The organism is Nocardia barduliensis, from assembly GCF_013315795.1.
Classification (GTDB): domain Bacteria; phylum Actinomycetota; class Actinomycetes; order Mycobacteriales; family Mycobacteriaceae; genus Nocardia; species Nocardia barduliensis.
Map to the genome: position 1 here is coordinate 1 of NZ_JABLTE010000039.1, position 56,157 is coordinate 56,157.

Below are 56,157 nucleotides of genomic sequence, written 5' to 3' on the forward strand. Positions count from 1 at the left end.
GTCGAACGTGGTGGTGATCCATCCCGGCGCGGCTTATCCCGCACGCCGCTGGCCGTCCGAACGTTTCGCCCGCGTGGCACGGGAATTCGACGCCGACGGCCACCGCGTGGTGATCACCGGTACGGGCGGCGAGATAGCGTTGGCGCGGGCGGTCGCCGAGAAGGCGGGTTTGCCGCCGTCCGCGGTGTACGCGGGACGCACCGGCTTGACGGAACTCGCCGCGCTGGTGGCCGCCGCGGCATTGGTCGTGTGCGGCGACACCGGCGTGGGGCATCTCGCCACCGCCTTCGGCACGCCGTCGGTCCTGCTGTTCGGCCCCACGCCGCCGCACCGATGGGGGCCGCCCGCCGATGCGAAACACCATGTAGCGCTGTGGGCCGGGGCCGTCGGCGATCCACATGCCGGGTATCCGGATCCCGGCCTGCTCATGGTGCGACCCGAGCATGTGCTCACCGCCGCGGCCGGGTTGCTCGGGCAGCAGGTGCGCCATGGGTAGTCGCGTCGGTGTGGTGGGCGCCGGTTATGTGGGGCTCACCAGCGCCGCGTGCTTCGCTCATCTGGGACACCACGTGGTCTGTGTCGACAACGACGAGTCGAAGGTCGAGGCTCTGCGCGCGGGTACGGTCCCGATCGTCGAACCCGGCTTGCCGGAACTGGTCCGGGAGGGACTCGCGCAGAACCGGCTCGTCTTCACTTCGGACCCGAGGGCCCTGCACGAATGCGAAGTGGTCCTGCTCTGCCTTCCCACACCGATGGGCACCGGCGGGACGGCCGACCTGGGCGTATTCGAGGACGCGCTGCGGACCCTGTCCACCGTCCTGCCGCCGGACTGCGTGCTCGTCACCAAGTCCACCGTTCCGGTGGGGACCACGGCGCGCATCCCCGAGCTGTCCGGTCTGGCCCGCGCGGTCGTCAGCAATCCGGAATTCCTCCGGGAGGGCCACGCGGTGGACGACTTCCTGCGGCCCGGTCGCGTCCTCGTCGGCGCGGCCGAGCAGGATCGGGAGTCGGCCGACCGGGTGGCGGCGCTCTACGCCGGAACGGGCGCGCCGGTGCTGCGGTCGGACTCGGCCAGCGCGGAACTCGCCAAGTACGCCAGCAACGCCTTCCTCGCGGTGAAGCTCTCGTTCGTGAACACCCTGGCGCAACTGTGCGAACGGGTCGGCGCCGATATCACGAAGGTCACCGGCGCGATGGGAATGGACGATCGGATCGGTCCGGACTTCCTCGCGCCGGGCCCTGGCTGGGGCGGCTCGTGTCTGCCAAAGGACACGCGCGCGCTCTTGCGTGCCGCGGAGGCCGCGGGGGTCGACTTCGCCGTGGTCCGTGCCGCCTTGCGAGCCAACGACCAGCAGCACGCGATGGTGATGCGCAAGATCCGCCGCGCGGCCACCGGCGCGGTCGACGGCTCCCTGTCGGGAACGCGGGTCGGCGTGCTCGGTCTCGCGTTCAAGGCCGGGACGGGGGACCTGCGGGAGTCCCCCGCCGTCGCGGTGGCGCGGCAACTCTCCCGGCACGACGCCACGGTCACTGCCTACGATCCGTGCGTTCCGGAATCGAGCGCCCCCGACCTCGACGGCGTTCGAGTGGTGGACGACCCGTATCTGGTGGCGAAAGAGGCCGACGCGATCGCGATCCTCACCGAATGGCCCGAGTTCCGTTCGCTCGACTGGGCGAGGATCGCGGCCGACGTCGAGCGGGCCGTGATCGTGGACACCCGGAACCTGCTCGACGAGCGCCTGCTGAGCGGCACCGGCTTCACCTTGCTGAGCACCGGTACCGCCGAGCGCGACGAGCGGCCGTGATCGGCGGCCCACGCCGTCACATCCGACCGGTGGCATGTGCCGGGGCGGCCGCAGGAAGTCGGGATCTGTGGTTTGTGATGCCGTGTTGGTGGTAGTGCGTTGCTCGAATCGACGTTTCGCGAAAGGAGCACAGCTTCGGCTCGGGGACTCTCAGAAGGAGGAGCGCTATGGACGCATTGACTTTCTTACGCACTGATCACGAGAGCGTGCTCGGGATGCTCGAGTCCCTCGAGCGCGGACGAGGCAGCGGCGAAGCGGAGGTGCGCGCCCGCGGGAACATGGTGACCACGCTCGTGATCGCGGAATCGCAGCACGAGGCGATCGAGGAGCAGTTCTTCTGGCCCGAAGTCCGGCGGACCGTGCCGAATGGCAACGATCTCGCCGAGCAGGCGATCACCCAGGAGGGCGAAGCGAAGCGATTGTTGCAGCGGTTGAAGGACTGCGAGCCGGGCAGCGAGGTGTTCGAGCAGGCGCTGACCCAGTTCATTCCGGCGGCTCGCGCGCACATCGAGTTCGAGCAGTCCCAGGTGTGGCCGCGCTTCGCGGACGCGATACCACCCGAGAAGTCGAACGAATTGGGCCAGAAGATGGCCGCGGCCAAAGCCATGGCCCCCACCCGGCCGCATCCGGGCACCCCGCCGAGCCCCGCCGCCTTGAAAACGGTGGGCATGGTGGCCGCGGTGGTGGACAAGATCCGCGACCTGATCACCGGCAGGCGCTCGCACTACCCGCCGACGCCGCCGAAAGGCTGACGGCGCGCCGCCGAGCCGGGCCGCACGCCTCGCCCAAGTCGCAGTCTCACTGCAAGCGACGGCCTCACTGCAAGCGACGGCCTCACTGCAAGCGACGGCCTCACTGCAAGCGACGGCGCGGCCTGAGCCGCGCCGTCGCCCGGATACTTCGCACGAACCCGGAATCGGTCCGGTACGCGAAGCATCCTTGACGCCGAACTTCGTTCAGCCCTTCACCAGTTCAGGGGCGGTGGTCTCGGGCTCGTCGGCTGCTTCCGGCGCTTCCGGGGCGGCGGACCGGCTCGGCAGCAGCACCGCCATGACGATCACGATCAGCGCCAGAGCCGCCGAGACGAGGAACGCCAGGCGCATGCCGTCGAGGGTGGCGGACACGATATCGGCGCCCTCGGCGGAGCGCGTAGTTGCGCGCGCCGACATCACCGTCACCACCAGAGCGGTGCCGAACGCGGCCGCCACCTGCTGCAGGGTGCCCAGCATGGAGCTGCCGTGCGAGTACAGCTGGTGCGGCAGCGCGCCGAGGCCGAGGGTGAAGACCGGGGTGAAGGCCGCGGCCAGCGCCACCATCAACAGGATGTGCAGCCCCAGCAGCTGCCAGTACGGCATGGTCATCGAGATCTGGCTGAATCCGGCCAGCGACGCCGCGATCCCGACCGAGCCCGGAATCACCAGCCAGCGACCACCGAACCGGTCGAACAGACGCCCCACGGTCGGACCGAGCAGGCCCATCGCCAGACCGCCCGGCATCACCAGCAAGCCGGTGGCCAAGGGACTCAGGCCGCGCAGGTTCTGCAGGTACAGCGGCAGCAGGATCATCGACCCGAGCATCGCCATGAACGCCACCGACATCAGGACCAGTGCCTTGGTGTAGGTGCCCGCCAGCAGGACCCGCAGATCCAGCAGCGGAGTGCCGGTGCGCTGCAGGCGCAGCTGACGCACCGCGAACGCGGCGATCAGCGCCGCGCCCACCGCCACGATCAGCGCCGGGCCCGCGAGGTGGCCGCTCTCGAACCGGCTGAGCCCGAAGACCAGTCCGCCGAATCCCAGCGCCGCCAGCGCCACACTGACCACGTCGATCTGTCCGGCCTGCGGTTCACCGACGTTCTCCAGCTGGCGAAGGCCGAGCCAGGTGATCACGCCCGCGATCGGCAGCACCAGCACGAAAAGCCAGCGCCACGAGGCGATCTGCAGCACCGCGCCGGAGATCACCGGACCCATCGCGGGCGCCACCGAGATGGCCAGGGTGACATTGCCCATCACCCTGCCGCGGTCGCGCTCCGGCACCACCGTCATCAGCGTGGTCATCAGCAGCGGCATCATCACCGCCGTGCCGCCGGCCTGGATGATCCGTCCGATCAGCAGCACCGCGAACGAGGGCGCGACCGCCGACAGCGCGGTGCCGGCCAGGAAGACACCCATCGCCGCCGTGTACGCCGTCCGGGTCGAGACCCGCTGCAGGAACCAGCCGGTGGCCGGGATGACCGCCGCCATCGTCAGCATGAACGCCGTCGACACCCACTGCGCCGCACGGTCGGTGATGGACAGATCCTCCATCAGCCGGGGGATCGCGTTGATCATGATGGTCTCGTTCAAGATCACCACGAAGGTCGCGAGGACCAGCACCCGGATAACGGTCGGTGTCCGCCCTCCCGAGGCGGGAGCGGATAATTCGGCGGACATCGGTTACCTCCGGAGTGTGGGTCGTCGACAGGAACATGTGGCCCGTGCCCAGTCATCGATTCGCGTCCCGGCGCCACAGTGGTTGAGACGCCGTCAACTGCTCGAACTCATCGGGCGCGGGTCAGTATTCCGGTCGGCACCGACACGAATCACTCCATTTTTCCGCGGGCCGACCACGCGACGTGGTAGCGAACCACTGGTCAGGACCACTTCTCACAGGCCACCGACCCTTAATCGTGAGCCTGGTCACCTCCGGCGAACGGAGTCCGCGCGGCGGCTATTTGGACTGCACCAGTTGTCGCGCCGGGTTGGCGTCGGGAGCCACACCGTCGTGGGCCACCATCGCCTCCTGACGGCCGAGAGCTGGGCCGCCGGGCAGCAGTCCGACGATCGGCCACGGCGCCGGTTCGGGCGTCGCGTGTTCGGCATCCATGCCGAGCGCCTTCTGCGCGTCGGCGTCCTTGATGCCGTATCGGACACCCGTGTCCGCGATGTAGAACAGGCTGTCCTTGCGCTGGCTGTCGGGTTCGATACCGGTGGTCTGCACCAGCATTCCCGATCCCGGCGTGGTGTAGAACTGGGCGACGTTGCCACCCGTGCCGTCGGCCTGGGCCAGTTGCACCGGCCGAGCGTTGTCCGGGATCGGCAGCGCGCGCCCGGTGATCAGCGAGAGCTCGGCATGGCGCGTGCCGTCGGACTTGTCCGAGGCGACCGGCAGCGGTTTCCACGAAATGCACTGCACCGGCTGATCCTTCATGTCCACGATGGCCGGGGCGGTGTCCGGGTGGTCCTGGACGGGCAGCGTGGTGGTGGTGTCGGCGTTGGAACGGGTGTAGTCGGTGATCTCGTAGTTCCCCGCGGTGGGGTTGGAATTGCGAATGATGTCGGCGGTCAACGGCGAAATCGGTTGCAGCCCGGTACGCAACACCACGTAGTACTGGTTCGCGCTGCTGACGCGGACCACGTCGCCGTTGCGGCGGTTGTCGACGGGCTTCAGCGGGAACCCGCCCGGATCGTCGATCTTGGGGCGCTCGATGGGCGGCACTTCGGGAATCGCGTTGAGCAGACCCTGGCTGATCGGGCGCGGGGTCATCCCGCGGATCTTCAGCGCGTCGGTGATCGCACGATCGTTCATGTCGACGCGGGCGCGGCGGTTGGCGTAGATCAGATACGCCGACTGCTTGCCCTGCACCAGCAGGGCGCGGTCCTGCGGCAACACGCCCACCTTGTCGCCGAGGCGGGGATCACCCGCGACGACCGTACTGCTCAAGGCGTTGGAGCCATCGGTCTTCAGCTGGTCGCACACCGTCCAGGCGCGGCCCTTGCCGCTGGTGTCGAATCCCAGCGCGGACGGCGCGCCCGGGATGCCGATGAGCGTGCCGCGCGGCCGCTTCGACAACTCCGACTCTTTGACGATGACCGCCTTGGCCGCGTCACCGATCGCCAGCCGGGCCGAGGCGAGGTTGAGCGCCGGATGCACCACACCATTGATCGACGCGTAGACCTGACCGGAATCCTTGCCGATGAGGATCTTGTTGTCGTCGATCTTGTCCTGCGGGCGGATCAGCGCGAGCACACCACAACCCGCGAGCACGACACAGCCCAGAATCAGGCCGGCCGCGTAGGCGCGCGACTGCGAGCGCATCGGGTCGTGCAGCATGCGCACGTCCCGGCGCACCAGGGCATGCTCCATCCGCCGGACCAGAAAGCGGTAACCGCTCACCTGCCAACGCGTGGTGGGTTTTGAAGGCATCGATGCTCCCCCGAACCAGTGTTCATGACTTGCCGAGCCAACCCTACAAGTTGCCGCCCGGCCGGGCGGCCGCGACGCGGAACGACAGCGCCCGCGCGGCCGGATCGACGCGGGTGACCCGGGTTCGCCAGTGCCGTCGGGCACACGCGGGCGAACTCCGGCATGCGGCCGGCTGCGGCGAACTATGGTGAGGCGGTGCCGCTCGAACCAGGTGACCAGTTTGCGGGATTCGTCGTGCGGGCTCCGCTGGGTCACGGCGGCAGCAGCGAGGTGTACCTGGCGGAGGAGCCGGAGACGTCGCGGCCGGTGTCACTGAAGATCCTGGGGCCCGAGGACAGCCGGTCACCCGAGGCCAGGGCGAGATTCGTGCACGAGTTCGAGATCCTGTCGGCGCTGCGGCATCCCGACATCGTGCGGATGTACACGCATGGGGAAAGCGACGGCAGGCTGTGGTCGGCCCACGAGTACGTGGCGGGTGCGACCGGCTCGACTCTGGTGCGTTCGGCGCACAAGCCTCCGACGCTGCGACTGGTGCTGCACGTCTTGACCCATGTCGCAGCGGGATTGGATTTCGCGCACGCCAACGGCGTTGTCCATCTCGACGTGAAACCGGCGAACGTGCTCGTCGGCACGGACGAGCCCGCCACGGTGAAGATCTCGGACTTCGATTCGGCCCGATGGCTGCACCGGCCCGAACGTCCTTTGGCGACCGACGGTTTCGTGGTGGTGTCGGTGCCCTACGCCGCGCCGGAGCTGCTCCGGGCGGGCACGGTGTCCCCCGCGACCGACCAATACGCGCTGGCCTGCTCGGCTGTCGAACTGCTCACCGGTCACACGCCGTTCGCCCGGGGCACCCTCATGGCCACCGCGCAGGCCCAGTTGCACGATCCGCCGCCCGAGATCTCCGGACGCAGGCGCTGGATACCGCCGGAGGTGGACGCGATCCTGCACCGGTCGCTCGAGAAGGAGCCCAGTGCCCGCTACGACTCCTGCGCCGAACCCATCAGCTTGCTCACCGAGGCGCTTCAGGACATCGACCCACGCCCCCTCGCCCCCGTACTGAACCGCCTGGAAGCGGCGTTCACCCGAGCGCCACTGGTGCATGCCGCCGTGGGACGGATCACCGGCAAGTAGCTCGGCTCCCGCGTCATACGCCGAGGATCTCGGCCATCCGCTCGACCGCACAAGCCGGGGCCGAGCAGCAGCTGCGGAGCGTGCGGGCCCCCGTACCGCGGCCTGAACAGCATTCGACGGCGAGCGCGGTCCAGCGGCCGCGCGGAGGGGTAGCGGCTGGCCCGCGTCGGCACCGGCCGAGGAGCCGCACGACATCCGGCCCACCGACCCGGCCACGTCGCACCGACCACCGCGGCCGCTCGAAGAACGACTGCTCGTGCCGCCGGGGCAAGGCCACAGCCTCCTGGAACACCGCGTAGGGACACGCCCGTGTGCCGCCTACCGCTGTGCCCCGCCCCCGTACTCGGCAACCGAGCGACCAGGGCGCTTGATTTGCCGGTTTGCTTGCAGGGAGCCGGTGCGGCAGTCACCCTGAAAAGATGCGGACCCGCGATATCGAAGTCGGGTGCACCTATATGGTGCTGGTCCCGCAGCGTCTGCCGCGCACTCGGTACCCGGACCGCGACCAGCCGGGCTCGCTCACCTGGGCGTGGTCGTGGCTGCGCGGGGGCCGGTTCCGGCTCACCGTCACCGAGGTCGACGACACCAGTGATCCGACAATCGTCGAGGGCTTGCGGATCACCGCGAACTCTCGCATCGCGGTGGTGCTGACCGCGGAGCAGGCCGGCGAGCTGGGTCTGCCCGTGGGGGTGTTCCGGGTGCGCGGGACCTTGTTCGACGGCGAGGACCGGCCCGTACGCCTGCCCGAGGTCGAACCGATGCGGGTCCCGGCCCGCTGGTTGCGACCGGTCGAGCAGCCGTGCTTCACCCACCGCGACATCGATTGCTTCCCCTACCTCTGACACCGCTACGCGGCTCGTGGGGTCGGATATCCACGCGTCCACCCGGTCGGCGTCGCGCCGTCGCCCACAGTGCTCAGGTGCGGTCGCTCAGGCGCAGGTCGCTCAGGCGCAAGTCGCGATGAAGCGTTCCGCGGCGGCCCAGAGCTCGGCTTCGCGCCGCTGGTCGTAGGACTCTTCCGAGGACCGGGCGACACGACCACGATCGACATAGCAGCCGGTGGGGGCGGCGGTGACACCGAGGACGACGTCCGCGAGATACCGCCCGGCGGCGGCGCGGCTGGTCGCGAACGGCGTACCCGCCAGCACCGGCAGGACGCGGCGCATCGCGAACCGGGCGACCGGCCCCGCGTCGCGGGCCAGGTCGGTGCCGGGGACGAACCCGGGGTTGAAGCCGATGACATCGATCCCGGCGGGCAGGCGCCGGGCGTACTCGTGCACGAGGTAGACGGCGGCGAGCTTGCTCGTCGAGTAAGCGGTGCGTCCGGCGGCGGTGGTGCGCGGCTTCGGGAACGCGCCCGGGCGGGCGAGCACGTCCGGGGACTGCCAGACGGGCCCCGGCACCATCCCCAAGTTGTGCCGGAAGTCGCCGAAATGGGTGTCGCTCACGGTGATCACGATCCGGGCCGGGGCGCGGAAACGATCCTCGAGCAGGCGGACGAACAGATGGTTGGCGAGCACGTTGACCGCGAAGGTGGACTCGAACCCGTCCGGCCCCACGGTGAGCGCGTTCGTGTACTGCGTTCCCGCGTTGCCGACGAAACCGTGCAGCGGGGGCAGGTCGCCACTGTCGAGCCGGGTGCGGATCTCGTCCACGGCCGACCGCACGCTGTCCAGTGCGCCCAGGTCCACCGCGACGTGCGAGACCCGGCGCCCCTCCCCGCCCAGTTCCGTGGCCAGCCGTGCGCCGGCGCCCCCGCGAGCGGCGACCACGAGGTGCGTCTCCCCCGCCTCGCGCACGATGTGCTCCGCGGCCACCCGGCCGATCCCGCGGCTCGCCCCAGTCATCACAATGGTCGACGGCATGGCGTCCTCCTGCACTGGTATGTGGCATGCCCGGTCGGGCAGTTCCGACTTTCGTCGCGCGGTCCCGAGGCAACCAGTGCCGCACCGGTCACTAGGACCGGCAGTACCCAGGCTGGTCCGGCCCGCGGCGGCGAGAATGAACGGGTGGCTACCTCCGGCTCCGATTTCGGCAAGCTCCTGCGCGGCTGGCGCGATCGCCTGTCGCCTGCCGACGCGGGCTTCGTCGTGGCCGCGGGCCGTCGTGCCCCCGGCCTGCGGCGGGAGGAGCTCGCGCAACTGGCCGGGCTCTCGGTCGACTACATCCTGCGCCTGGAGCAAGGACGCGCGCGCCACCCTTCGGCTCAGGTGGTCGGCGCCCTCGCCCGCGCCCTTCAGCTGTCCCGCGCCGAGCGCGACGAGCTGTATCGCGGCGCGGGGCTCCTGCCGCCTCGGGACGGGACGATCGGCACGCATGTGCCCCCTGGCGTCCAACGGCTCGCCGCGCGGCTCGGGGACGTCCCGATCGGGGTGTTCACCGCCGACTGGACGCTGGTGTGGTGGAACGGCATGTGGAGTGCCCTGCACGGTGATCCCGGGCTGGTCCCGGCCGCCGAGCGGAACCTCGCGCGTGCCGTATTCGGCACCGGCCCGGCTCGCGCCGCGGTACGTCCCTTCCGGTCCGACCGATCGGAAGACGCCTTCGCGGCGTCCATCGTCGCCGATCTGAAGGACGCGGCGGCGCGCTATCCCGCCGACGACCGGCTCGGTCGCCTCGTCCGGGAGCTTCGCACCACCTCCGCCGCCTTCGCCCAGCTCTGGGCGACGGCGACAGCGTCCCAGCACAGCAGCGACCGGAAGACGATCCGGCATCCCGAGGTCGGTGAGATCACCCTCGACTGCGACGTGCTCATCGTTCCCGGCGCGGATCTGCGCATGGTCACCTACACGGCGGCGGGCGCGAGCAGCGACGCGGGAAAGCTGGACCTCCTGCGCGTCACGGATGGCCGCACCGCCACCACGCTTCCCTGAACTACGGCCGCGCGTCACCGAATGCGATGCCCGGCAGCCGGTCTCGTCCGTCGGAGCGGAGCGAAGCGGATCGTCAGGCAGTCGGTACACCCCATGACCCGGGTCAGTGGACGAGCTGATCGGCCCATGCCCGCGGCAAAGCCGCACTCGACACGTCGGCGATCTCGTGCAACCGCTGCGCGGGAGTTCCCAAGCGGCTCAATTGGATCAACCCCTGGGCGACCACCACGACACTGGCGCTGAGGGCGGACAGCGCGGCTTCGTCGTCGTCTCCGGCCCCGCGCATCGCGGGCCGCAGCCGGTCGGCGACGCCCTGCTCCATCGCCGTGGTGGTCCTGGCCCCGATGGCGGCGACTTCGGGGATCCTGGTGCCGAGATGGGCGATGCTGTTGATCATCAGGCAGCCGCGCCGATCCGGATGCGCGGCACAGTCTTCGATGATCGCCTGATAGAGCGCGCGCACCGCGGACCGCGCCGAACCGCCCGTCGCGCCGATGGCCTCGCGAACCAGGCGCGCGCGGCCCTCGCAATAGCGTTCGAACGCCGCGAGAAAGAGGCCGCGCTTGCTGCCGTAGGCGGCGTAGATGCTCCCGTTCCCGATGCCCGTGGCGCGCGAGACGTCCTCCACCGAAGTGCTGTCGAACCCCTTCGACCAGAACAGCTCGGTCGCGGCGTCGAGCAGGTTCGATTCATCGAACTGTCGCGGCCGTCCCATGCGCTCACCGTACCAATCGACGTGCGAGGTATCCCACACAACTTGTTCTGGAGGCACGCCTCCACAATACTGTGGACATGTCTTCCAATTCCGCGACCCGGCCTCGCAGGCGGGTGGGCGTTCTGGTCTTCGACGGCGTCAAAATGCTCGATTTCGCCGGGCCCGCGGAGGTGTTCGTCGAGGCGAACCAGTCGCTTGCGGGGTACGAGGTGGTCGTCGTCTCGGCCGACGGCAAGGACGCCCAGACCTCGATCGGCGCGCGAGTCGAGGTCAGGTGCGCGGCCGCCGACGCCGGTCGTTTCGACACGGTGGTGATTCCGGGTAGCGAACTCCCCCCGGGGAAATTCGTGACACCCGAGGTCTTGGCGGCCGCCCGCCTGCTGTCCTGCAGCACCCGGCGGCTTGCGTCCATCTGCAGCGGCGCGTTCGTCCTGGCCGAGCTGGGACTGTTCGACGGCAGACGCGCCTCCACCCACTGGAAATTCGCGGCCGAACTCGCGCGGCGGTATCCGTCGATCGAAGTGGACCCGGACGCGATCTTCGTGCGGGACGGCAATCTGTACAGCTCGGCCGGTGTCGCCGCGGGCGTCGATCTCGCGCTGGCGCTGGTCGAGGAGGATCACGGCGCGGACGTGGCGCGGCGGGTGGCGCAATCGCTGGTGGTCTACATGCAGCGCGCGGGCGGCCAGTCACAGTTCTCGGCGTCGCTGAGCGGACCGGCGCCGCGCAGCCCGCTCGTGCGCGGCGTGGTCGACCTGATCTGCGCCGATCCGGCGTATCCGCACACGGTCCAGACCTTGGCCGCCCATGCGCGCGTGAGCGTCCGGCATCTGACCCGGCTGTTCCGCGCGGAACTCGAGCGCTCGCCCGCGGAATACGTCGCGTTCATCCGCTTCGGGATGGCCAGGGACATGCTGCACGCCGGATACAGCGTGACGGAAGCCGCCATGGCCTCGGGGTACGGCACCAGCGAGGCGTTGCGCCGGGCTTTCGTCGCCCGCCTCGGCATTTCCCCGCGCAAGTACCAGCAGCGTTTCCGGTCGACCGCCCGGATGGATCCGACGATGGAGCAGGCCGTGTCCTGATCGGAGGCTTTTGTGGCCCGTGGGGAGGGGCGCCGAGCAGGGCTTCCGGCCGAAACTGAGTCACCCCCGGCGCCGACCCTCCGACGCTGGAGAAAGGAACGCCATGTCCGCCCCGGCAAGTCCGACCATCGTTCTGGTGCACGGCGCCTTCGCCGATGCCTCGAGCTGGTCCCCCGTCACCGAACGACTGCTCGACCAGGGCCATCGGGTCGTGGTACCTCCGGTATCCAATCGCAGCCTGTCCGCGGACGCGGCCTACCTCGAGTCGTTCGTGCGGCAGATCGACGGCCCGGTGCTGCTGGCCGGGCACTCCTACGGCGGGGCCGTCATCACCGTCGCCGGTGTCGCCGACAACGTCGTCGGTCTGGTCTACGTCTCCGGTTACGCGCTGGAAGAAGGCGAGAGCCTCGGCCAGTTGCAGGGCGGGTTCCCCGACTCGGACCTGGCGGCCAACCTCGTCTACGCGCCGTACCCGGTCGCGGGCGCCGAGCCGGGCACGGACGTGTCGGTGCGCGTCGACGCCTTTCCCGAGGTCTTCGCCGCCGGTCTCGATCCGGCGAAAGCCAAGGTCCTCGCCGTCTCGCAGCGGCCGTTGTCGGCGATCGCGTTCAACGAGCCCGCCTCGGCGGCCGCGTGGAGGACGAAACCGGCGTGGGGCATCGTGTCCAGCGCCGACCGCACCATCAATCCCGACGTGGAACGTTTCGGGTACAAGCGAGCCGGATTCCGCGCGGTGGTCGAGATCGACGCACCACACCTGGTGATGCAGACCCATCCCGGCGAAGTCGTGGCCGTCATCACCGAGGCGATCGCTCGAACCGCCTGAACCCCACCACCTCCCCACCCCGTACGAGAGAGGCACGATCATGTCAGGAAACCCGCTGGGCATCTCGCTCGAACCCGCGGCGCAAGAGTTCGTCGACGCGACCTCGCAACCGCCGTTCCTTTACCAGCTCCCGCCCGAGGAAGGCCGCAAAGCGGTGGACGGCGTGCAGGACTCGCCGATCTTCAAACCCGAGATCGACGAGGAGTGGATCACCGTCGAGGGCGGGCCGACCGGCTCGGTGCGGGTTCGGATCGTCAAACCGCAGGGCGCCACCGAAACGCTGCCGGTGATCGTCTACACCCACGGCGCGGGGTGGGTTTTCGGCGACGCGCACACCCACGACCGCCTGGTGCGCGATCTCGCCGTCGGCACGCACGCCGCCGTGGTCTTCCCCGAATACGACCGGTCCCCGGAGGCGCGCTACCCGGTGGCCAACGAGCAGTCCTACCGGGTGGTCCAGTGGGTCACCGCCGAGGGCGCGCAGCACGGCCTCGACTCGTCCCGGATCGCCATCGCGGGTGACTCGGTCGGCGGCAACATGGCCATCGCGCTGACCCTGATGGCCAAGGAGCGCGGCGACGTCTCCTTCGTCCAGCAGGTGCTGTTCTACCCGGTGACCGACGCCAACTTCGACACCGGTTCCTACCAGCAGTTCGCCGAGGGGTACTTCCTCACCCGCGAGGGCATGAAGTGGTTCTGGGATCAGTACACCACCAGTGCGGACGAGCGCGCGCAGATCACCGCGTCACCGCTGCGGGCGACCGTCGAGCAGCTGGCCGGACTGCCGCCCGCGCTGGTCATCACGGCCGAGGCCGACGTGCTGCGGGACGAGGGCGAAGCCTTCGCGGGCAAGTTGCGCGCCGCGGGCGTGCCGGTCACCCAGGTGCGCTACGGCGGGATCGTGCACGACTTCGTGATGGTGAACTCGCTGCACGACACGCAGGCGGCCAAAGGCGCGGTGGCGCAAGCCGTCGCGACGCTGCGGGCCGCCCTGCACTCCGCCTGACGTACCGGACTTTCAATTCGAAGGAAGCACTCGTGAGCATCGAGCCCACCAGCTCTCCCGCGCCGACCATCGTGCTGGTGCACGGCGCGTTCGCCGACTCGTCCAGTTGGAACGGGGTCATCGAACGCCTTCGCGCACAAGGACATTCCGTGATCGCGGCCGCCAACCCACTGCGCGGTCTCGACAGCGACGCCGCGTATGTAGCCTCGGTCCTCGACTCCGTCGAAGGGCCGTGCGTTCTGGTCGGCCATTCCTACGGCGGTAGCGTCATCACGGTCGCCGCCGCGGGGAAGACCGAGGTCCGAGCGCTCGTCTATATCGCCGCATTCATCCCCGACGAGGGCGAGAGCGCGCTGCAACTGACCGACAAGTTCCCCGGATCGACGCTCGGGCCGACCACCAGGCCCGCCTCCTATCCGCTGTTCGACGGCGGCACCGGCACCGAGCTCTACATCCGCCAGGAGGAATTCCACCAGCAGTTCGCCGCCGACGTGCTCGCCGCCACGGCCGAGCTGATGGCCGCGACACAGCGGCCGGTCGCCCTCGACGCCTTGCAGCAGCCCGCGGTTGCCGCAGCGTGGCGGGACATCCCGTCGTTCGCGCTGATCACCAGCGAGGACAAGAACATTCCTGCGGAAGCACAGCGGTTCATGGCAGAACGCGCCGGAGCCGTCACCGCCGAAGTGCCGGCCTCCCATGCGGTCTCGGTTTCCATGCCGGACGCGGTCACCGACTTGATCATCCGGGCAGCCGCGGGCGAGTAGTACGGCCTCGGAGCCCCGCGCGGTGTGTACTTCCTTCCGCGCGGGGCTCCGTATCGCGACCGAGCGCGCCGGACCGCGTCGAAGGCAGCGGCGATCCGCCTTCGTTCTCAGCAGGTGACGACGGCGGTAGCGTAGCCGTCGAGCACCAGGACGGGGTCGCTGACCGGCGTGGCTCGCGCACCGTTGGATCCGACCTGTTCGAGACCGACGGGCGCGGAAGGGGAAGCGAGGGCGACCGTCAGCGGAGCGTCGGACTTGTTGACCACCACCAGTTTTCGCTCACCCGACGCGGTGACGAAAGCCTGCGCGTGCATCCGCGGGTCGGGGAAGGCGGTGGTGGCGGCGGCCAATTCGTCGCCAGGGCCGAAGTGCCGCAGCAGCAAGGCGAGGGCCTCGTAGCGCAGGTTCGGGGCGCCGGTCTCCCAGTCGATCAATGAGGTGCCGGGGATCATGCCCGGGTAGTCCATGAACTCGGCGATGCCGACCAGGTCGACGCCGAGCGCCACGAGCTCGGCCCAGAGGTAGGACTGCACCGCGGCGCTGAGTGCCCAGTACTCCTCGGGGATCTCCGGGTTCGGATTCATCACGTCAGCCGGAAAAGTACCGATCTCGTTGACGAAGGTCTTCGCGGCCGGGGCGAGCCTGCCGCGGATGCCCTCGATGAACCGCGCCTGCTCCAGGAATCCGTCGGCCCGTGCGAAGAAGATGTCACGCCAGTGCGCGTACGGCGCGTTGCCCTCCGGACCGAACGGGTTGCGGATGTCGGGCGTCGCGTAGAAGTGATAGGAGAACGCGTCGACCGGGACGCCGGGCCGATGGTTGGCCGAATCGAGGAAATGCCAGTAGTACTCGGGCCGCCGGTGGATGTGGCTCAGCGACAAGCCGACGAACTTCATGTCGGGGTCCAGCGGACGAAGCCGTTCGACGATCGCGTCGTACAGCCTGGTGTAGTCCTCCGGCGCGATCCGGTGCCCCAGATCGGGTTCACACAGCACTTCCCAATAGGCGAAGCGGTAATGGTGCCCCGACTCGTGGCGGCGACCCAGTTCGTCGGTGAACCCGCCCGCGATGTACCAACTGGCGACGCGGTAGAAGTAGTCGGCGACCTCGGCGAACGTGGGGTCGCGGAACTCGGTGCCGCTCTCGTACTCCCAGTGGATCTCGTCCGGGTCCTCCGCCACGGCGACCGGCTCCTCGGTGCGGAACATCCAGGCCGGGATGGTCGCGAAATTCGCGACGACCGGCCTGCCGCCCGTGGCGTTCATGAAGTCCTCGACCAGCGGATCGAGCAACTCGAAATTCCAGAACGTTTCGCTCGCGGTAGGCGGTTCCAGCTCCGCGACCGCGATGCGTGGGTGGGAGTACCAGGGCAGGAATCGAACCAGGTCGGCGTCGAGCGCGCGCAGCGCGTCGAAGGCTTTGTCGTGGATCGGTGAGCTTCGGCGCAGTGGCGGCGCGGTCCACAGGTGCGTGGTCAGCGTGGTGCGCGAGACGCCGGTGATCGCGGCCCAATCGACGTGGATCGAATTCAGTGGTGCGTCTGTCATTTCGTCTTGCCCTTTGCTATGGGAGATGGGAATCCGAGTGCCGGGAGCAGGGCCTCGTCGACGATCGCCGTCCTGACGCGCTCGTCGGGCCAGCGCCCGGTGTCGATCTGATGCTTGATCACCAGGGCCTCGCCGATGTCACTGACAATCGGCGTGACCAGTGCTGCGTCGATTTCGCCGAGCGCCGCGTAGTGGTCGAGCACGGTGCGGGTGAACCGGCCGCCGCGCAAGTCGAAGACGTTGCGGTAGAGGGACTCGACCAGCTCGGGCCGCCGCTGCCGCTCGTTCAGGATCGCGGCCGTGGCCGACCCGGTCGGGCCGGACAGCCATTCCGTCAACTGCTCCAGTGCGCGCAGCAGGTCCCCGCGCAGGTTGCCGCCCGCCGGGGACGGCACTTCGACGGGGTACGCCTGGGCCAGCGCCTCGATCAGCAACTCCTCGACCGTCGTCCAGTGCCGATAGAGCGAGGTCTTGGCGACGCCCGCGCGCCGCGCGATCCCCTCCATCGCCAGCCGTCCCACGCCTGCCTCGGCGGCTTCGGCGATGACGGCCGCGTGACAGTCGGCGCGTAACTCGAGCTGGGTGCGGCGGCCCTTCTCGGGAGGCTTCATCGCGTTCACAACAGCGAACATAGCTACAAATTCGTAGCTTTGCAACCGTAGCTACGGTTTAGTAGCTTAATGTAGACAGCTCGCGGCCCCTACGGACCGAGCCGACGGCGCGACCGATACCCGCCGAGCGCGCGGCCGCGGACACGGGTGGCTACGGCGCGCCTCAACCGTCAGCCGCAGACGGCCCCGATCGATGCCGAGCCCACCAGCTTCGTGTACTTGGCCAGGACACCGCGGGTGTAGCGGGGCGGCAGGGGTTTCCAGCCGTCGCGGCGGCGGGTGAGTTCGTCGGCGTCGACCAGCAGGTCCAAGGTGCCCGCGGCGACGTCGAGGCTTATGCGATCACCGTCGCGCACGAACGCGATCGGGCCGCCGTCGACGGCTTCCGGCGCGACGTGCCCGACACAGAGACCTGTCGTGCCGCCGGAGAACCGCCCGTCGGTGAGCAGCAGGACGTCCTTGCCGAGGCCCGCGCCCTTGATGGCCGCGGTGATGGCCAGCATCTCGCGCATGCCGGGGCCGCCTTTCGGGCCCTCGTACCGGATGACGACCACGTCGCCCGCGGTGATCGTGCCGTCTTCCAGGGCGTCCATCGCCGGTCGTTCCCGGTCGAACACCCGTGCCGTGCCGGTGAAGACGTCGGACTCGAAGCCCGCCGACTTGACCACGGCGCCGTCGGGCGCGAGCGAACCGGTGAGGATGGTGATGCCACCGGTCGGATGGATGGGCGAGGCCATCGCCCGGATCACCTTGCCGTCGGGGTCCGGCGGGGTGATGTCGGCGAGGTTCTCCGCCACCGTCCTTCCCGTCACGGTCAGGCAGTCGCCGTGCAGCAATCCGGCGTCGAGCAGCGCCTTCATCATGACCGGCACGCCGCCGATCCGGTCCACGTCGGTCATCACATGGTTGCCGAACGGTTTGACGTCGGCGAGGTGCGGTACCCGGCGGCCGATGCGGGCGAAATCGTCCAGGGTCAATTCGACCTTCGCCTCGTGCGCGATGGCGAGCAGGTGCAGCACGGCATTGGTGGAGCCGCCGAACGCCATGACGACGGCGATGGCGTTCTCGAAGGCGGGTTTGGTGAGGATGTCGGAGGCGGTGATGCCCTGCCGGAGCAACTCGACCACGGCCTCGCCGCTGCGGCGGGCGTAGCCGTCCCGGCGGCGGTCGGTCGCGGGCGGCGCCGCGCTGCCCGGCAGCGACATGCCCAGCGCCTCGGCCGCGCTGGCCATGGTGTTGGCGGTGTACATGCCGCCGCAGGCGCCCTCGCCGGGACAGATCGCCCGCTCGATGGCGTCGACGTCCGCGCGGCTCATCAGGCCGCGGGCACAGGCGCCGACCGCTTCGAACGCGTCGATGATGGTCACCTCGCGTTCGCTGCCGTCGGAGAGCTTGGCGACACCGGGCAGGATCGATCCCGCGTACAGGAACACACTCGCCAGATCCAGCCGGGCCGCGGCCATCAGCATCCCGGGCAGCGACTTGTCGCACCCGGCCAGCAGCACCGAACCGTCGAGCCGCTCGGCCTGCATCACCGTCTCGACGCTGTCGGCGATCACCTCGCGCGAGACGAGAGAGAAGTGCATTCCCTCGTGCCCCATGGAGATGCCATCGGACACCGAGATGGTGCCGAACTGCATGGGGTAGCCGCCGCCGGCGAAGACGCCGTCCTTACAACCTCTGGCCAGCCGGTCCAGCGACAGGTTGCAGGGGGTGATCTCGTTCCACGAGGAGGCCACGCCGATCTGCGGCTTCTCCCAGTCCTCGTCGCCCATGCCGACCGCGCGCAGCATGCCGCGGGCAGCGGTCCGCTCCAGGCCATCGGTGACGTCGCGGCTGCGCGGCTTGAGATCGGCGATCCTCGGATTCTCGGGCACGGTTCCCCATCATCCTCGGTCCGGCCCGATCGCGGCGGTGACCACGCCGAACCGGGCACAACCAGCGCTGGAAACGACTCGCTCGTACGCCCACAGCGTAATGCCGGGCAGACCGGCGGCCCGGGATCGTACCCTCGGACCATGACCGAGCACCCGAGACTTCACTCGATCCCCGGTGGGCGCGACGACCGGCCTCGGGAGCCGGAACCGCGGACGCCCCCGGAACCCCTCTGGCGCGAGGTACTCGGCGAACAGTTGCGCACGCTGCGGCAGGACCGGAACGAGACGCTGGTCGAAACAGCCGGGCGCGCGGGCATTTCCCCGCAGTATCTGTCCGAGGTGGAGCGAGGGCGCAAGGAGCCGTCGAGCGAAATGATCGCCGCCTTGGCCGGGTCTCTCGGCACCACGCTGGGGGAGATCACCGGTCAGGTGGCCGACGCACTGCGGGCCCGGCGCCAGATCGCCTTCCTGCGGCGGTCGGCGCCGCGCTCCGGCACCGGGCCCACGCTCATGGCGCTGGCGGCCTAGGGAGTGTCCTGTAAGTCACCGGAGCCAGAGGATGATGGCGGCAATGGTGAGTTCGGCCTGGTAGTAGACGGCGCGTTTGGCGTAGCGGGTGGCCAGGTCCCGGAACTGCTTGAGTCGGTTGAAGCAACGTTCGACCACGTTGCGCTGCTTGTATGCCTCGGCGTCGAACACCGGTGGCCGCCCACCGCGTGAGCCCTTCGCGGCGCGGCGGGCGATCTGGTCGTCACGTTCAGGGCTGACGAACCGGACCCGCCGTCGCAGTGCCTGCCGGGTCGAGGGATGCGAGTACGCCCTGTCGGCAATCACCGTCTCGGGCCGCACGCGTGGGCGGCCCGGCCCGGTGCGGGCCACGCTGATGCCGTCCAGCAGCGGCAGCACTTGCGGATTGTCACCAGCCTGCCCGCCGGTGAGCAGTACCCGCATCGGGAGACCACGCCCGTCGACGGCGAGGTGGATTTTGGTGCTCAGCCCGCCGCGGGACCGGCCGAGCGCTTCACCCTCGACCGCGACCTGGACGCCGGACCTGCAGCTGGCGCCCCCTTTTTCCGGGCACCGGCGGCATGCTGGTGAGCCCGGACCACGGTCGAATCCACGCTGAGGACCCATTCGACCTCACCGATGGAGTCGTCCTTGACGATCACCTCATCCAGGATCCGCTGCCAGGTGCCGTCCGCAGTCCACATCCGCAGCCGCTCATGGGCGGTCTTCCACGGCCCGTACCGCTCCGGCAGGTCACGCCACGGCGCGCCGGTCCGCAGCTTCCACAGAATCGCGTTGATCACCTGACGGTGATCACGCCACCTGCGGCCCCGACCCGACACCGGCAGCATCGGCTCGATCTGAGCCCACGCCCGGTCCGTCAACTCACCACGACCCACCACGGCATACAGCTAACACCAAACGACACAACGAATTACAGGACAGAACCTAGGCGGACGCCGGTCCGGCCGCAAATCGCGCGGGGCCGGAAAGGCGCAGGGATCGACGCAGCCTGACGCAGTCCGTCGACAGCCCGCGCCCGCCCGGCGTACAACTGGTCAATCCCGGCGTCCCAGCACCTGGTCGACGAGCCCGTACTCGATCGCGGCCGACGCGGTGAAGACCCGGTCGCGGTCGGTGTCGCGCCGGAGCCGCTCCACCGTCTGCCCGGTGTGCCGCGACAGGATCGACTCGATCTCCGCCCGCATCCGCACCAGCTCGTCGGCCTGCAGGATGAGATCGGGGATCGTTCCCTGCCCGCGCGCGGCGGGTTGGTGCAGCACCACCCTGGCATGCGGCAGCATGGCGCGACGGCCCGGCTCGCCACCGGCCAGCAACACCGCGCCCACCGCGATCGCCTGGCCCACGCAGGTGGTCTGCACCGGTGACTGGATGTGCTGCATGGTGTCGTACACCGCCAGCATCGAGGACAGATCGCCGCCCTCGCAGTTGATGTAGAGGTTGATCTCCTGTTCCGGGCTCTCCGATTCCAAGTGCAGCAATTGCGCGATGAGCGCGTTGGCTACACCCGAGTCGATCGGTGTGCCGAGATAGACGATGCGCTCGGCCAGCAGGTGGGAGTAGATGTCGGTGATCCGCTCGCCGCCACGCGGATGCTGCGCGATCACATTGGGAATGGTGTAGGTGCTCATTTCCGCTGCCTCCTCCGGTCTTGACCGCTCATGCTGTACCCCCTTGCGGCGTGAGCGGAGCCCTCCGTGGTCACGCTCCGCTGCCGCCTCCGGGCCTGACCGCTCATGCTGTACCCCTTTCCGGCATGAGCGGAGCCCTCCGTGGTCACGCTCCGCTGCCGCCTCCGGTCTTGACCGCTCATGCCGAGATCCCGATTCGCTGGCGTTGCGGGACGATCTGCCCGAACGAGTCGACGATGTGGTCGATGAAGCCGTACTCCTTGGCTTGCGCGGCGGTGAACCACCGGTCGTGCAGCGAATCCTCGTAGATCCGGTCGAACGGCTGACCGGTGTCCTCGGCGATGATGCCGAGCACCGTGTCCACGGTGTAGCGCAGGTCGTCGGCCTGGACCTCGACGTCGACGGCGGTGCCGCCGATGCCCGCCGAACCCTGGTGCATCAGCACCCGGGCGTGCGGCAGCGCGAAACGCCGCCCCTTGCTCCCCGACGACAAGAGGAATTGACCCGCGCTGCAAGCCAATCCGAGCGCGAGCGTCGAGACTTCGCACGGCACCAACCGCATCACGTCACGGATGGCCAGCATCGACGGGACCGAGCCGCCGGGCGAGTGGATCCACAGGGAGATGCCCGCGTCGGGGTCTTCGGCGGCGAGAGTGAGCAACTGGGTCATCAGCAGCGTGCCGTTGTCGTCGTCCAGCGCGCCGTCCAGCACGACGATGCGGCGACTGAGCAGTTGCTCCCGGGCACGCCAGCTGAACATCGGAGTCTTGTCATCGTGAGCCATGACCCCACGGTGCCGCACGCGCCGCGCGAAAGCGGTCCCACGCTGCCCTCGGCAGATCCGCTCACAGCAGCGAAATCCTGGTGGCTCGGCGCCCCGCGCCGTCCCGGAGGTGGCTCGGCGGAGGTCGTCGTCGCGATCGCGCCGGGCTCCGAATTCCGCCTGGCGGTAACGGGATACGACGATGCCCGTCGGCGCGCGGTGCGCTGACGGGCATCGTCGGTGGAACGCGGCTCGCTAGGACTCGCGGCCCGCGGTCGAGGCGGAGCGCTGCCTGCTGGTGCGGGCGCGGCGGCGTTCGGCCTGCAGTTCGGCGAGTTCCTGCTCGAGGATGTCGGCGACGCGGAACGAACCGGTGTCGTAGATGTCCGGCGTGCGCGCTGTCGGCGGCTGCGCGATATCGAGCTTCGGGCTGTCCTTGCCGTTCTTCGGCTCCGGCGGCACAGTCTCGCTCTTGACCTCCGCGAGCGGGCGCCGTGGCACCGCCGGGATCTCGGCAGTCGGGGCCTCGGGCTCGGTTGCCGGAGTGCGTGGCTTGGCCGGAGCCGTCTCATGGACGACCACCTTCGCCGCGGTGGGCTCGTCGGCGGGCACTCGCGTGGACGGTCGCTCGTCGGCCTTCACCGACGAAACCGGCGCGGGCGCCACCGGCTGGCTCGCCAGAGGCTTTCCGTTGGTCGCGGACGCGCCATTCTTCGCGGCGATCGTGGTGTCCAGGTCCTTGACCTTCACCGTCGCGCTGGGACGCGCCGCGACGACCTCCATCGCGTCGAGGTCTTCGATCGACTCGGGCAGCACCGGCTTGCGCGGCGTCTCGACCGGCGGCCGCTTCTTCTCGGCCTGCGCCACGACCACGGGCTGCGTCTCGGATTCCTCCGGCGCGTCCTGGCTTTCGGTGACCTCGGCCACGTCCGGCTCGACGACCTCCGCCGCAGCGGCCGCCACGACGGGCTGCGGCTCGTACTCCACGTATTCGTGCGGAACCGCGGGCGCTTCGGGGGCGACCGGCATCCGGTACCTGGGCAGGGTGAGCCGGATCTGCTCGGCCGGGTCGGGAAGGTCGCGGACCTGCTCGGTGGCCCTGGCGATGGCGAGGCCGTATCGGGCGCTCGCGGCGTCGTGGATGAGCAGCGCGACACCGATCATCACCGGGGCGATCGCGTGCACGGCCGCGTCGTACCACGCGCCCGCGCGCAGATACGGATAGGTGTTGAGGCTGACGGTCAGCGCGAGCAGCGCGACTTCGGCCGCCGCGACCTGGCGGCGGTTGTCGACCACACCCCACTCGGCGACCTTGTTGGTGCCGATCATGATGATGATCAGGCAGACGCTGATCATGCCTTCGAGCAGGTAGCTGAACCAGTACAGCGGATCGGTCGCGCCGCCGGGAGCGATGTTGTGCTGGACGTTGACCGCCGACCACAACATGCCCGCCGCGACCACACCGGCCAGCGCGCGCAGCGACCAGGACCGATGCCGGTACAGCGAGGCCAGTTTCGCGTGCGGGCTGGATTCGCGTCGCTGCGCGGCAATCGCCTTGCGGGCGAGGAGGAGATCACGCATGTCGGCCTTCTCGATCGCTTCGGTGGTCTGCCTGGCGCGGTCGTTCGCCGCGGCGGCAGCCTGCGCCTCTTTCCAGCGCTGTCCGCGCTCCTGGGTGCGAATTCGTTCGGCGAGCTCACGTTCGGCATGCAGTTCGTCCTCCGACAGCGCCTCGGTGAGCGCGGGATCGAACTGGTAGGCGAGCCGTCCACGGGCCTTCTCGACCCGCCTCGCCAGCTGTGTAACCTCGTCCTCGATGGGATGTTCGATGACCATCAGCGCTCCCCGCACGGGAGAGTCGATGGCAGACAAGTGATCACGAATGGCAACGGCACGTGTCATTCATAGTCGATCCACCGCTACTGGCGAAACCGTTCATTTGCCATCTCACGGAACAATTCGGCGCGCCGCGGACGACACACGCGGCCCAGCGTGATTCCCGCCGGTCGCGAGCACTTCTTCCGCCGCCCTGACGCAGACCGTCGGCACCGGCCGTTCCCCAACCGAATCACGGATATCCGTGGTCGGCGAAAGCTCGCGGATAAGCGCGGAACCGGTCAGTGTCGACCGGCCGCCTTTTCGTCCCGCACCGAGTCGAGCACCCGGGACAATGTGCCGAACAGCAATCGGTCCAGCCGGTCCTGGTCGACATCGTCACGGGACAGCCACTGCACGGTGAGGTCCTCGGCCATCGCCCACCACGAGCGCACCACCAGCCGCTCGGCGGTGGACGACGCGGGCCTGCCGAGAGCGGCGAACACCCGGTCGGTCAGCTCGTCGTGCATCTGCTCCATGATCGCCTCGAGCACCGGGTCCTGCCCCGCGGCGCGCAGCAATCCCACCAGCGGTCCACTGCGCCTGCGCATGTAGCCGACGAAGTTGGCGATCATCGACGCCAGCGGGTCGGCGGCGTCCGGATCGGGGCCGGTGGCGCGCAGGAAGCGCTGCGAGGCGGCCCGGACGAGCTGGGCGTAGTACTCCTGCTTGGTCGGGAAGTAGTGGAACAGCAGGCCGCGGGAGATGCCCGCCTGCTGCGCTACCGCGTCGACGGTGATCTGGTGCCAGGGGCGGTCGATCAGCATGCCGAGGCCGATGCCGATCAGTTGTCGGCGCCGGTCGTCCGCCGAGCGACGGCCGCCGGGCTCCGCGGCAACCTCGGTCATCCACCCTCCTCTATTGAGCAATGCTCAATAATATGCTACCAATGACTCGACCGGAAGTTGAGCAATGCTCAGCGAGCCTCGAGGATGGGTATGGACTTCACACATTCCGACCGAGCCGTCCGTCTCACCGACCAGGTGCGGCAGTTCGTGCGCGACGAGATCGAGCCGCGCGACGAGGAGCACGCCGCTTTCCTGCGGGAATCGCCCTGGGCGGTCCCGCCGGTGGTCGAAGAGCTCAAGCAGAAGGCGCGGGCCGCGGGACTGTGGAACCTCTTCCTGCCCGATCCGGAACTCGGCGCGGGCCTGAGCAATGTCGAATACGCGCCGATGGCAGAGGCGATGGGCGCTTCCGGCTGGGCGCCGGAGGTGTTCAACTGCAACGCGCCCGACACGGGCAACGCCGAGGTCCTGCTGCACTACGGCAGCGCGCGGCAGCGGCAGCAGTGGCTGCGGCCCCTGCTGGACGGCGAGATCCGCTCGGCGTTCTGCATGACCGAACCCGAGGTCGCGTCGTCGGACGCGACGAACATGGCCGCGACCGCCGTGGTGGACGGCGAGCAGATCGTGCTCAACGGCCGCAAGTGGTGGAGCACCGGCATCGGCCATCCGAACTGCGCGTTCGTCATCTTCATGGGCCTCACCGACCCGGCGGCGCACCCCTACCAGCGCCACTCCATGGTGCTCGTCCCGCTGGACACGCCAGGTGTGCGGATCGAACGGATGCTCACCACCTTCGGCTACCTGGACGAGCCCTTCGGCCACGGCGAGGTCACCTTCACCGACGTGCGGCTTCCGCTGGACGCCGTGATCGCCGGGCCGGGACGCGGATTCGAGATCGCGCAGGGCCGCCTCGGCCCCGGCCGCATCCACCACTGCATGCGCGCCATCGGCCTGGCCGAGCGCGCGCTCGAACTGGCCTGCCGTCGCAGCCTTTCCCGCACCGCGTTCGGCAAGCCGCTGGCCAACCTGGGCGGAAACCGGGAGCGCATCGCCAACGCCCGCGTCGCGATCGATCAGGCCAGGCTGCTCGTCTTGCACACCGCCTGGCTGCTGGACACCAAGGGCCTGGCCGGGGCGCGCAGCGAAGTCTCCCAGATCAAAGCGGTCGTGCCGAGGATGACCCAGGAAGTACTCGACATGGCGATCCAGTTGCACGGCGGCGCCGGGCTTTCCGACGACTTCCCGCTGGCGCGCGCGTTCGCGGGCATTCGCTCGCTGCGCTTCGCCGACGGCCCCGACGAGGTGCACCTCGGCGTGATCGCCCGTCAGGAGCTGCGCAAATACGGAACCGACCGGTGAGCGCGGCGGAGGCCACCGCCGTCCGCGCCGAGGACGCATTCGACGTCGCCGCGGTGCACACCTGGCTCGCCGACCGGGTGCCCGGTCTGACCGAGCCGCCCGAGGTGCGGCAATTCTCCGGCGGCGCGTCGAATCTCACGTATCTGCTGCGCTATCCGGATCGCGATCTGATCCTGCGCCGCCCGCCCGCCGGCAAGAAGGCGGCTTCCGCGCACGACATGGGCCGTGAATACCTGGTGCAGGAGCGTTTGCGTCCGCACTACCGCTACGTGCCGCGAATGGTGGCGCACTGTGCCGATCCGGGCGTGATCGGCAGCGAGTTCTACGTGATGGAGCGCGTGGCAGGCACGATCCTGCGCGGAGATCTGCCGGAGGGAACGAGCCTGTCTCCCGACCAGGCCCGCCGGTTGTCCACCACGGCTTTCGACTGCCTGATCGAACTGCACGAGGTGGACCCGGTCGCTGCCGGGCTCACCGAGATCGGCAAGGGCGCCGGCTACGTCGCCCGTCAGGTCGCGGGCTGGTCGCGGCGCTTCGTGGACGCCCGCACCGACAATGTCAGCGATTTCGCGGCGGTGATGGCCTGGCTCGAGGCCAATCGGCCCGCGGACGTCGCCACCACCGTCATCCACAACGACTTCCGGCTGGACAACCTGGTGCTGGACCCCGCGGGATCGGGCGCGATCGTCGGCGTGCTCGACTGGGAGATGGCGACACTGGGCGATCCGCTGATGGATCTCGGTGGTGCGCTGGCGTACTGGGTGCAGGCCGACGACGACGAGGTCATGCGGGCTGCCCGCCGTCAGCCCAGTCACCTGCCCGGCATGCTGACCCGCGCGCAGATCGTCGACCACTACTGCGCGCGCACCGGCCGCTCCGCCGCGAACTGGCCGTTCTACGAAGTGTTCGGGCTGTTCCGGCTCGCGGTGATCGCCCAGCAGATCTACTACCGCTACCACCACGGCCAGACCACCAACCCGGCCTTCGGAGACTTCTGGATGGTGATCAACTACCTGGACTGGCGCTGCCGGAAGGTCGCCGGGCTCGAGTAGGAGGAGCCCGCGGCTCAGTTCGGCGGTGCGATCTTGACGATGGACGATTCGCCGCCGGTCTCGGTCACGGTGACGAACTGGCGGTAGGTGCGGTTGGCGGAGTCGGGCCGCAGCTCGGTGATGACCACGTCGTAGCGTCCGTCGAGCATGGGCGTGATCATGACGCAGTGCTGGGTCCCGACGGGGACGGAGGCGATGCCCGCGTCGATCACGGCGACCGGTGGCACGGCGGCGTCCGGCACCGTCAGCGCTCGCGCGACCGCTCCCGAGCGGGTCACGTAGTAGGCGTGCTGGAAGGCCAGGATCACCTCCGGCCCCGAGGCGGTGGAACCGGTTCCGTTGCCGCGCACCAACTGCGCGCCGCGGGTCGGCTCGCAGCCGTTACCGCCGCCGAGTACCGGGTCCGCCACGGTGGCCGATTGCCGCGGCGCGGAGGCCGCGCCGGTGTAGACCAGGACCAGCGCGGCGGCGGCGATCGAGGCGGCCACGCCGACGCCGCCGACCAGCCAGGCGCGGCGCGGCCCGCGACGGGTGCGGCGCCGAGCGCGCGGCGCCCGGTGCCGTTCTCCGCGCAGCCGGGGCGGCGGCTCGTGGGCGGAGATCATTCCGGGCCAGGTGGGCACGCGTTCGTTCCGGCCCCGGCCCGGGCGAGCGCGTCGGCCGCCGGGCTCGGACGTGTTCGACGACATGATCTCGCCGCACCCCCTTTTACCGGTGCCTACTCGGCCACCGTGGGTTCCCTCTCAATGCCGTTGCGCAATAACAACATTGCATATCTCCCTGGATTTTGTCGGTCAAATGCTCAACAGGCAAGGCAGAACCGCGCGCAGCGCCGGAACACCGGCTGATCAGGACCGGGCGGTCGGTGCGATTCGCGTAGCGGCGATCACGCGGATAAGCCGGCACGCCCTGTCGTGCGGCGCGCACGCGGTCATCGCCAGTGCGACGAAATCACCGGGACCATGAGCGAGGTGGCGGCCTACGGAACCGCCGTCCTGATCAAACCCGCTCAGTGACCGGCTGATCCCAGGTCAGCGGATCCAGGTGGAGGAAGAAACGCTGACGCTCGGCGTCCAGTTCGATGCCGTAGCGGTCGGCGAAGATCCGGTCGGCGCGTTCGGCGCGGCGTTCGTCCTGCCACGACTCCCTGGAATTCGCCAGCAGCAGAGCGATATCGGCGTACGGGTCCGCGATACCGAGGCGGCCGAGGTCGACGAAACCGGTGACCGAGTGCGTGTCCGGGTCGAGGATGATGTTGGGCAGGCACAGATCGCCATGGCACACTACGGCTTCGGCGTCCTCCTGCCGCATCCTCGCCTCCAGTTCGGTGGCCAGCCGGGTGAGCAGGACGGTGGGCGGAGTGTCCTGCTGTTCCTCGGGCAGGAACTCGGTGTGCACCGCACCTCGGACGACCACGTCCTGGGCGATCGCGAACATGCGCGCCAAACCGCGGTCGAACGGGCACTCGGCCACCGGCACATCGTGCAGGCGACGCACCGCGTCCGCGATGGATTCCCACGCCGCCGCGAGGACGTGGGCGGAAACGGCGTCGGCGGCGACGCCGGGGACGGCGCCGGTGACCAAGCAGGCGCCCTCCGCACCGGCCCGCCAATCCAGCACTCGGGGACCGGGAATGCCCTGGCCGTCGAGCCAGGTGATCTTGTCGCGCTCCAGCGCGAGGTCGGCGACCCGGCCGGGGTCGACGCACTTGGCGTAGCGGGACCCGTCGGCGGACCGGAACACCGGGGCGCCGGACTCCCCGCCGCGGACCGGCTCCCATCGGCAATCGGACGGCAGCGCGGCCGGAAAGCGAACAAGCGACTCGGACACGCCATCGACGGTAGCAACACACCTCCCACCTCGCAGACCGTCGGCAAACCAGATGTATAGTTGCCAAAAGCAACTAGTTGTAGTTGCTAAGTAATCTGCCGGTGGGGAACCTCGAGGTGAATGCCATGTCCGCAACCGCTCGCGAGCGCCGCGCGTCGCCTGCCGAACTCGCGGCCGCCGACGAACTGGGTCAGCGGCTGGTCCGGTTCATGCGCGCGCTCAACCGGGCCAAGTGGCAGCCGGCCCGGCCCGGACCGGAAGGGCTGGAGAAGCTCGCCTACGCCGTGCTGTTCTGCCTGGTGCACGAGGGACCCCAGCGCGCGGGCAGACTCGCGGAGTTGCTGCACGCCGAGGCGTCCACCATCAGCAGGCAGAGCAGATCACTCGTGGCGCACGGCCTGGTGGAGCGCCGCCCCGACCCGGTCGACGGACGCGCGTGCGTGCTCACGGCCACCGCGGAGGGCGTGCGCGTCTTCGAGGAGAACCGCGCGCTGCGCAACCGCTGGCTGGCCGACATCCTGGCCGACTGGCCCGCGACCGACCGCGCGACCCTGACCGTTCTGCTCGACCGGCTCACCGCAGGAATCGAGACCACTCCCCGACACCAAGCCGATCCGAAATAGGGCTCCCCATGACGAATTCCACCACCCGGGCTCCGCGGAACCCGGACGCAGGCGCGGACACGTCACTGTCCCACCGGCAGATCTTGACCATCCTGTCCGGGTTGCTGCTCGGCATGTTCCTGGCCGCGCTGGACCAGAACATCGTCAGCGTCGCGATCGTCCGGATCGCCAACAGCCTGCACGGCTTCGACGCACAGGCCTGGGCGACCACCGCCTACCTGATCACCGCGACGATCACCACGCCGCTGTACGGCAAACTGGCCGACATCTACGGCCGTAAACCGTTCTACCTCATCGCGATCGGGTTGTTCGTCATCGGTTCGGTGGCATGCACCTTCGCCACGTCGATGTACCAGCTCGCCGCGTTCCGCGCGTTCCAGGGCCTGGGCGCGGGCGGGCTGATGTCGCTGGCGTTCACCATCATCGGCGATATCGTCCCGGTCCGGGAACGGGTGCGCTACCAGGGCTATTTCATGATGGTCTTCGGTACCGCGACCGTGCTCGGGCCGGTTCTCGGCGGCTTCTTCTCCGACTACGAACAGCTCGGCGGCATCGAAGGCTGGCGGTGGGTGTTCCTGGTGAACGTCCCGGTGGGCATGCTCGCCCTGCTCGTGGTGGCCAAGGTGCTCAACGTGCCGCACCAGCGCCAGAACCACCGGATCGACTGGCTCGGCGCGGTGACGCTGACGATCTGCGTCGTGCCGCTGCTGCTCGTCGCCGAACAGGGGCGCCACTGGGGATGGTCGTCGCAGCGGTCGCTGCTGTGCTACGGCATCGGGGCCGCGGGTCTGCTGCTGTTCGTCCTGGTCGAGTTCCTGATGAAGGACTCGGCGCTGATCCCGTTGCGACTGTTCCGGAATTCGACCTTCAGCGTCGCCATCGCGGGCGGATTGATCGTCGGCGTCGCGATGTTCGGCGCGATCACCATGGTTCCGCAGTACTTCCAGGTGGTGCGCGGCTACTCGCCGACGAAGGCCGGTCTGCTCATGCTGCCCTTGGTGCTCGGCATCACGGTCGGCTCGCAGGTGGCCGGCCAGATCACCAAGCGGACGGGCCGCTACAAGATCCTGCCGGTGACGGGCACGTTCATCGTCGCGGTCGGCGCGCTGCTCTACGCCCAGGTGCACTACGACAGCCCGCTGTGGCAGCCCCTCGGCTACGGCGCCGTGGTCGGGCTCGGCCTCGGCTGCTGCATGCAAACACTGATCATCGCGGCGCAGAACGCCGGACCTCGCTCGGACATGGGCGTTTCCACCGCGTCGGCCACGTTCTTCCGGCAGATGGGCGGCACGCTCGGCGTCGCGGTGTTCCTGACCATCCTGTTCAATCTGCTGCCGCACCGGATCATCGACGCGTTCGGCGGCGCGCTGCCGCCAGGGTTCGGCCCCGATCAGCTCAGCGACATGCAGTCCAACACCAGCGGCATCGCGGCGCTGCCCGACGCGCTGCGGATCCCGATCCTCACCGGCTTCACCGACGCCATGCACGGGGTCTTCTACGCGGCGGCCGGGGTCGCCCTGCTGGCCTGCGTGGTGCTGATGTTCATGAGGGAGATCCCGCTGCAAGACCTTCCGGCACCCGCCGCGCGAACCCCGAGCGATGAGACGGACGCCGCCGAGTCGCACTGGGACGCCGATCAGGTCTGGGAAGGCGCCGCGCAGGCGCTGTCGGAGCCGGAACCGGTGCTCGCCGCGGCCGCGAGCGGCCGAGCCGCGGGCGATCCCGCGGGCAACGGCGCCCACCGGCGCGAACCGCGGGCGAGCTTCGACGACGCCGAGTACGAAAGCCGCTCGCTGCGCGGCTACGTCCATCGCGAGGACGGCCGCCCCGTCCCCGCTGCCGCGCTCACGCTGATCGACCACCACGGGCGGCAAGCCGCGCGGACCAGCGGCGGCGCCGACGGCGGTTACCTCGTCGGCGTGCCGGAGGCGGGCGCATACGTGCTGATCGTGTCGGCCGCCGGGCATCAGCCCGCCGCGGTGAACGTCACCGTCGGTGACCGGCCGCAGCAGTTCGACGTCACCCTGCTCGGCTCCGGCGAACTGTCCGGGGTGGTCCGTTCCAGCGCCGCAGGCCAGCCGCTGCCCGGCGCGACCGTCACGCTGACCGACCTGGACGGCGAGGTGGTCGGGTCGGCGACCGCGGCGGCCGACGGCGCCTACCTGTGCCACGGCGTGGTGCCCGGCACCTACACCCTGGTCGCGGTCGCCGAGCACATGCGGCCCAGCGCGACCGCGCTGACCGTGCCGGACAGCGGGCTGCTGCACCACGACATCGATCTCACGCCGATGGCGGTGCTGGCCGGGTCCGCGTGGTCCGATGCGGGCCGCCCGGTCTCGGACGTGCAGATCAGCGTGCTGGACGCGGCGGGCGTGCTGACCGCTACCACGCGCACCGACGAGCACGGCCGTTATGTCGTCACCGATCTCGCCGAAGGCGACTACACGGTCGTCGCGCGCGGCTACCCGCCGGTGACCAGCGAGGTCACGGTGCGTGGCGGTGAGGTGGCGCACGATGTGCGGCTGGGCTATGACATCGAGGAAGAGGCGAACGGAAAGGTTCCGCCCGTCCGCTGACGATCCGGCGAAGCGCGGGGCTGTGGCGATCCGTTGCGGATTCGCCGGGCAGGTTCCCCGCACGGCTCAGCGGTGGTTCACTCCCCCGACCGGCCCCGTTTGTGATCGCCGAACGGCTCGTCGCGTTCCCGGACCGCCTCGCGGAAACCGGCGGTGGCGGCCCGCGTCTGGAAGGCGTAACCCTCCCTGGTGTGGCGGGAGATGCCGTCGAAGACGGTGCTGATCATGGCGGAGTTGGCCACCCCCTGCGCGGACAGCGCGGAGTTGAGCGCCAGTTTGGCCATCATCAGCTGGTTGATCGGCATGCGCGCGATGCGCGCGACGAATTCCTCGGTGCGCGCGTCGAGTTCGTCGGCGGGCCAGGACTCGATCGCCAAGCCCCATTCGACCGCCTGCTTGCCGGTGAGGCAGTCGCCGGTGAACAGCAGGCGCTTGGCGCGCTGGTCACCGAGGCGATGCGCCCACATGCCCGCCGCGGGCACACCCCAGACCCGGGTGGGCGGGTAGCCGATCTTGGTGTCGTCGGCGCAGATGATCTGATCGGCGAACAGGGCGATGTCGCTGCCGCCCGCCACCGCGAAGCCGTGCAGCTTGGCCACGGTGGGCTTGTTCGCCTGCATCAGGCTGGCGAAACCGCGGTTGAACCGGCTCATCATCGCGTAGTCGATCATCGGGTCCCAGACCCGCGCCGGATCGTGGTTGCGACCCTGGACCACCGGATCGACCACCGTTCCCGCCACGTCGCCGGGACCGCCCGCCACCACGAAACTCTGCTCGGCGAACATGCTCAGGTCGTAGCCGCCGCAGAATCCCTTGCCGCGCCCGGACAGCAGGATCACGTGCACCCGCGGGTCCAGGTCGGCGCGTTCGACCGCGTGCGCCAGATCGTGCGGCGTGTCGGGAGTGATCGCGTTGCCCTTCTCCGGCCGGTCGAAGGTGATGCGCGCGATGCGGCCGTCGCGCTCGTAGGTCAGCGTCCGGTACTCGCGCGCGCCGTCCGGCTCGGGACGCCCCGCCCACGGCGAGTCCGGGGCCTCGGTCCAATTGCGGTACCACGCGCCCGTTCCGCCATCGGCCTGGATGTCACTGTCGGTCATCGCTTTCCCTTCGACGCTGGTCCGAACCCGTCCCCGCAGTCTGGCGCACCCACCATTTGACAGTCAACATTGACTGTGAAAATCTCGCGCCGACGAAGGGAGCCGGAATGGCCGGACTGCGCGCGGAGCGGAAACAGGCCACCCGCGCCCACATCCTCGACGCCGCCGCCGACCTGCTCGCCGAGCAGGGCTACCGGGCACTGACCACGTTGTCCGTGCAGCGCGCCGCGAACGTCAGCCGCGGGGCGCTGCTGCACCACTTCCCGACCATCGGCACGTTGATCGCCGAACTGGTCGGCCATTTGGTCGCACGCAACGAGGCAGCCGTCCGGGAGATCGCGGCCGGGCTCGGCGACGGGGGCGACCCCTTGGCACGCGCGCTGACCGCCCTGTACGAGTCGATGGCGCGCCCGGCGGCGCAAGCCGAGTTCGAATTGTGGGCGGCCTCGCGCACCGATCCCGCGCTTGCCGAGGCGTTGCGCGTGGCCGAACGAAAAGCCGGGCGCGACTTGCGGCGCGTGGTGGACGCGCTGTTCGGTCCGGACGTCGTCGCCCACCCGCGCTATCCGGCCATTCGCGATCTCACCATCGCGATCCTGCGGGGCACAGCGATGTCCCGTCCGCTGCGCGCCACCGAGCGCGCCGCGACGGCAACCATCGACCGATGGGCGCAGGCCATGGCAGTTCTGCTCGAGCACGATAGATAGCAATCATCCGGCGCCGACGCGGCCGAATCGTTTGTGACACGCCTCACTTGCGACTCCGATTGTGCTGTCTCCCACATCATCGCTATCCTGTCTGCACTTTGAGACCAACGAGTTTCAATGCAGCCTTCGACGGGGCCGGGTACGACCACCGCACGGCGCCGGCGGAGGCCGATTCCTGCCGGGGAGCGCCTGCGGCGCGTGGACTACCAGGAGCAAACGCCATGCGATCGAAGTTGTTCTCGGCGGCCATCGGTATCGCGGCGATGGCGCTGTCGTGTGTGGGACCGGGCAGCGGGCCCGCCGTCGCCGCACCGGATTGCCCGAGCCTGTACGTGGTGGCGATCCCGGGCACCTGGGAGACCTCCGACCAGCTGGACGGCCCCGGGATGCTGGCCGGAGTCACCAGAGGCCTGCCGTCCTCGGCGCGGGTGGACTACGTCAGCTATGCCGCCACCGCCTTCCCCTGGGAGAGCGAGGTATACGGCGCCTCCAAGCGCGAGGCGGTCGACAACGCGCGCGGCATGATCGCGGCGATGGGCCGGGAGTGCGGCGCGACCAAGATCGCGCTGGTCGGCTACAGCCAGGGCGCGGACGCCGCCGGTGATCTCGCCGCCGAGATCGGCACCGGCCTCGGTGTGGTGCCGCCGCACCGGATCGCCGCGGTCGGGCTGATCTCCGATCCGCGCCGCTCCCCCACCGACGCGCTGGTCGGCCCGCCGGTGGGCGGCGCGGGCGCGGGCGGTCCCCGCATCGGCGGGTTCGGCTTCGTCACTCCGCAGACCCGGACCATCTGCGCGATCGGCGATCTGTACTGCGCCACGGCATCGGACGATTTCATCACCCGTTTCGCGGGCTTCCTGGCCCAGACCTCCCATCCCGACCCGGCCTACCTCTGGCGCTACCAGCTCGAGATGGGCGCCATCGTCGGCGATCTGATGTCCAACGGCGGATTCCCCCTGTTGCAGAGCCAGCTGTCGGAGTCGGCCAACCAGGAACGGGCCCGATTGCTGGACGAGTTCTACCGCTCCGAAGCGCACACCGCCTACGGCAACTATCCCGTGGGCGGCGGCGCGACCGCACTGTCGTGGATGCGCGACTGGCTGGCCTCGCTGGCCTGAGGCGCACACGTCATCGACGCATCCGGCGATCCGCCCCGCCGCCAACGGAGATCGCCTCATCGGATGCGTAGCGCCGTCATCCGCCAGCCTGCCGAGCGGGTCCGGACGATGCGGGCCGCCAGGGCGAAACGCCGCGTGCCACGGCCGTATGCGGCGACGACCTCGGCGGTCTTGGCGTCCATGAGCACCACGCGCACCCGGACCGGCACCGCCGCGCCGAGAGCGCGGCCGGGCACGAGACCGGCGTCGAGCAACGTGCGCACCGCGGCCACGACCGTGGCGTCGGCGACCACGGCCAGTTGCGGCACGGGCCGCCTGCGGTCGAGCACCTCGAGGACGATGCGCACCGCCGACTCGGCGAACCGGCGTGCCGCCGATTGTGTCTCGTCATCGGTGGGCGCCGGGGACGCGTGACTCCGGCGCACCGCATTGCGCACCCCGGCACTGGACCGAGCGGATACCGCGTGCGGCCGCGGCCGGCACGGCAGCGCCCGAGCGGGAGCCGGATCGGCCGTCGCGCATTCCGCCTCGGCGCGTCGCCGACTGTCCAACGGCGGCTCCGGATTCGGAGCCGATGCCAACCAATCGCGATAACCAGCCATGCAGATCCCCCTTCGAAACCCTGTGGTCGAACCTTGTGGCGACGATTCTGCGGACCGGCCACCGGATATCGCGCGTAGTCGGCTACTTGATTCCGGTCGGACGCACCACCACCGGGAGTCGGCGGGGACGAAGACCGACCTATGTTGGACTCGGTAAGCCCCGGCCCGGATGACCGACGAGCGAGGAGTGGACGTGACCGTACCCGGAAAATCCGCCACGCCTCGTCGGCCGGCCCGCGTGGGGCTGCTGACGCTCGCCGGAGTGCTCGCCGTGTACCTCGCGCTCAGCCAGGCACTCGCGGTCGCGCCGGTTTCCTGGCTGATGCCCTTGCTGCGCAACGCGATCGTCCAATCGGCCGTGCTCCTGCTCGGCGCGGTCCGCGACGCCCTCGGCTCGTGGAACATGGTGCTCGCCGTGGTGGCGACCGGACTGGCGCTGCTGGCGTTTCGGAACGGCGGGCGGGGTCGGCGCCTCGCCGGCGCGGTGACCGGCGTGGCCGCTGCCGGCCTGGTCGTGTCCGTCGTGACCAGTGCGGCGCTGGTGTTCGCGGCGCGCGACGCGGCGGGCGTGTGGATTCCGTTCGCACCGGCCGTGCCGTTCAGCACGATCGGCGACGCACCCGACGAGACGGTCACGTACGCGACCGTCGACGGGCAGCCGATCCAGGCGGATCTGTACCTGCCCGCGCCCGCGCCCGAACCGGCCCCGCTGGTGGTGAGCATCCACGGCGGAGCCTTCGTCACCGGCAGCCGCGGCACCGACGCCTACACGAGCTGGCTGGCCGGCAACGGTTACGCCGTGCTCGACGTGGACTACCGGCTCTCCGACGACGAACACCACCGCTGGGACACCCAGGACGCCGACATCGCCTGCGCGCTGACCTGGGCCGCGGCGAACGCACAGCGGTACAACTGGGACATCCGGCGGGTGGCCACGTTCGGCGAATCCGCGGGCGGCAATCTCGCGATCAACGTCGCGAACAAGATCAACGCGGGCACCCTGCGGCCCAGCTGCGGCAGCGCCGCCGAGTTGCCGAAGGTGCGCACGGCGATCGTGCTGTACCCCGCGGTGGACCTGGCCGCGTCCGGCGCCGAGACCGCGCTCGGCGCCGACGCGGCCCGGCAATATCTCGGCGGAACGCCGGAGCAATATCCCGAGCGCTACACCGCGACCGGTTCCGCGTCGCACATCACCGAGCGCACGCCGCCCACGCTGCTGATCCAGGGCGCCAACGATCATCTCGTGCTCGCCGAGCACACCGACGCCTACGCTGCCGCGCTGGAGACCGCGCGCATCCCGCACCGCTACGTCGAGCTCCCGTTCCTCGACCACGCCTTCGGCGCCACCGAACTCGACACCGGCGCCCGGGTCACCCGCGAGCTCACCCGGACCTGGCTGGCCGAATACCTGGCGTAATCGACGCCACACCGCCGCGCCGGGAATACCCGAGCATCCCGCCCGGTTCCTTTGGTTGCCATATCCACCAAATTGCGACAGACTGAGGAACGAAGGAGGCGTCGTGCAGTTCGGAATTTTCACGGTCGGTGATGTGACGACCGACCCCACGACCGGCCGGACGCCGAGTGAGCACGAGCGCATCACGGCCATGGTGACCATCGCGCGCAAGGCCGAAGAGGTCGGACTGGACGTGTTCGCCACCGGAGAGCACCACAACCGGCCGTTCGTGCCGTCGTCGCCGACCACCATGCTCGGCTACATCGCGGCGCGCACCGAGCGGTTGCAGCTCTCCACCGCGACGACGCTGATCACCACGAACGATCCGGTGAAGATCGCCGAGGACTTCGCGATGTTGCAGCATCTGGCCGAAGGGCGCGTCGATCTGATGCTCGGGCGCGGCAACACCGGGCCGGTCTACCCCTGGTTCGGCAAGGACATCCGCGACGGCATCCCGCTGGCGATCGAGAACTACCACCTGCTGCACCGCCTCTGGCGCGAGGACGTGGTCGACTGGGAGGGCAAGTTCCGCACGCCGCTACAGTCGTTCACCTCGACACCGCGCCCGCTGGACGACGTACCGCCGTTCGTCTGGCACGGCTCGATCCGCAGCCCCGAGATCGCCGAGCAGGCGGCCTACTACGGCGACGGCTTCTTCGCCAACAACATCTTCTGGCCGAAAGAGCACTTCCAACGGCTGATCGCGCTGTACCGGCAGCGCTACGAGCACTACGGTCACGGCTCGGCCGACCAGGCGATCGTCGGGCTGGGCGGACAGGTGTTCATGCGCAAGAACTCCCAGGACGCCGTGCGCGAGTTCCGGCCCTACTTCGACAACGCGCCGGTGTACGGGCACGGCCCGTCGCTGGAGGAGTTCACCGAGCAGACCCCGCTCACCGTGGGCAGCCCGCAGGAAGTCATCGACAAGACGCTCACCTTCCGCGAGTCGTTCGGCGACTACCAGCGCCAGCTGTTCCTGATGGATCACGCCGGCCTGCCGCTGAAGACCGTGCTGGAGCAGCTGGACCTGCTCGGCGCGGAGGTGGTCCCGGTGCTGCGCGAGGAATTCGCGGCACTGCGCCCGGCGCACGTGCCGGACGCGCCCACGCACGCGAGCCTGGTGGCCGCCCGCGACGCGGCGGTGGAGGCGGCCCGATGATCGCCCGGCTACTCGGCACGCACTGATCCTTCCGCGACGAACCACCGCCCGATCCACACCCAACTAGTTCAATAATCAACCATTGAGGAGAACGTCATGACGACCGGAACCACCAACGCTCTGACCGCGGGCACCTGGGCCATCGACCCCGCCCACTCCACGCTCGGCTTCTCGGTACGCCACCTGATGGTGAGCAAGGTGCGCGGCCGCTTCACCGACTTCTCCGGCAAGCTGGTCATCGGCGCGGACGGCAGCGCCTCGGCCGAGGCCGAGATCCGGGTCGACTCGGTCACCACCGACAACGAACAGCGCGACGCGCACCTGCGCACCGCGGACTTCTTCCAGGCCGAGCAGTTCCCGGTGGCCACGTTCAAGTCCACCGGATTCCGGGTCGACGGCGAGGACTTCGTGGTGGACGGCGAATTCACCATTCGCGGCGTCACGAAGCCGGTCTCGCTGGAGGTGGAATTCCTCGGCGTGAACCCCGGCATGGGCCAGGGGCCGGTGGCGGGTTTCGAAGCCAAGACCGTGATCAACCGCCGCGACTTCGGCATCACCATCGACATGCCGCTGCCCGACGGCGGCGCGGTGATCGGTGACAAGATCACACTCACCCTCGAGGTCGAGGTCGGCTTGCAGTCCTGAGCGTTCGGAACGCCTCCCGCGAGAACTCTCGCGGGAGGCGTTCTTCGGTCAGAACAGCGTCATCGGCTCGGCAGGGACCGGCTCGGGCAGTGGGTCCAGCTCGGGCAGCCGGGCCCGGACCTCGTCGTGGAAGCGGCGGGCCAGCTCCAGCGAGTCCGCGTTGTCCGGCGTGTGCAGGAACACCGTCGGCGACCGGCCTTCGCGCAACCATTCGGCGACCGTGCCGACCCATGGTTGCCAGCCCTCGACAGTTCGCTCGACGTCGTCGCGGCCGTGATATCGGACGATCGGATATTCGGTCAGTGCGCGCATCCGCCGCCGCACCCGGGGCTTCTTCGACGCCGCCTCCTGCTCCGCCGCGCTGGTGGGCGGACCGTCGAAGAGCACGGTGGTGTCGAAGGGGACCCATTCGGCGCCCACCCGCGACAACACGTATTCCAGCCTGCGCGCCGCCTGCTCGTCGGCGAAGAACGCGGGATGCCGGACCTCGACCGCGATCCGGTGAGCGCGCGGCACCTCCCGCAGGAATCCCGCGAGCGCACCGAGATCCGTCGGACCGAACGAGCCGGGCAACTGCACCCACAGCGCGTGCACGCGTTCGCCGAGCGGCTCCATGACGGCGAGGAAGGACCGCAGCTCCTCCTCGGCGCCGACCAGCCTGCGTTCGTGGGTGATCGGCTTGGGCAACTTGAGCACGAACCGGAACGCGGGATCGCATTGGCTCGCCCACGATTCCACCGTTCGCCGCGACGGCGTCGCGTAGAACGTCGTATTGCCCTCGACCGCATTGCACCACGTGGCATACCAGCGCAACCGCTCCCCCGGCGCGAGCTGCTTTTCCTGCCAAGCCGCGTGCGTCCACATCGCACATCCCACGTGAAGCCGCATACTTCCGACGCTAACCCAACGTGCCGACACCGGCGCCGGTCGCTCGCCACGGCGGCATGCGAACACGGCCCAGGTTCACCGCCGCGTCCGCTTCTGGGACCGGACCCAGCCGAAGGTCAGCTCGACGGCGCGCTTCCAGTTGTCGTACTCGTCCTCGCGTGATGCGGGGTCCATCCGCGGAACCCATTGGGCGGCAAGGCGCCAATTGTTGCGCAGTCCTTCCAGATCCGGCCAGTAACCGACGGCCAAGCCCGCCGCGTAGGCCGCGCCGAGCGAGACGGTTTCGGCGACGAACGGGCGCGACACCGGAACGTCCAGGACGTCGGCCACGATCTGCATGAGCAGGTTGTTCGAGGTCATTCCGCCGTCCACGCGCAACGCCGAAGCCTGCAGGCCGGAGTCGGCGTTCATCGCCTCGACCACGTCGCGGGTCTGCCAGGCGGTGGCCTCCAGGACCGCGCGGGCGATGTGCCCTTTGGTGACGTAGGAGGTCAGCCCGGCGATGAGACCGCGTGCGTCGCCGCGCCAATGCGGCGCGTACAGCCCGGAGAACGCGGGCACGACGTAGCAGCCGCCGTTGTCCTCGACGGTGCGGGCGAGGGTCTCGATCTCCGGCGCGCTGGTGATCAGGCCGATGTTGTCGCGCACCCACTGCACGAGCGAACCGGTGACCGCGATCGGTCCCTCCAGCGCGTAGACCGGCTCCGAGCCGATCTGGTAGCCGATCGTGGTGAGCAGGCCGTGCTCGGATCGCACCAGCTCGCGTCCGGTGTTCATCATGAGGAATCCGCCGGTGCCGTAGGTGCACTTGGTTTCCCCACGCGCGAAACAGGTCTGGCCGAACAGCGCGGCATGCTGATCACCCAGCGCGGCGGCGATCGGGATGCCGGGGACCACCCGGCGGGTGGTGCCGTAAGACGCGGTCGAGGGCTGGATGCGCGGCAGCATCGGAGCGGGGATGCCGAAGAACTCCAGCAGTTCGTCGTCCCAGGCGAGGGTGCTGAGGTTCATCAGCAGGGTGCGGCTGGCATTGGTGACGTCGGTGAGGTGCAGCCCGCCGTCGGGACCGCCGGTGAGGTTCCAGATCAGCCAGGTCTCCATCGTGCCGAACAGCACCTCGCCCCGCTCGGCGCGCTCGCGCACTCCGGGCACCGAGTCCAATATCCAGCGCAGCCGCGGCGCCGCGAAGTAGCCGGCCAGCGGCAGACCGCAGCGCTCGCGGATCCGGTCGGCGCCCGGTTCGCGCTCCAGTTCCCGGACCAGCTCCTCGGTCCGCACGTCCTGCCAGACGATGGCGCGCCCGATCGGGCGGCCGGTGCGGCGGTCCCACACCACCGTGGTCTCGCGCTGGTTGGCGATGCCGAGCGCGGCGATGCGGTCGGCGGCGACGCCGGAATCGCGCAGCGCCTGCGGCACGATCCGCTCGACCGCACGCCAGATCTCCAGTGCGTCCTGCTCGGCCCATCCCGGCCGTGGGTGATACTGCCGGTGCGGCCGCTGGGCGACGCCGACCAGCCGCGCACGCTGATCGAACAGGATGCACCGGGTCGAGGTGGTGCCCTGGTCGATCGCCAGCACGTAACGTTGCGTCATGCTCGGCTCCTGGTCGAGATCCGCTGGTCGACCGGCCCGCGATCAGTGGCTCGCACCGAGATCCCGCGACACGGCGCGCGCGGCGTCGAGCACCTGACCGACCAGCGCGGGCCGGTGCCGCGACCGGGCGTCACAGAGCCGGTCCACCGCGCCGGTGATGCCGATGGCGCCGACCACCAGGCCGCCCGGGGCGCGGATCGGCGCCGCGATCCCCGCCTCGCCCGTCCGGAATTCCTCGGTGTCCCCGGCCCATCCGGCCCGCCGCACCTCCCCGAGCGCCCTGGTGAGCGCGGCGCGGTCGACGAGGGTGCGGTGCGTGAGCGGGGCCAGTCCGGCGCGGCGCGTCCGCTCGGCCAGCTCGGTGTCGTAGGCGAGCAGGACCTTGCCCAGCGCGGTGGCGTGCGGTGGCAGGAGTTCGCCGAGTTCGAGCGCCTGTTCGGTGTTGTCCGGCCGGAACACGTGATGGACCACGACCACCGCGCCGTCCATCGGCGCGCCGATCCGCACCGACTCGCCCGTGCGCGCCGCCAGCGCGTCTGCCCAGTTGATCGCGCGGGAGCGCAACTCGTTCGCGTCGAGATAGCTGGTGCCCAGATGCAGCAGCGCCGCACCGAGCTGGTACTTGCCGGTCGCCGGGTCCTGCTCGACGAAGCCCACACCCTGGAGCGTGCGCAGGATGCCGTGCGCGGTCGGTTTCGCCAGCTCCAGCGCGCCCGCGATGTCACCTACGCCCAGCCGCCCCGAGCCGCGGGCCAGCAGCCGCAGCACGGCGGCCGCCCGCTCGATCGATTGGATCGCACCCGGCATGTCCGGAAACCTACCGTCAGCGGCACGATTCGACAATGTCGAACGGGAGCGGTACCCGGCCCCGGGATTCCACCGTAATTTCCCTGTCACGCAGGGTCGCGTTCGCGGTCTGCGCGGGTGAACGGAGGCCAGGCGATGAACTTTCGGCGCGAGCTCACCGACAGCATTTCTGCGAGAGGACCGCGATGAGCAAGTTCGTCGGCGCCATCGACCAGGGCACCACGAGCACCCGCTTCATGGTGTTCGACCACGGCGGCAGCGAGGTGGCCCGCCACCAGCTCGAACACCAGCAGATCCTGCCGCGCCCCGGATGGGTGGAGCACAATCCGACCGAGATCTGGGAGCGCACCCGTTCGGTCATCGAGACCGCACTGACCAAGGCCGACCTCGTCGCGAGCGACCTGGCCGCGGTCGGCGTCACCAATCAGCGCGAGACCACGGTGGTGTGGAACCGCAAGACCGGGCGGCCCTACGGCAACGCGATCGTCTGGCAGGACACCCGCACCGATCGCATCGCCGCCGAGCTGGAACGGGCCGGGCACGGCGACACCATCCGGCGCAAGGCGGGCCTGCCGCCCGCCACCTACTTCTCCGGCGGCAAGCTGCGCTGGATCCTGCGCAACCTGCCGGGGGTGGCCGAGGACGCCGAACGCGGTGACGCGCTGTTCGGCACCACCGACACCTGGCTGCTGTGGCAGCTGACCGGCGGGGTCGACGGCGGCGTGCACGTCACCGATCCGACCAACGCCAGCCGCACCATGCTGATGAACCTGGAGACGCTGGACTGGGACGACGAGCTGTTGGCGCTGTTCGGGGTGCCGCGCGCGATGCTGCCCAGGATCGCGCCGTCGGCGAACTCCGAGCTCTTCGGCGCCACCCGCCCCGACGGCCCGTTCGGCGGCGCGGTCCCGCTGTCCGGCGTGCTCGGCGACCAGCAGGCCGCCACCGTGGGACAGGTCTGCTTCCGCCCGGGCTCGGCGAAGAACACCTACGGCACCGGGAACTTCCTGCTGCTCAACACCGGGACCGAGATCGTGCGGTCGCAGCACGGCTTGCTGACCACCGTCGCCTACCAGTTCGGCTCGGCGAAACCGGTGTACGCGCTGGAAGGCTCGATCGCGGTGACCGGCTCGGCGGTGCAGTGGCTGCGGGACCAGCTGGGCATCATCTCCGGCGCGGCGCAGAGCGAATCGCTGGCCCGGCAGGCCGAGGACAACGGCGGGGTGTATTTCGTCCCCGCGTTCTCCGGGCTGTTCGCGCCGTACTGGCGTTCGGACGCGCGCGGCGCGATCGTGGGCCTGTCCCGCTACAGCACCAACGCCCATCTGGCGCGGGCGACGCTGGAATCGATCTGCTACCAGACCCGCGACGTGGTCGAGGCGATGCAGGCCGATTCCGGCGTGCGGCTGGACGTGCTGCGGGTGGACGGCGGCGTCACCGCCAACGAGCTGTGCATGCAGTTGCAGGCCGACTTCCTCGGGGTGCCGGTGTCGCGTCCGGTGGTCGCGGAGACCACCGCGCTCGGCGCGGCCTACGCGGCGGGGCTCGCGGTCGGCTTCTGGAGCGACACCGACGAACTGGAACGGAACTGGAACGAAGCCGAGCGCTGGAGCCCGACCTGGTCGGCCGAGCAGCGTGAGCGCGGCTACGCGCGCTGGAAGAAGGCCGTCGCCCGCACCCTCGACTGGATCGACGTGGACGAATGAGGGACGCGGGCGCACCCGATCACACCGAAACAAGGAGAGACATCGCCGTGTCCGCACGATTGGACGCTCAGTACCGCGCTCGCGCGGTGAACTCGCTCGGTGACACCGAGCTGGACGTGCTCGTCATCGGCGGCGGCGTGGTCGGCGCGGGAGCCGCGCTCGACGCCGCCGCCCGCGGCCTGACCGTGACCCTCGTAGAAGCCAGGGACTTCGCCGCGGGGACCTCGAGCCGCTCCAGCAAGCTCATCCACGGCGGACTGCGTTACCTGGAGCAGTTGGACTTCTGGCTGGTGCGCGAGGCGCTGAAGGAACGCGGCCTGCTGCTGCACCGCCTGGCCCCGCATTTGGTGCGGCCGGTGTCGTTCCTGCTGCCGCTGCGCCACCGGGTGTGGGAGCGGGCCTACCTCGGCGCCGGCGTCGCGCTGTACGACACCATCGGCGGCGCCCGCGCGCTGCCGATGCACCGGCACCTGTCGCGCACGCGTGCGCTGGAGCTGGCGCCCGCGCTGCGCGAGGACGCCCTGACCGGCGCCATCCGCTACTTCGACGCGCAGGTCGACGACGCCAGGCACACGATGATGATCGCCCGCACCGCGGCACAGCACGGCGCGACCGTGCTCACCCGCACCAAGGTGACGGCCCTGCTGCGCGACGGCGAGCGCGTCGCGGGCGCGGAGGTCACCGATCTGGAGACCGGCCGCGTGCACACCGTGCGCGCGCGCCGGGTGATCAGCGCGACCGGCGTGTGGACCGACGAGATGAACCGGATGACCGGCGTCGAGTTCCCGTTCCACGTCCGGATGTCAAAGGGCGTGCACATCCTGGTGCCGCGCCACCGGGTGCACCTGGACACCGGCCTGATCATGCGCACCGAGAAGAGCGTGCTGTTCGTCATTCCGTGGCACGCGCACTGGATCATCGGCACCACCGACACGGACTGGTCGCTGGACAAGGACCACCCGGCGGCCAGCCACGCCGACGTGCAGTACCTGCTCGACCACGTCAACCGGGTGTTGCGCGAGCCGCTCACCCGCGACGACATCGTCGGCACCTACGCGGGCCTGCGCCCGCTGTTGTCCGGCGCGTCGGCCGACACCGCGACGCTCTCGCGCGAGCACGCGGTGGCCGAACCGGCTCCCGGGCTGTTCGTGGTCGCGGGCGGCAAGTACACCACCTACCGTGTGATGGCCGCCGACGTGGTGGACGCGGCGGCGGCCGGGCTCGGCCGGGCGGTGGCCCCCTCGATGACCGAGCACCTGCCGATCCTCGGGGCGGTGGGATACCAGGAACTCGCCGCCGACCTGGACAGCCTCGCGCAGCGCGCGGGCCTGCCGAGGGCGACGGTGCACCGTCTGCTCGGCCGCTACGGCTCGGCGATCACCGATCTGTTCGACCTGATCGACCGCGAGCCCGAACTGGGCAGGCCGCTCACCGGCGCACCGGAGTACCTGGGCGCCGAGGCGGTGTACGCGGTGACCCACGAGGGCGCCCTGCATCTGGACGACGTGCTGACCCGCCGCACCCGCGTCTCCATCGAAGCGGCCGACCGCGGGCTGGCCGCCGCACCGGAGGTGGCCTGGCTGATCGGCGCTCACCTGGGCTGGGACGCCACCGCGACGGAGCGCGAGATCACCCGCTACCGCGACCGGGTGCACGCCGAACTGGCCGCCAATCAGGCAGCCGACGACGAGTCCGCCAACGCGGCCCGGCTGGTCGCCGTGGTCTGAGTCCGATCCGTGGCAGGGTTCCCGCGCGCGACCGCGCTCACTGATCCATACCGCTGTGCCCGCGCGGCGTGGATTCGTCGGTCTCGAGCTCGGCACCGGACGGGTGTTCGTCGGCGTGCGTCGGCTTGGTGTGCTCGTCGGCGAAATCCTCGTCCTGCTGCATCGACTCCGCCGTCGTCGGATCGGGATTCGGTGTGCTCATAGTCCGCGCGTACCCAGCCACGCCACCCTGACGCAGCGCACCGCCGGTCCGGACCGCGCGCACAAACCACCACCTCGGCGCCCGAATACGGGGGTGGGGTTGACCTCGAGCGGGGTTGAGGATGGACCATGGCTGCATGACTCGTCCAGCTGATTTCTGGAACACCGTCTACGACAACGACACCGCGCCTTGGGTGATCGGCGAGCCACAACCGGCCATCGTCGCGCTCGAACGGGAGGGTGCCATCACCGGCCGCGTGCTCGATCCGGGCTGCGGCGCCGGTGAGCACACGATCCTGCTGACCGGACTGGGATACGACGTGCGCGGCATCGACATGTCGCCGAGTGCGGTGGCGTACGCGCGCGCCAACGCCGCCGAGCGGGGTGTGCCGTCCGCCGCGTTCGAGGTCGCCGACGCGCTCGCGCTCGGTGACCGGCCGGATCTCGCCGGTGACCCGCCCGGTTCCGCGCCCGTGTTCGACACCATCGTCGACAGCGCGCTGTTCCACGTCTTCGGGACCGAGGACGAGCCGCGCGCCGCCTACGTCCGCAGCCTGCACGCGATCTGCAAGCCGGGCGGCACGGTCCATGTCCTCGCGCTCTCCGATGTCGAGCCGGGATTCGGCCCGCGGATCAGCGACACGGTGATCCGGGATTCCTTCCGCGACGGCTGGACGGTGGAAGATCTGCGGCCTGCCCGATACCGGGGACGGGTCACCGACCCGGTGGCCCAGGACACGGCGCACCTCGAGGTCTCCGAGTCCGGCAAGGTCGACCTCGCCGCGTGGCTGGCCCGCATACGCCGCCTCTGAACCGTCGCGTCACACCCCTTTGGGCGCTTTGCTTCCCATGAAGCCGAACAGGTAACCCGCGACACGCCGCATCTGGATCTCCTCGGCGCCCTCGGTGATCCGGTAGCGCCGGTGGTGGCGGTAGATGTGCTCGAACGGCTTGTGCCTGGAATAGCCGAGGCCGCCGTGCACCTGCATGGCACGGTCGGCGGCCTCGCAGCACAACCGGTTGGCCCAGTAGTTGCACATCGAGACCTGCTCGGAGACGGCGAAGGTGCCGTAGGCGTCCATCGACCACGCGGTCTTGTGGATCAGGGCGCGCAGCATCGCGCACTGGGTGTGCAGTTCCACCAGGGGGAACTGGATCGCCTGATTGGCGGCCAGCGGCTTGCCGAACGGCTTGCGCTGCTTGGCGTAGGCCACCGACTCATCGATGCAGTACTGCGCAGCGCCCAGGCTGGACGCGGCTTGACGGATCCGGTTCTCGTTGAAGAAGTGCTGGACCACCGCCAAGCCGCGTCCCTCGCCGCCGAAGACGGCGGTGTCCGGCACCCGGACGCCGTCGAGCGAGACGCGGGCGTGATCGGTGGGCATGTTGAAGGTCCAGAGATACTCCTCGACGACGAAGCCCGGCGCGTCGATGGGCACCAGGAACGCGGTGATGCCCGCGGCGTCGCCGGGGCCGCCCGCGGTACGCGCGAAGATCAGGTCGGCGTCGGCGATGTGCACACCGGTGTTCCAGGTCTTCTGTCCGGTGATCACCCAGCCGTCGCCGTCGCGGACCGCCGAGGTCTCCATGTGCGTCGCGTCGGAGCCGTGCTCGGGCTCGGTGATGCCGAAGGCGAAGAACTTGGTGCCCGAGGCCAGCCCGTCCACCCACTCCGCCTGCTGAGCGGGGGTGCCGTATTCGAGCATGAGCAGCAGGCCCACGTTGTTGGCCACGATGGCGTGCTCGTTCTGCAGGTCGCAGTGCAGGCCGAGACCGCGACGGGCCAGGTGCTCGCGGATCACGGCCATGCCCAGGTTGGTGCCGTCCCGGCCGCCGTACTGCCCAGGGAACGCGTAGCGCAGGTGGCCCGCCGCGTCGGCGCGCCTGCGGACTTCGGCCAGCAACTGCTCCCATTCCGCGTTCGGCAGGCCGCCGCGCTCCCAGTCGGTCCGGGCGTCCTCGCGGCGGTGGTCGAAGAAGCGGATGTTGTCGTCGGCCTGCTCGAGCGGCGTGATCTCCCGCTCGATGAAGGCGTCGAGTTCGGCCAGGTAATCGACCAGTTCCGCGGGTAATTCGAAATCCATCGGGCGGCTAACCTTTCACGGTGGGTCGGATCTGCATCAGCAGGTCCCATTCGATCTCCGACACCCGGCGGCCGCTGGCCGCCATCACGATGTCGCGCACGCTGCCGTCGCAGTGGGCCGCGGCCTGCCCGGCGAGTCCGACGCCCCAGGCCAGCGTGCACAGAACCTTCCACCAGCGGAACCGGTCCTCGTCGAAGTCGCCGCCGCCGCGGTGGTACCCGCGCACGAACGCGGCGCGGCCGGCGAGCCCGCCGAACTCCCGCTCGTCGGCGCGGAAGCGCCACATGCGCAGCGCGGGCCAGGCCACGTCGCGCATCGGATCGCCGTGCCGCTGCGCGCCTTCCCAGTCGAGCACCGCGCGCAGGCCGTCGGGGCCGACGACGATGTTGCCGTTGCGCATGTCGGTGTGCAGCAGTGCCGAGCGCGACGGCGGCGGTGGGCAGTGGCGTTCCAGCCAGCGCAGGGCGAGGGCGAACACCGGCCGGTCGGCCAGGAGCGCGCGCACCTGCTCGGCGGCCTCGGTCAGCTGGCGCGCGGGATCGGCGGCCGCCGCGGGCAGCCGATCGGGCGCGGTCGCCGGGTCGATGGCATGCAGGCGCCCCATGGCCTCGCCCAGTTGCTCCGCGACTCGTTCGCCGAGGCCCGCCGCTTCGGTCAGCCGCAACACCCGCCGCGGCACGGTCTCTCCGTCGACCCGTTCGGAGACCACGAACGGCCCGCCGACATAGGCGCTGTCGGTGCAGACGGCTACCACGGGCGGCACCGGCACACCGCGGGTGCGCGCCAGTTCCCGGACCGCGGCCTCCACGTCCACCGGGACCAGTTCGATCGCGCTGGGCACGATGGTCGCGACCAAGCGGCGTGTCGCGTCTCCCGTATCGGCGTCGAAGGCGACGTTCCGGCGGCGAGCGCCCGCCGAGAGGTATTCGACGTTCGACACCGTCACCGGACGGCCGCTGTCCGCCGCGAGGAACTCGGTCAGGCCGCGCGCCAGGTCGGCGCTCACTCGCCCGCCCAGGCGTCGTATCCGGGTTTGGCGATCGCGAGATCGGCCCGCACCACCGAGACCAGCGCCTCCCAGAGTTGTCCGTCATCCCCCTCGGTCACCGCGGCCAGCAGCGCGCGTTCCTGCTCCGCCGCCGCGGGACCCGATTCGATCTCCCGGCGCACGATCCTGGCGAGATTGGCCCCGACTCGCGCCTTGTGCTGAAGACCCGCGGGCAGGGCAGGCAGCAGGGTCTGCTCGAGCAACTCGGCGAGCGATTCCAGCAACTCCGCTGCCGATGGGCGATTCTGCATTCGTTCCCCTCGGTCGATTCGGCCCCCAGCATGGCACGCACGACTGCCGTCCCGATCGGTACTTTCGGCCGTCACCCCTGGCCGCGCAGCGGCAGGCGCAGAGGTCTGGCCGCGGTAGCGCTGGTCGTCACGCCGACACGCGGTCGGGTCTTGCCGACCTCCGCCGGCTCCACTACATTCCTGCACTCGCGAGACCAATCGGTCTCCAATCCCTGCGCGACGTACCCGCGACGGCACCGCGTGGGACCCGCGTTGACGATCGGAGCCGGCTCGATGGCGATGCTGCTGTACTACCTACTCCTACCGCTGTATCTGGCCGAGGCTTTCGTCGACATGCTGGATTGAGCCCGAATCAGCTCCAGCGCAGCGCGGGCGGCTCCGCTCCGGCGACCTGCGCGATCAACGCGGCACTGCGTTCGGCGTCCGCCCGCTGCCGCGCGGTCGGTCGCTCGAAACAGGTGACGGCGACTTCACTCTCGGCGCGACGATAGCGCCAGGTGCCGATCACCTCACCATCCGAAAGCACCGCCCCCGGCGCGGACAGCGCGCGCCATACCGCTCGGCGGCGCGCACGATCCGGCACGAGTAGTTCCCGATCGACCTGACGGAGATAGCCGTCGTTGGGTGGGACGAGAGCGACACCTTCGGCCCGCGGCGCCGTCCGCACGGCGTCGAGCAGTGCCTCCGGTAGCTCATACCCATGTCCCGCGATCCGGACGCGCACCAGATCGTCCACCTGCTGCCACGCCGCCGTGGGGTCGCTGCCGAGCCAGTCGCGCAGCTGGGGTCGCGCCGCCGGACCGTTCACCCGGAAGTAGGCCGCCACCAACGCGACCCGCGGCTGCTCGGTCCGCTTGCCCGGATGAGCCGGGGCCGGTTGCAGCAGGGTCGCTCGCCCGCGCACATCGAGGACGATCCTGGCCCGGCACGCACCGGCACGGAACGGTCCGTCGGGAACGTGCTCGGCCCGGCATCGCTCGCACCAGGCCACCAGGTCGGCACGAACGCGGGCGGCGACGGCGGCGCTCGCCTCGGCTTTGGTCATCGGCGCGGTCACCACCGCGGTCAACGCGGCCGCGACCTCGTCTACCGCCGCGAGATACGCCGTCCCGCCTTCGTCGCTCGCCACCGGGGCCACGCCCTCGCACACCAGGTCCACCGCGCTCAGTGGATGGGCGTGCGGCGCGCCGCGCATCGACCAGATGGTGACCAAGGGGCCGTCCGGCCGGACCGCGTCCGCGACGGGCGTGGCGCCGACCGTGGCGGTGCGCTGGATCAGCGACTGCTCCGGTCCGCCGCCGCGGCCGCCCTGCACACCGAGCAGCAGCAGATCGTCGAGCGCAGCGGCGCGGACCGCACCGCCCAGACCCTGGCCCTGCCAGCGGAATCCGAGCCACCGATCCCGGTCGACGGCGATCGTCTGCGCCATAGGCCCACCCTATTGCCCGGCCGAAGCCACGGGGCGAACTTCTCAACCGGCTTGTTCGGCGCCCGGCGGTTGACGGAATCCGGGGCCCGCTTTGGGTTCGACATCGCGCGGGTCGATCGGTTCGCGGCAGTGGTCGCAGACCAGCATGGGCGAGGTCTCGTGGCCGCAGCGGCGATGTTCCAGCACGATCGACGGGCCCTCCGGCCCGGCCAGGTGGTTGTCGCCCCAGACCATCATCGCGGTGACGATCGGATAGAGCTCGCGGCCCGCTGCGGTCAGGTGATAGTCCACCCGCCCGCCGCCGTGGTCGGTGCGGGTGAAGATGCCCGCGTCGATCAGCATGCGCAGACGGCTGGTGAGCAGGTTGCGATTGGTGATGCCGATATTGCGGGCGAAATCGCTGAAGCGGTGCACCCCGAAGAACGACTCGGCGATGAGCAGGATGGTCCACCGGTCGCCGAGCAGTTCGACGACGCGGGTGACCGAATCATCGACCGGGCGCCGCAGTGTCATGGCGCCATCTTCGCATCTCCACTCGGTATTGCATTCCTACCGATAGTATCTGAATAATACCGATAGGACCCGTGCCCACTCCGGGCCGGCCAGTTGGGAGTGTCGATGACGACCACGAACCACCCGACCGACGACTACGTGCGCCTGCTCGATCCGGCCGTCCGGCCGGATCCGTATCCCCTCTTCACCCGGCTGCGCGACTCCGGTGCGTTCCGGATCGGCACCGCCCCGGTGGTCGTCCTGACCCGCTACGCCGACTGCGCCGCCATGCTGCGCGATCCGCGCGCGAGCGTCGACCGGTCACTGGCCCGCTTGCAGCTCGGCTCGATGCCGATCTACGACGGGACGCGCGAAGACGGCGCGGCGGTGGCGAAGCCCTCGTTCCTGTTCCTCGATCCGCCCGATCACACTCGCCTGCGCCGCTTGGTGGCCAAGGCGTTCACCCCGCGCGTCGTGCGCCGGATGGAGCCGCGGATCACCGAGATCGTGGACGACTTGCTCGACCAGCGCGCCCGCGCGGGCAACTTCGACGCCGTCGACCACTTCGCCTATCCCCTGCCGGTGACCGTCATCTGCGAACTGCTCGGCGTCCCGCTCGCGGACGAAGCGCGGCTGAGCGCGTGGTCCGCGCTGCTGTCGCGCACACTCGACCCGACTTCCCGCGCGGCGCCGCAGTTCCGCGCCGACCCGGCGCTGATCCAGCGCGCGGGCACCGAACTGCACGCCTACTTCGAAGACCTCATCGATCGCCGCCGCCACACACCGGGTGCGGATCTGCTGTCCGAACTCATCGCGGCCGAAGACGCGGGTGACGCGCTGACCCACGCGGAACTGATCTCGACCTGCGCCCTTCTGCTGGTGGCCGGGCACGAGACCACGGTCAACCTGATCGCCAACGCGACCCTCGCCCTGCTGCGCAGGCCGGAGGAACTCGCCGCGCTGCGGGCGGATCCGGACCGGGCGGCGGGCGTCGTGGAGGAGACGCTGCGCTTCGACCCGCCAGTGCAGCTGATCCCGCGCATCGCCGCCGACGAGCTGACCATCGGCGGCATGGACATCCAGCGCGGCGATCTGGTGGTGCTGCTGATCGCCGCCGCGCAACGCGACCCCGCAGTGTTCGGCGATCCCGGCCGCTTCGACCCGGCGCGCGAGAACCGCCACCTGGCCTTCGGCCTCGGGGCGCACTTCTGCGTCGGCGCTCCCCTGGCCCGGCTGGAGGCGCGAGTGGCGTTGACCCGGTTCGCGCAACGGGTCGAAGCGCCTGCGCTGACCGTGGACCCGCCACCGTATCGGGAGCACGTCAACCTGCGCGGGCCCGCGCACCTGCCCATCGAGTTCGCGGCGATCCGGCCCAGGTAGCCCGGCGAGTCAGCCGTCGTAGGCGACGTGTGGCGTCCACCCCTCGGCCGGGGGGTGGGCGCCGCGTGCAGCGCCTCGGCCACACGGTCGCGAGTGAAGGCGCCCTCACCCAGCAGTCCGTCGATCTGCACCGCGACGGCTCGTATACCAGCCGTGGCGTTCCAGGCTGGTCGCCGGATTGCGCACGGCCGCCTTCCGGACGCCCAGCGAGGCCGCCCGGTGCCACGGCTTGGCCGCGGCCGCGCTGCCGGTGACCAGCACGCGGGCGCCCTCGGACAGGAAGGGCCGCGCGACTCCGACCGCGGGCAGCAGTGGCCGCCGCGCCGACGGTGAAGTCCTCGATCAGTTCGGCGACCGAGAGCCGCAGCGGATCGGCCGCACGGAAGGAATCACTCGACCACCGCCTTGATCCGGTTCAGCGTCTCGCGCATCCCCTCGACATTGGTCTTGTTACGCGCCCATCCGGCGAGCAACCAGTACAGCCGCAGCACGGGGTTGCTGTGCAACTGGAACGACTCGGTGACGTCGGTGCCGCCCTCGACCGGCTCGAAAACGTAGCGCCACGTGTTGATCGGCATGCCGCGCGGACCGAGCACGGTGAACGCGAACTCGCGACCTGGCTCGCAGGCGACGATGCGGCACACCGTCGCGTACTTCAGCCCCCACCCGTTGCGGTTGACGTGACCGCGGAACTTCACGCCGACCGCGGGGCCGGTCGCGCCGCCCAGCCACTCCGCGGCGAATGTCTCGGGACTGAACCGCCCGGTGTTCTCGATGTCGCTGACCAGTTCCCAGATCTTGTCGGCGGGAGCAGCCATCCGTACCGTCACGCTGTCGTGCATGCGCCGAACGCTAGCAGGCGGTCCGGCCGTCGCCTCCGGACCGGATCGCGCCGCGGCGAGGCGGGCATCCCAGCCGTCCACGTCCGCCAGCCACTGACCGGGTCGCAGCACCCAGCAGGCGGCGAGCAAATCGTGGCCGTAGTGCGCGACGGCCGCGTGCTCCGGCCAGTACTCGCGGGTCCACTCCGGATCGTCGGTCGCCGAGTCGATGCCGCTGCGGACCACGCCGACCAGCTCGAATTGCAGGTGCTGGACCAGCACCCACGCTTCGGCGTCCATCGGCTTGCGGCGCAGCCGGTCGAGCAGGGCGCGGGCGGCGGCACGCACCCGGCGCTCCATCCAGTGGAAGGTGCGCCGGTGCCCGCGCGGCGCGACGCCGTGCAGCGCGAGCACGGCGACGGCGACACCGAGCACGGTCTCGACCAGCCGGTCGCGCAGCACGGGTCCGATCGGTCCGCCGGTGACGGTCACCCCGCCCGCGATCAGCGCGACCGGCGTGATGAAGACGACCGCCAGCGCGTAATTGCGCGGCACGAACAGCTCGATGCAGAACTGCAGTGCGGCGATCAGGACGATCAGCGCGTAGCCGGTCGGTCCGAGCTGGTAGATGAGCGCGAACAGGCCCAGGCCCACGATCGTGCCGACGAACCGGTGGATGGCGCGCACCTGTCCGCGCACCCGGTCCGGGCCGGTCTGCAACACGATCAGGGCGCTGAGCACCGCCCAGTGCGGGCGCTCCAGCCCGAGCAGCGCGCTCAGCGCACCAGCGCACAGGCAGCCCGCGGCCACTCGCATCGAGCTGATCGCCGCGTGCGAGGACGACGACAGCGAACGCCCCAGCCGGAAGCCGACGCCCGGACGGGCGAACGAGACCAAGGGATCGACCAGCAGGTCGTCGGTGTCGTCGGCGGGAGCGTGCCCGGCGAGCCTGCGCCGGGCGTCTTGCAGGGTGGCAAGCAACTCGGCTTCCCGGGGGTCCGAGGGCAGGCCGGCGTCGTAGACCGCGGCCCACGCGTCCGCCATCGCGGCGCCTGCCCCGTGGCGCGCCTCGATGGCGGGCGTCCCCGCCTCCCGCGCCGCTACGTAGGCGTCGACCGCCCGCACCGCGGCGTCGACCGCCGTGCGTTCGGGCTTGCGACGGTCACCCAGCACCCCGGCCATCGAAACGACGATCGACGCGGCCACACCGCAGGCCGTACAGAACAACAGCGTCCACACCGCGGTCCCGGCCTCGACGGCTTTCATCGCGCCCGCGCAGACCAGCGCGAAGAACAGCGCACCCGGCGGCCCGAGCCGCAGCGCGTCGATGACGAAGACGGCCACCACCGCGATCGAGGACACCACGAGCACCATGAGCAGGGACGAACCGAATCCGGCGCCGAGCACGGCGCCCGCCGCCGCGCCGACCGCACAGGCGGCGAGCAGCGCCAGACCGGCCGCGAGAACCACCCACCCGCGCACCCGGAACGGTCGCCCCTCGCCGTAGAGCACGGCGAAGGCGCCGAACATGACGAACACCGCCGCGTCCGGACGGCCGAGACCGGTGAGCAGCGCGGCGGGGGCGGCGAACGCCACGGCAGCGCGCAGCGCCACGCCCCACCGCCGGCCCGCGGGTGGCAGGGCGAACAACAGCGAGCCGACCCGGCCCTTCGGTGGCACCGGATCCGGGTGTGTCGCGGCCACCTGCTGTCCTTTCTGGGCTGGACGTACTGCCTGGTGCACACATTAGATTCGGGACATGACCGCCGATGCTCGAATACCGCTACCCACGCGCGTCCACGCCTTCGGCGACGACGCGCTCGGTGATCACGACGCCGTCGCCCTGGCCACGCTGGTGCGCGACGGGGCAGTTTCACCACGCGAACTCGCCGCGGCCGCCGTGGCGCGCGCCCAGCTGGTCGAGCAGCTGGCGGCAGTCGCTTACCCGAGCTACGCGAACCCGCTGCTGCCCGTCGAGCGGACCGGCACGTTCTACGGCGTGCCCAGTTTCGTCAAGGACAACACGGACGTGGCGGGCATGCCGACGAACCAGGGCACGGCCGCGTTCCGCGCGGCACCAGCCCGCGCGCACAGCGGCTACACCCGGCAGTTCCTCAGCACCGGCCTCACCGTTCTCGGCAAGAGCGCCATGCCCGAGTTCGGGTTCAACGCCAGCACCGAGCCGCCGCACGCCGCGCCCACCCGCAACCCGTGGCACACGGGCCACTCGGTGGGCGGCTCGTCGGGCGGGGCGGCCGCACTGGTGGCGGCGGGTGTCGTCCCGATCGCGCACGGCAACGACGGCGGCGGGTCGATCCGGATTCCGGCGGCCTGCGCCGGGCTGGTCGGCCTGAAGCCGACGCGGGGACGGCACGTGGTCTCCGGGCTGGCTCGCTCGCTGCCGGTCGACATCGTCAGCGAAGGAGTGCTGACCAGAACGGTGCGCGACACCGCGGCATACGCCGAGGCGGCCGAACGCTATTGGCGCAATCCCGCGCTGAAGCCGATCGGCCGCGTCGAGGGACCAGCGACCCGGCGGATGCGGATAGCGCTCGTGCTCGACAACCTCGCGGGGCCGCTCGGCGCCGGTCCGACGCGGGCAGCCGTCGAACGGGTCGCACAGGTACTGGAATCCAGCGGCCATGCGGTCGAGCCGGTGCCCCTGCCCTTCGACGCGACGATCGAAAGCGCTTTCCTGCACTACTGGGGTCTGCTCGCGGCCGCGATCAGCACGACGGGAAGGTTTCTCGACCGCCGGTTCGACGCGCGCCGAGTGGACGATCTGACCGTCGGCCTCCGTGCGCTCTTCCTGCGCCGGGCCCTGCGCGCCCCGCTCACGCTCTACCGGCTGAAGGCGGCGGCGGCCACTTACGAGCGGGCACTCGGCCCCTACGACGCGGTGCTGCTGCCCACGCTCGGCCACACCACGCCGGAACTCGGCCATCTCAGCCCGACGGTGCCGTTCGAGGAGCTCATCGACCGCTTACGCGCGTACGTGTGTTTCACGCCGATCAACAACATCACCGGAACGCCGGCGATCACCGTTCCGGCCGGACTGACCGAGGATGGGCTCCCGATCGGAGTGCAGTTCGCCGCCACGCGCGGCAACGAGCGCACTTTGCTGGAGCTGGCCTACTTGATCGAGTCCGAGCAGCCGTTCCCGCGCTTGGATCACTGAACCGTTTCGCCCGGAATTAGGTTAGGCTAAGTTCACTCGTCCGAGTGTCGGCGGGCGGACACGACCGAGAGCCGGGGAGGACGAAATCATGGGCACGAGCGTCGAATTGGCGGGAGTCCCGGAGACCATGCTGTGGACGCTCTACAACCGGGCGTCGGAAGCGAAACGAGCGGACGGCATCCTGCGCGATCCGGACTGCGTCCGGATCTTCGACGCGCTCGACTACGACTACGCGCGGGCGTTCGGCGCGCCCGACGGCACGCACGCGGTGCGGTCGCTGCGCTTCGACCAGGCGCTGCGGCCCTGGCTGGCGGCGCA

General features: G+C 70.0%; 53 protein-coding genes and 1 pseudogene (1 of these 54 only partly in view). 27 read left to right on the forward strand and 27 right to left on the reverse strand.

Translation table 11 applies throughout. The features are described from left to right. The 3 genes from HOV91_RS18315 to HOV91_RS18325 form a co-directional block, all read left to right on the forward strand. Nucleotides 1-496 (forward strand): glycosyltransferase family 9 protein (locus tag HOV91_RS18315; RefSeq protein WP_174186629.1); only part of this gene is annotated, 496 nt, incomplete at its 5' end. Further along, entirely contained in the window at nucleotides 489-1,805 is a 1,317-nt protein-coding gene (locus HOV91_RS18320) for a UDP-glucose dehydrogenase family protein (RefSeq protein WP_174186630.1), read from the forward strand. The genes HOV91_RS18315 and HOV91_RS18320, both read left to right, overlap by 8 nt. A 167-nt stretch (nucleotides 1,806-1,972) precedes the next feature. Continuing rightward, nucleotides 1,973-2,557, forward strand: coding sequence for a hemerythrin domain-containing protein (locus HOV91_RS18325; protein WP_174186631.1), 585 nt, complete (start codon nucleotides 1,973-1,975; stop codon nucleotides 2,555-2,557). A gap of 204 nt (nucleotides 2,558-2,761) precedes the next feature. On the opposite strand, the gene HOV91_RS18330 is transcribed toward HOV91_RS18325, so the two are convergent. Both HOV91_RS18330 and eccB read right to left on the reverse strand, forming a co-directional pair. Further along, nucleotides 2,762-4,234, reverse strand: coding sequence for an MDR family MFS transporter (locus tag HOV91_RS18330; RefSeq protein ID WP_174186632.1), 1,473 nt, complete (start codon nucleotides 4,232-4,234; stop codon nucleotides 2,762-2,764). A gap of 277 nt (nucleotides 4,235-4,511) precedes the next feature. Next, entirely contained in the window at nucleotides 4,512-5,987 is a 1,476-nt protein-coding gene (gene eccB / locus HOV91_RS18335; protein ID WP_174186633.1) for a type VII secretion protein EccB, read from the reverse strand. A 195-nt stretch (nucleotides 5,988-6,182) separates the two neighbouring features. On the opposite strand from eccB, the gene HOV91_RS18340 reads away from it, so the two are divergent. Both HOV91_RS18340 and HOV91_RS18345 read left to right on the forward strand, forming a co-directional pair. Continuing rightward, nucleotides 6,183-7,121 (forward strand): serine/threonine-protein kinase, encoded by a 939-nt coding sequence (locus tag HOV91_RS18340; RefSeq protein WP_174186634.1) that lies wholly within the window; start codon nucleotides 6,183-6,185, stop codon nucleotides 7,119-7,121. Between the two features lie 419 nt (nucleotides 7,122-7,540). Continuing rightward, complete coding sequence (locus tag HOV91_RS18345) at nucleotides 7,541-7,963, forward strand: cupredoxin domain-containing protein (protein WP_174186635.1); 423 nt, start codon at nucleotides 7,541-7,543, stop codon at nucleotides 7,961-7,963. A 102-nt stretch (nucleotides 7,964-8,065) separates the two neighbouring features. Here HOV91_RS18345 and HOV91_RS18350 read toward each other — a convergent pair whose 3' ends face one another. Continuing rightward, a complete protein-coding gene (locus tag HOV91_RS18350; RefSeq protein WP_174186636.1) occupies nucleotides 8,066-8,986 on the reverse strand; it encodes an SDR family NAD(P)-dependent oxidoreductase in 921 nt (306 codons plus the stop codon). A gap of 144 nt (nucleotides 8,987-9,130) precedes the next feature. On the opposite strand from HOV91_RS18350, the gene HOV91_RS18355 reads away from it, so the two are divergent. Then, a complete protein-coding gene (locus HOV91_RS18355; protein WP_174186637.1) occupies nucleotides 9,131-9,994 on the forward strand; it encodes a helix-turn-helix transcriptional regulator in 864 nt (287 codons plus the stop codon). Between the two features lie 103 nt (nucleotides 9,995-10,097). Here HOV91_RS18355 and HOV91_RS18360 read toward each other — a convergent pair whose 3' ends face one another. Continuing rightward, on the reverse strand, nucleotides 10,098-10,709 hold the full coding sequence (locus tag HOV91_RS18360) for a TetR/AcrR family transcriptional regulator (protein WP_174186638.1): 612 nt from the start codon (nucleotides 10,707-10,709) through the stop codon (nucleotides 10,098-10,100). Nucleotides 10,710-10,786: 77 nt separating this feature from the next. Here HOV91_RS18360 and HOV91_RS18365 point away from each other — a divergent pair, with 77 nt between their 5' ends. The 4 genes from HOV91_RS18365 to HOV91_RS18380 all read left to right on the forward strand — a co-directional run bounded on the left by HOV91_RS18365 (nucleotide 10,787) and on the right by HOV91_RS18380 (nucleotide 14,390). Then, entirely contained in the window at nucleotides 10,787-11,794 is a 1,008-nt protein-coding gene (locus HOV91_RS18365; RefSeq protein WP_174186639.1) for a GlxA family transcriptional regulator, read from the forward strand. A 103-nt stretch (nucleotides 11,795-11,897) separates the two neighbouring features. Next, complete coding sequence (locus HOV91_RS18370; protein WP_174186640.1) at nucleotides 11,898-12,620, forward strand: alpha/beta fold hydrolase; 723 nt, start codon at nucleotides 11,898-11,900, stop codon at nucleotides 12,618-12,620. A 40-nt stretch (nucleotides 12,621-12,660) separates the two neighbouring features. Beyond that, nucleotides 12,661-13,626: an alpha/beta hydrolase gene (locus HOV91_RS18375; protein ID WP_174186641.1), complete on the forward strand. Its 966-nt coding sequence runs from the start codon at nucleotides 12,661-12,663 to the stop codon at nucleotides 13,624-13,626. A 32-nt stretch (nucleotides 13,627-13,658) separates the two neighbouring features. Then, nucleotides 13,659-14,390 (forward strand): alpha/beta fold hydrolase, encoded by a 732-nt coding sequence (locus tag HOV91_RS18380; protein WP_312884679.1) that lies wholly within the window; start codon nucleotides 13,659-13,661, stop codon nucleotides 14,388-14,390. Nucleotides 14,391-14,497: 107 nt separating this feature from the next. Here the strand turns inward: HOV91_RS18380 and HOV91_RS39925 are convergent, their stop codons facing one another. The 3 genes from HOV91_RS39925 to ilvD all read right to left on the reverse strand — a co-directional run bounded on the left by HOV91_RS39925 (nucleotide 14,498) and on the right by ilvD (nucleotide 18,425). Beyond that, the gene (locus tag HOV91_RS39925; RefSeq protein ID WP_246350371.1) at nucleotides 14,498-15,937 is read right to left on the reverse strand and encodes a hypothetical protein; all 1,440 of its coding nucleotides are present in this window, start codon (nucleotides 15,935-15,937) and stop codon (nucleotides 14,498-14,500) included. Then, nucleotides 15,934-16,548, reverse strand: a complete 615-nt coding sequence (locus HOV91_RS18390) for a TetR/AcrR family transcriptional regulator (protein ID WP_174186691.1) — start codon at nucleotides 16,546-16,548, stop codon at nucleotides 15,934-15,936. Before HOV91_RS18390 ends, HOV91_RS39925 begins: the two co-directional genes overlap by 4 nt. Before the next feature lie 170 nt (nucleotides 16,549-16,718). Beyond that, on the reverse strand, nucleotides 16,719-18,425 hold the full coding sequence (gene ilvD, locus HOV91_RS18395) for a dihydroxy-acid dehydratase (RefSeq protein WP_174186642.1): 1,707 nt from the start codon (nucleotides 18,423-18,425) through the stop codon (nucleotides 16,719-16,721). 141 nt (nucleotides 18,426-18,566) lie between these two features. Between ilvD and HOV91_RS18400 the strand changes: the two genes are divergently transcribed. Beyond that, nucleotides 18,567-18,953 (forward strand): helix-turn-helix domain-containing protein, encoded by a 387-nt coding sequence (locus HOV91_RS18400; protein ID WP_174186643.1) that lies wholly within the window; start codon nucleotides 18,567-18,569, stop codon nucleotides 18,951-18,953. Between the two features lie 15 nt (nucleotides 18,954-18,968). On the opposite strand, the gene HOV91_RS18405 is transcribed toward HOV91_RS18400, so the two are convergent. The 3 genes from HOV91_RS18405 to HOV91_RS18415 form a co-directional block, all read right to left on the reverse strand. Continuing rightward, a protein-coding gene (locus HOV91_RS18405; protein WP_438822677.1) for an IS5 family transposase occupies nucleotides 18,969-19,831 on the reverse strand; the annotation gives its coding sequence in 2 pieces (ribosomal slippage) (nucleotides 18,969-19,463 and nucleotides 19,466-19,831; 861 coding nt in all). Nucleotides 19,832-19,990: 159 nt separating this feature from the next. Beyond that, a complete protein-coding gene (locus tag HOV91_RS18410) occupies nucleotides 19,991-20,584 on the reverse strand; it encodes a ClpP family protease (RefSeq protein ID WP_043721109.1) in 594 nt (197 codons plus the stop codon). A 178-nt stretch (nucleotides 20,585-20,762) separates the two neighbouring features. Beyond that, the gene (locus HOV91_RS18415; RefSeq protein WP_174186644.1) at nucleotides 20,763-21,368 is read right to left on the reverse strand and encodes a ClpP family protease; all 606 of its coding nucleotides are present in this window, start codon (nucleotides 21,366-21,368) and stop codon (nucleotides 20,763-20,765) included. On the opposite strand from HOV91_RS18415, the gene HOV91_RS18420 reads away from it, so the two are divergent. Beyond that, nucleotides 21,360-21,575, forward strand: coding sequence for a hypothetical protein (locus HOV91_RS18420; RefSeq protein ID WP_174186645.1), 216 nt, complete (start codon nucleotides 21,360-21,362; stop codon nucleotides 21,573-21,575). The genes HOV91_RS18415 and HOV91_RS18420 overlap by 9 nt on opposite strands. A gap of 27 nt (nucleotides 21,576-21,602) precedes the next feature. On the opposite strand, the gene HOV91_RS18425 is transcribed toward HOV91_RS18420, so the two are convergent. After that, nucleotides 21,603-23,183 carry a hypothetical protein gene (locus HOV91_RS18425; RefSeq protein ID WP_174186646.1) on the reverse strand — a complete coding sequence of 527 codons (1,581 nt, stop codon included), beginning with the start codon at nucleotides 23,181-23,183 and terminating at the stop codon, nucleotides 21,603-21,605. Nucleotides 23,184-23,464: 281 nt separating this feature from the next. Continuing rightward, nucleotides 23,465-24,070, reverse strand: a complete 606-nt coding sequence (locus tag HOV91_RS18430; protein WP_174186647.1) for a TetR/AcrR family transcriptional regulator — start codon at nucleotides 24,068-24,070, stop codon at nucleotides 23,465-23,467. Nucleotides 24,071-24,160: 90 nt separating this feature from the next. On the opposite strand from HOV91_RS18430, the gene HOV91_RS18435 reads away from it, so the two are divergent. Continuing rightward, nucleotides 24,161-25,369 (forward strand): acyl-CoA dehydrogenase family protein, encoded by a 1,209-nt coding sequence (locus HOV91_RS18435; protein ID WP_174186648.1) that lies wholly within the window; start codon nucleotides 24,161-24,163, stop codon nucleotides 25,367-25,369. Continuing rightward, a complete protein-coding gene (locus tag HOV91_RS18440) occupies nucleotides 25,366-26,421 on the forward strand; it encodes a phosphotransferase family protein (protein WP_174186649.1) in 1,056 nt (351 codons plus the stop codon). Before HOV91_RS18435 ends, HOV91_RS18440 begins: the two co-directional genes overlap by 4 nt. 14 nt (nucleotides 26,422-26,435) lie before the next feature. On the opposite strand, the gene HOV91_RS18445 is transcribed toward HOV91_RS18440, so the two are convergent. Both HOV91_RS18445 and HOV91_RS18450 read right to left on the reverse strand, forming a co-directional pair. Continuing rightward, the gene (locus HOV91_RS18445) at nucleotides 26,436-27,044 is read right to left on the reverse strand and encodes a DUF8176 domain-containing protein (protein WP_312884680.1); all 609 of its coding nucleotides are present in this window, start codon (nucleotides 27,042-27,044) and stop codon (nucleotides 26,436-26,438) included. A gap of 376 nt (nucleotides 27,045-27,420) precedes the next feature. Continuing rightward, nucleotides 27,421-28,251 (reverse strand): APH(3'') family aminoglycoside O-phosphotransferase, encoded by an 831-nt coding sequence (locus HOV91_RS18450; RefSeq protein WP_174186651.1) that lies wholly within the window; start codon nucleotides 28,249-28,251, stop codon nucleotides 27,421-27,423. Between the two features lie 125 nt (nucleotides 28,252-28,376). On the opposite strand from HOV91_RS18450, the gene HOV91_RS18455 reads away from it, so the two are divergent. Beyond that, nucleotides 28,377-28,874, forward strand: a complete 498-nt coding sequence (locus HOV91_RS18455; protein WP_174186652.1) for a MarR family winged helix-turn-helix transcriptional regulator — start codon at nucleotides 28,377-28,379, stop codon at nucleotides 28,872-28,874. A gap of 8 nt (nucleotides 28,875-28,882) precedes the next feature. Next, the gene (locus tag HOV91_RS18460; RefSeq protein WP_174186653.1) at nucleotides 28,883-31,450 is read left to right on the forward strand and encodes an MFS transporter; all 2,568 of its coding nucleotides are present in this window, start codon (nucleotides 28,883-28,885) and stop codon (nucleotides 31,448-31,450) included. A 77-nt stretch (nucleotides 31,451-31,527) separates the two neighbouring features. On the opposite strand, the gene HOV91_RS18465 is transcribed toward HOV91_RS18460, so the two are convergent. Beyond that, nucleotides 31,528-32,547 carry a crotonase/enoyl-CoA hydratase family protein gene (locus tag HOV91_RS18465; RefSeq protein ID WP_174186654.1) on the reverse strand — a complete coding sequence of 340 codons (1,020 nt, stop codon included), beginning with the start codon at nucleotides 32,545-32,547 and terminating at the stop codon, nucleotides 31,528-31,530. 107 nt (nucleotides 32,548-32,654) lie between these two features. On the opposite strand from HOV91_RS18465, the gene HOV91_RS18470 reads away from it, so the two are divergent. Both HOV91_RS18470 and HOV91_RS18475 read left to right on the forward strand, forming a co-directional pair. Continuing rightward, the gene (locus tag HOV91_RS18470) at nucleotides 32,655-33,254 is read left to right on the forward strand and encodes a TetR/AcrR family transcriptional regulator (protein ID WP_174186655.1); all 600 of its coding nucleotides are present in this window, start codon (nucleotides 32,655-32,657) and stop codon (nucleotides 33,252-33,254) included. 221 nt (nucleotides 33,255-33,475) lie between these two features. Continuing rightward, nucleotides 33,476-34,372: a cutinase family protein gene (locus tag HOV91_RS18475; RefSeq protein ID WP_174186656.1), complete on the forward strand. Its 897-nt coding sequence runs from the start codon at nucleotides 33,476-33,478 to the stop codon at nucleotides 34,370-34,372. Nucleotides 34,373-34,428: 56 nt separating this feature from the next. Here the strand turns inward: HOV91_RS18475 and HOV91_RS18480 are convergent, their stop codons facing one another. Beyond that, the gene (locus tag HOV91_RS18480) at nucleotides 34,429-34,809 is read right to left on the reverse strand and encodes an Rv3235 family protein (RefSeq protein ID WP_174186657.1); all 381 of its coding nucleotides are present in this window, start codon (nucleotides 34,807-34,809) and stop codon (nucleotides 34,429-34,431) included. Between the two features lie 358 nt (nucleotides 34,810-35,167). Here HOV91_RS18480 and HOV91_RS18485 point away from each other — a divergent pair, with 358 nt between their 5' ends. The 3 genes from HOV91_RS18485 (at nucleotide 35,168) to HOV91_RS18495 (ending at nucleotide 38,234) form a co-directional block, all read left to right on the forward strand. Then, the gene (locus HOV91_RS18485) at nucleotides 35,168-36,391 is read left to right on the forward strand and encodes an alpha/beta hydrolase (RefSeq protein ID WP_174186658.1); all 1,224 of its coding nucleotides are present in this window, start codon (nucleotides 35,168-35,170) and stop codon (nucleotides 36,389-36,391) included. A gap of 103 nt (nucleotides 36,392-36,494) precedes the next feature. Next, entirely contained in the window at nucleotides 36,495-37,589 is a 1,095-nt protein-coding gene (locus HOV91_RS18490) for an LLM class flavin-dependent oxidoreductase (protein WP_174186659.1), read from the forward strand. Between the two features lie 96 nt (nucleotides 37,590-37,685). Continuing rightward, on the forward strand, nucleotides 37,686-38,234 hold the full coding sequence (locus HOV91_RS18495) for a YceI family protein (RefSeq protein ID WP_174186660.1): 549 nt from the start codon (nucleotides 37,686-37,688) through the stop codon (nucleotides 38,232-38,234). Between the two features lie 48 nt (nucleotides 38,235-38,282). Here the strand turns inward: HOV91_RS18495 and HOV91_RS18500 are convergent, their stop codons facing one another. The 3 genes from HOV91_RS18500 to HOV91_RS18510 all read right to left on the reverse strand — a co-directional run bounded on the left by HOV91_RS18500 (nucleotide 38,283) and on the right by HOV91_RS18510 (nucleotide 41,522). Then, a complete protein-coding gene (locus tag HOV91_RS18500; protein ID WP_174186661.1) occupies nucleotides 38,283-39,122 on the reverse strand; it encodes a DUF72 domain-containing protein in 840 nt (279 codons plus the stop codon). Nucleotides 39,123-39,197: 75 nt separating this feature from the next. Next, entirely contained in the window at nucleotides 39,198-40,715 is a 1,518-nt protein-coding gene (glpK, locus tag HOV91_RS18505) for a glycerol kinase GlpK (protein ID WP_174186662.1), read from the reverse strand. Between the two features lie 42 nt (nucleotides 40,716-40,757). After that, nucleotides 40,758-41,522: an IclR family transcriptional regulator gene (locus HOV91_RS18510; RefSeq protein ID WP_174186663.1), complete on the reverse strand. Its 765-nt coding sequence runs from the start codon at nucleotides 41,520-41,522 to the stop codon at nucleotides 40,758-40,760. A gap of 185 nt (nucleotides 41,523-41,707) precedes the next feature. Here HOV91_RS18510 and glpK (HOV91_RS18515) point away from each other — a divergent pair, with 185 nt between their 5' ends. After that, a complete protein-coding gene (gene glpK, locus HOV91_RS18515) occupies nucleotides 41,708-43,228 on the forward strand; it encodes a glycerol kinase GlpK (protein WP_174186664.1) in 1,521 nt (506 codons plus the stop codon). A 47-nt stretch (nucleotides 43,229-43,275) separates the two neighbouring features. Then, nucleotides 43,276-44,955, forward strand: coding sequence for a glycerol-3-phosphate dehydrogenase (gene glpD, locus HOV91_RS18520; protein WP_312884682.1), 1,680 nt, complete (start codon nucleotides 43,276-43,278; stop codon nucleotides 44,953-44,955). Between the two features lie 37 nt (nucleotides 44,956-44,992). Here glpD and HOV91_RS18525 read toward each other — a convergent pair whose 3' ends face one another. Beyond that, entirely contained in the window at nucleotides 44,993-45,157 is a 165-nt protein-coding gene (locus HOV91_RS18525) for a hypothetical protein (RefSeq protein WP_174186666.1), read from the reverse strand. Between the two features lie 136 nt (nucleotides 45,158-45,293). Between HOV91_RS18525 and HOV91_RS18530 the strand changes: the two genes are divergently transcribed. Further along, entirely contained in the window at nucleotides 45,294-45,968 is a 675-nt protein-coding gene (locus HOV91_RS18530) for a class I SAM-dependent methyltransferase (protein ID WP_174186667.1), read from the forward strand. A 9-nt stretch (nucleotides 45,969-45,977) separates the two neighbouring features. Here HOV91_RS18530 and HOV91_RS18535 read toward each other — a convergent pair whose 3' ends face one another. The 5 genes from HOV91_RS18535 to HOV91_RS18555 form a co-directional block, all read right to left on the reverse strand. After that, a complete protein-coding gene (locus tag HOV91_RS18535) occupies nucleotides 45,978-47,240 on the reverse strand; it encodes an acyl-CoA dehydrogenase family protein (RefSeq protein ID WP_174186668.1) in 1,263 nt (420 codons plus the stop codon). Nucleotides 47,241-47,247: 7 nt separating this feature from the next. After that, a complete protein-coding gene (locus tag HOV91_RS18540) occupies nucleotides 47,248-48,246 on the reverse strand; it encodes a phosphotransferase family protein (RefSeq protein ID WP_174186669.1) in 999 nt (332 codons plus the stop codon). Then, nucleotides 48,243-48,539, reverse strand: coding sequence for a DUF6285 domain-containing protein (locus HOV91_RS18545; RefSeq protein WP_174186670.1), 297 nt, complete (start codon nucleotides 48,537-48,539; stop codon nucleotides 48,243-48,245). The genes HOV91_RS18540 and HOV91_RS18545 overlap by 4 nt, the downstream gene beginning before the upstream one ends. Nucleotides 48,540-48,891: 352 nt before the next feature. Next, a complete protein-coding gene (locus HOV91_RS18550) occupies nucleotides 48,892-49,968 on the reverse strand; it encodes a DNA glycosylase AlkZ-like family protein (RefSeq protein WP_174186671.1) in 1,077 nt (358 codons plus the stop codon). A gap of 42 nt (nucleotides 49,969-50,010) precedes the next feature. Continuing rightward, entirely contained in the window at nucleotides 50,011-50,481 is a 471-nt protein-coding gene (locus HOV91_RS18555) for a winged helix-turn-helix transcriptional regulator (protein ID WP_174186672.1), read from the reverse strand. A 105-nt stretch (nucleotides 50,482-50,586) separates the two neighbouring features. Here HOV91_RS18555 and HOV91_RS18560 point away from each other — a divergent pair, with 105 nt between their 5' ends. Continuing rightward, complete coding sequence (locus HOV91_RS18560; protein WP_174186673.1) at nucleotides 50,587-51,840, forward strand: cytochrome P450; 1,254 nt, start codon at nucleotides 50,587-50,589, stop codon at nucleotides 51,838-51,840. Between the two features lie 389 nt (nucleotides 51,841-52,229). On the opposite strand, the gene HOV91_RS40835 is transcribed toward HOV91_RS18560, so the two are convergent. Together HOV91_RS40835 and HOV91_RS40840 are read right to left on the reverse strand one after the other, a co-directional pair. Further along, nucleotides 52,230-52,682, reverse strand: coding sequence for an SRPBCC family protein (locus tag HOV91_RS40835; protein ID WP_174186692.1), 453 nt, complete (start codon nucleotides 52,680-52,682; stop codon nucleotides 52,230-52,232). Between the two features lie 399 nt (nucleotides 52,683-53,081). Beyond that, nucleotides 53,082-54,191, reverse strand: a pseudogene (locus HOV91_RS40840) (FUSC family protein); the annotation flags it as partial. A gap of 229 nt (nucleotides 54,192-54,420) precedes the next feature. Between HOV91_RS40840 and HOV91_RS18575 the strand changes: the two are divergent. Then, complete coding sequence (locus HOV91_RS18575) at nucleotides 54,421-55,839, forward strand: amidase (RefSeq protein WP_174186674.1); 1,419 nt, start codon at nucleotides 54,421-54,423, stop codon at nucleotides 55,837-55,839. Between the two features lie 88 nt (nucleotides 55,840-55,927). Then, nucleotides 55,928-56,157: the start of a class I SAM-dependent methyltransferase gene (locus HOV91_RS18580; protein ID WP_174186675.1), read on the forward strand. It continues 580 nt past the right edge of the window; the window shows 230 of its 810 coding nt (coding positions 1-230); it begins with the start codon at nucleotides 55,928-55,930; the stop codon falls past the right edge of the window.

Bases quoted from the DNA above. Each gene is read 5' to 3' on its own strand.
- HOV91_RS18320 (WP_174186630.1), top strand. From the start codon at position 489: ATGGGTAGTCGCGTCGGTGTGGTGGGCGCCGGTTATGTGGGGCTCACC.
- HOV91_RS18325 (WP_174186631.1), top strand. From the start codon at position 1,973: ATGGACGCATTGACTTTCTTACGCACTGATCACGAGAGCGTGCTCGGG.
- HOV91_RS18330 (WP_174186632.1), bottom strand. From the start codon at position 4,234: ATGTCCGCCGAATTATCCGCTCCCGCCTCGGGAGGGCGGACACCGACC.
- eccB (WP_174186633.1), bottom strand. From the start codon at position 5,987: ATGCCTTCAAAACCCACCACGCGTTGGCAGGTGAGCGGTTACCGCTTT.
- HOV91_RS18345 (WP_174186635.1), top strand. From the start codon at position 7,541: ATGCGGACCCGCGATATCGAAGTCGGGTGCACCTATATGGTGCTGGTC.
- HOV91_RS18350 (WP_174186636.1), bottom strand. From the start codon at position 8,986: ATGCCGTCGACCATTGTGATGACTGGGGCGAGCCGCGGGATCGGCCGG.
- HOV91_RS18360 (WP_174186638.1), bottom strand. From the start codon at position 10,709: ATGGGACGGCCGCGACAGTTCGATGAATCGAACCTGCTCGACGCCGCG.
- HOV91_RS18365 (WP_174186639.1), top strand. From the start codon at position 10,787: ATGTCTTCCAATTCCGCGACCCGGCCTCGCAGGCGGGTGGGCGTTCTG.
- HOV91_RS18370 (WP_174186640.1), top strand. From the start codon at position 11,898: ATGTCCGCCCCGGCAAGTCCGACCATCGTTCTGGTGCACGGCGCCTTC.
- HOV91_RS18375 (WP_174186641.1), top strand. From the start codon at position 12,661: ATGTCAGGAAACCCGCTGGGCATCTCGCTCGAACCCGCGGCGCAAGAG.
- HOV91_RS39925 (WP_246350371.1), bottom strand. From the start codon at position 15,937: ATGACAGACGCACCACTGAATTCGATCCACGTCGATTGGGCCGCGATC.
- HOV91_RS18390 (WP_174186691.1), bottom strand. From the start codon at position 16,548: ATGAAGCCTCCCGAGAAGGGCCGCCGCACCCAGCTCGAGTTACGCGCC.
- HOV91_RS18400 (WP_174186643.1), top strand. From the start codon at position 18,567: ATGACCGAGCACCCGAGACTTCACTCGATCCCCGGTGGGCGCGACGAC.
- HOV91_RS18410 (WP_043721109.1), bottom strand. From the start codon at position 20,584: ATGAGCACCTACACCATTCCCAATGTGATCGCGCAGCATCCGCGTGGC.
- HOV91_RS18415 (WP_174186644.1), bottom strand. From the start codon at position 21,368: ATGGCTCACGATGACAAGACTCCGATGTTCAGCTGGCGTGCCCGGGAG.
- HOV91_RS18425 (WP_174186646.1), bottom strand. From the start codon at position 23,183: ATGGTCATCGAACATCCCATCGAGGACGAGGTTACACAGCTGGCGAGG.
- HOV91_RS18430 (WP_174186647.1), bottom strand. From the start codon at position 24,070: ATGACCGAGGTTGCCGCGGAGCCCGGCGGCCGTCGCTCGGCGGACGAC.
- HOV91_RS18435 (WP_174186648.1), top strand. From the start codon at position 24,161: ATGGACTTCACACATTCCGACCGAGCCGTCCGTCTCACCGACCAGGTG.
- HOV91_RS18455 (WP_174186652.1), top strand. From the start codon at position 28,377: ATGTCCGCAACCGCTCGCGAGCGCCGCGCGTCGCCTGCCGAACTCGCG.
- HOV91_RS18460 (WP_174186653.1), top strand. From the start codon at position 28,883: ATGACGAATTCCACCACCCGGGCTCCGCGGAACCCGGACGCAGGCGCG.
- HOV91_RS18465 (WP_174186654.1), bottom strand. From the start codon at position 32,547: ATGACCGACAGTGACATCCAGGCCGATGGCGGAACGGGCGCGTGGTAC.
- HOV91_RS18470 (WP_174186655.1), top strand. From the start codon at position 32,655: ATGGCCGGACTGCGCGCGGAGCGGAAACAGGCCACCCGCGCCCACATC.
- HOV91_RS18475 (WP_174186656.1), top strand. From the start codon at position 33,476: ATGCGATCGAAGTTGTTCTCGGCGGCCATCGGTATCGCGGCGATGGCG.
- HOV91_RS18495 (WP_174186660.1), top strand. From the start codon at position 37,686: ATGACGACCGGAACCACCAACGCTCTGACCGCGGGCACCTGGGCCATC.
- HOV91_RS18500 (WP_174186661.1), bottom strand. From the start codon at position 39,122: ATGCGGCTTCACGTGGGATGTGCGATGTGGACGCACGCGGCTTGGCAG.
- glpK (WP_174186662.1), bottom strand. From the start codon at position 40,715: ATGACGCAACGTTACGTGCTGGCGATCGACCAGGGCACCACCTCGACC.
- HOV91_RS18510 (WP_174186663.1), bottom strand. From the start codon at position 41,522: ATGCCGGGTGCGATCCAATCGATCGAGCGGGCGGCCGCCGTGCTGCGG.
- glpK (WP_174186664.1), top strand. From the start codon at position 41,708: ATGAGCAAGTTCGTCGGCGCCATCGACCAGGGCACCACGAGCACCCGC.
- HOV91_RS18525 (WP_174186666.1), bottom strand. From the start codon at position 45,157: ATGAGCACACCGAATCCCGATCCGACGACGGCGGAGTCGATGCAGCAG.
- HOV91_RS18530 (WP_174186667.1), top strand. From the start codon at position 45,294: ATGACTCGTCCAGCTGATTTCTGGAACACCGTCTACGACAACGACACC.
- HOV91_RS18535 (WP_174186668.1), bottom strand. From the start codon at position 47,240: ATGGATTTCGAATTACCCGCGGAACTGGTCGATTACCTGGCCGAACTC.
- HOV91_RS18545 (WP_174186670.1), bottom strand. From the start codon at position 48,539: ATGCAGAATCGCCCATCGGCAGCGGAGTTGCTGGAATCGCTCGCCGAG.
- HOV91_RS18550 (WP_174186671.1), bottom strand. From the start codon at position 49,968: ATGGCGCAGACGATCGCCGTCGACCGGGATCGGTGGCTCGGATTCCGC.
- HOV91_RS18555 (WP_174186672.1), bottom strand. From the start codon at position 50,481: ATGACACTGCGGCGCCCGGTCGATGATTCGGTCACCCGCGTCGTCGAA.
- HOV91_RS18560 (WP_174186673.1), top strand. From the start codon at position 50,587: ATGACGACCACGAACCACCCGACCGACGACTACGTGCGCCTGCTCGAT.
- HOV91_RS40835 (WP_174186692.1), bottom strand. From the start codon at position 52,682: ATGCACGACAGCGTGACGGTACGGATGGCTGCTCCCGCCGACAAGATC.
- HOV91_RS18575 (WP_174186674.1), top strand. From the start codon at position 54,421: ATGACCGCCGATGCTCGAATACCGCTACCCACGCGCGTCCACGCCTTC.